This window comes from Lewinella sp. W8, from assembly GCF_004375085.3.
Classification (GTDB): Bacteria; Bacteroidota; Bacteroidia; order Chitinophagales; family Saprospiraceae; genus Neolewinella.
The window spans coordinates 173,014-230,684 of record NZ_SNAQ03000009.1; the positions used below are offsets into that span (position 1 = coordinate 173,014).

52 protein-coding genes (2 of these 52 only partly in view) are annotated in these 57,671 nt (G+C 57.0%); 41 read left to right on the plus strand and 11 right to left on the minus strand.

Going from position 1 to position 57,671, the window contains the following annotated elements; translation table 11 throughout:
• Both E1J53_RS12040 and E1J53_RS12045 read right to left on the minus strand, forming a co-directional pair.
• A protein-coding gene (locus E1J53_RS12040) for a CHAT domain-containing protein (RefSeq protein ID WP_134273198.1) crosses the window boundary here: on the minus strand, positions 1–831 show its 5' portion. It extends 2,001 nt beyond the left edge of the window; the window shows 831 of its 2,832 coding nt (coding positions 1–831); the start codon lies at positions 829–831; its stop codon lies off the left edge, out of view.
• A 133-nt stretch (positions 832–964) separates the two neighbouring features.
• Positions 965–1,996 (minus strand): S8 family serine peptidase, encoded by a 1,032-nt coding sequence (locus tag E1J53_RS12045; RefSeq protein WP_173021465.1) that lies wholly within the window; start codon positions 1,994–1,996, stop codon positions 965–967.
• Between the two features lie 864 nt (positions 1,997–2,860).
• Between E1J53_RS12045 and E1J53_RS12050 the strand changes: the two genes are divergently transcribed.
• From E1J53_RS12050 to E1J53_RS12155, 22 genes are all read left to right on the plus strand, one after another.
• Positions 2,861–3,202 (plus strand): zinc ribbon domain-containing protein YjdM, encoded by a 342-nt coding sequence (locus tag E1J53_RS12050; RefSeq protein ID WP_134273200.1) that lies wholly within the window; start codon positions 2,861–2,863, stop codon positions 3,200–3,202.
• A 131-nt stretch (positions 3,203–3,333) separates the two neighbouring features.
• A complete protein-coding gene (locus E1J53_RS12055; protein ID WP_134273201.1) occupies positions 3,334–3,936 on the plus strand; it encodes a hypothetical protein in 603 nt (200 codons plus the stop codon).
• A gap of 85 nt (positions 3,937–4,021) precedes the next feature.
• Positions 4,022–6,367, plus strand: a complete 2,346-nt coding sequence (locus tag E1J53_RS12060; protein WP_134273202.1) for a PSD1 and planctomycete cytochrome C domain-containing protein — start codon at positions 4,022–4,024, stop codon at positions 6,365–6,367.
• A 35-nt stretch (positions 6,368–6,402) separates the two neighbouring features.
• Positions 6,403–7,854 carry a DUF1501 domain-containing protein gene (locus tag E1J53_RS12065; RefSeq protein WP_253931558.1) on the plus strand — a complete coding sequence of 484 codons (1,452 nt, stop codon included), beginning with the start codon at positions 6,403–6,405 and terminating at the stop codon, positions 7,852–7,854.
• A 3-nt stretch (positions 7,855–7,857) separates the two neighbouring features.
• The gene (locus E1J53_RS12070; RefSeq protein ID WP_134273204.1) at positions 7,858–9,894 is read left to right on the plus strand and encodes an FN3 associated domain-containing protein; all 2,037 of its coding nucleotides are present in this window, start codon (positions 7,858–7,860) and stop codon (positions 9,892–9,894) included.
• 318 nt (positions 9,895–10,212) lie between these two features.
• Positions 10,213–10,701 (plus strand): hypothetical protein, encoded by a 489-nt coding sequence (locus E1J53_RS12075; protein ID WP_134273205.1) that lies wholly within the window; start codon positions 10,213–10,215, stop codon positions 10,699–10,701.
• 27 nt (positions 10,702–10,728) lie between these two features.
• A complete protein-coding gene (locus E1J53_RS12080; RefSeq protein WP_134273206.1) occupies positions 10,729–11,277 on the plus strand; it encodes a 5-formyltetrahydrofolate cyclo-ligase in 549 nt (182 codons plus the stop codon).
• A gap of 153 nt (positions 11,278–11,430) precedes the next feature.
• Positions 11,431–13,605: a S9 family peptidase gene (locus E1J53_RS12085; RefSeq protein ID WP_134273207.1), complete on the plus strand. Its 2,175-nt coding sequence runs from the start codon at positions 11,431–11,433 to the stop codon at positions 13,603–13,605.
• Between the two features lie 15 nt (positions 13,606–13,620).
• The gene (locus tag E1J53_RS12090) at positions 13,621–14,025 is read left to right on the plus strand and encodes a hypothetical protein (protein ID WP_134273208.1); all 405 of its coding nucleotides are present in this window, start codon (positions 13,621–13,623) and stop codon (positions 14,023–14,025) included.
• 58 nt (positions 14,026–14,083) lie between these two features.
• On the plus strand, positions 14,084–15,148 hold the full coding sequence (locus E1J53_RS12095) for a hypothetical protein (protein WP_134273209.1): 1,065 nt from the start codon (positions 14,084–14,086) through the stop codon (positions 15,146–15,148).
• Positions 15,149–15,403: 255 nt separating this feature from the next.
• Positions 15,404–16,231 (plus strand): 4,5-DOPA dioxygenase extradiol, encoded by an 828-nt coding sequence (gene ygiD, locus E1J53_RS12100; RefSeq protein WP_368671752.1) that lies wholly within the window; start codon positions 15,404–15,406, stop codon positions 16,229–16,231.
• A gap of 10 nt (positions 16,232–16,241) precedes the next feature.
• Positions 16,242–16,502 (plus strand): hypothetical protein, encoded by a 261-nt coding sequence (locus tag E1J53_RS12105; RefSeq protein ID WP_134273211.1) that lies wholly within the window; start codon positions 16,242–16,244, stop codon positions 16,500–16,502.
• An 88-nt stretch (positions 16,503–16,590) separates the two neighbouring features.
• Positions 16,591–17,232 carry an alpha/beta hydrolase gene (locus tag E1J53_RS12110; RefSeq protein WP_134273212.1) on the plus strand — a complete coding sequence of 214 codons (642 nt, stop codon included), beginning with the start codon at positions 16,591–16,593 and terminating at the stop codon, positions 17,230–17,232.
• 89 nt (positions 17,233–17,321) lie between these two features.
• Positions 17,322–17,855, plus strand: coding sequence for a hypothetical protein (locus E1J53_RS12115; RefSeq protein ID WP_134273213.1), 534 nt, complete (start codon positions 17,322–17,324; stop codon positions 17,853–17,855).
• 11 nt (positions 17,856–17,866) lie between these two features.
• Entirely contained in the window at positions 17,867–18,043 is a 177-nt protein-coding gene (locus E1J53_RS12120; protein WP_154640188.1) for a hypothetical protein, read from the plus strand.
• Positions 18,044–18,108: 65 nt separating this feature from the next.
• Entirely contained in the window at positions 18,109–18,609 is a 501-nt protein-coding gene (locus E1J53_RS12125) for a nuclear transport factor 2 family protein (RefSeq protein ID WP_134273214.1), read from the plus strand.
• Between the two features lie 309 nt (positions 18,610–18,918).
• Positions 18,919–19,968: a DUF4198 domain-containing protein gene (locus E1J53_RS12130; protein ID WP_134273215.1), complete on the plus strand. Its 1,050-nt coding sequence runs from the start codon at positions 18,919–18,921 to the stop codon at positions 19,966–19,968.
• Entirely contained in the window at positions 19,965–20,645 is a 681-nt protein-coding gene (locus tag E1J53_RS12135) for a HupE/UreJ family protein (protein WP_134273216.1), read from the plus strand. The genes E1J53_RS12130 and E1J53_RS12135 overlap by 4 nt, the downstream gene beginning before the upstream one ends.
• Positions 20,646–21,339: 694 nt before the next feature.
• Positions 21,340–21,825 (plus strand): CIA30 family protein, encoded by a 486-nt coding sequence (locus E1J53_RS12140; protein WP_256366197.1) that lies wholly within the window; start codon positions 21,340–21,342, stop codon positions 21,823–21,825.
• 685 nt (positions 21,826–22,510) lie between these two features.
• A complete protein-coding gene (locus tag E1J53_RS12145; RefSeq protein WP_134273218.1) occupies positions 22,511–23,680 on the plus strand; it encodes a hypothetical protein in 1,170 nt (389 codons plus the stop codon).
• Positions 23,681–23,957: 277 nt separating this feature from the next.
• On the plus strand, positions 23,958–24,707 hold the full coding sequence (locus tag E1J53_RS12150; protein WP_134273219.1) for a DUF4184 family protein: 750 nt from the start codon (positions 23,958–23,960) through the stop codon (positions 24,705–24,707).
• A gap of 496 nt (positions 24,708–25,203) precedes the next feature.
• A complete protein-coding gene (locus tag E1J53_RS12155; protein ID WP_134273220.1) occupies positions 25,204–25,842 on the plus strand; it encodes a hypothetical protein in 639 nt (212 codons plus the stop codon).
• A 20-nt stretch (positions 25,843–25,862) separates the two neighbouring features.
• Here the strand turns inward: E1J53_RS12155 and E1J53_RS12160 are convergent, their stop codons facing one another.
• A complete protein-coding gene (locus tag E1J53_RS12160; protein WP_134273221.1) occupies positions 25,863–26,567 on the minus strand; it encodes a helix-hairpin-helix domain-containing protein in 705 nt (234 codons plus the stop codon).
• Positions 26,564–26,998: a hypothetical protein gene (locus E1J53_RS12165; RefSeq protein ID WP_134273222.1), complete on the minus strand. Its 435-nt coding sequence runs from the start codon at positions 26,996–26,998 to the stop codon at positions 26,564–26,566. The genes E1J53_RS12160 and E1J53_RS12165 overlap by 4 nt, the downstream gene beginning before the upstream one ends.
• Before the next feature lie 319 nt (positions 26,999–27,317).
• On the opposite strand from E1J53_RS12165, the gene E1J53_RS12170 reads away from it, so the two are divergent.
• The 13 genes from E1J53_RS12170 (at position 27,318) to E1J53_RS12230 (ending at position 41,290) form a co-directional block, all read left to right on the plus strand.
• Positions 27,318–27,962, plus strand: a complete 645-nt coding sequence (locus E1J53_RS12170) for a hypothetical protein (protein ID WP_134273223.1) — start codon at positions 27,318–27,320, stop codon at positions 27,960–27,962.
• Positions 27,963–28,377: 415 nt separating this feature from the next.
• Entirely contained in the window at positions 28,378–30,006 is a 1,629-nt protein-coding gene (locus E1J53_RS12175) for a transcriptional regulator (RefSeq protein WP_173021466.1), read from the plus strand.
• Positions 30,007–30,279: 273 nt separating this feature from the next.
• Complete coding sequence (locus E1J53_RS12180; protein ID WP_134273225.1) at positions 30,280–31,068, plus strand: hypothetical protein; 789 nt, start codon at positions 30,280–30,282, stop codon at positions 31,066–31,068.
• Between the two features lie 31 nt (positions 31,069–31,099).
• A complete protein-coding gene (locus E1J53_RS12185; protein WP_134273226.1) occupies positions 31,100–31,519 on the plus strand; it encodes a hypothetical protein in 420 nt (139 codons plus the stop codon).
• A gap of 28 nt (positions 31,520–31,547) precedes the next feature.
• Positions 31,548–32,099 (plus strand): YceI family protein, encoded by a 552-nt coding sequence (locus E1J53_RS12190; protein WP_154640189.1) that lies wholly within the window; start codon positions 31,548–31,550, stop codon positions 32,097–32,099.
• A gap of 4 nt (positions 32,100–32,103) precedes the next feature.
• Positions 32,104–32,967, plus strand: coding sequence for a DUF5777 family beta-barrel protein (locus tag E1J53_RS12195; RefSeq protein WP_134273228.1), 864 nt, complete (start codon positions 32,104–32,106; stop codon positions 32,965–32,967).
• A 141-nt stretch (positions 32,968–33,108) separates the two neighbouring features.
• On the plus strand, positions 33,109–33,516 hold the full coding sequence (locus E1J53_RS12200) for a hypothetical protein (RefSeq protein ID WP_134273229.1): 408 nt from the start codon (positions 33,109–33,111) through the stop codon (positions 33,514–33,516).
• 95 nt (positions 33,517–33,611) lie between these two features.
• Entirely contained in the window at positions 33,612–36,746 is a 3,135-nt protein-coding gene (locus E1J53_RS12205; protein ID WP_134273230.1) for a glycosyl hydrolase, read from the plus strand.
• 157 nt (positions 36,747–36,903) lie between these two features.
• Positions 36,904–37,269, plus strand: coding sequence for a DUF2200 domain-containing protein (locus tag E1J53_RS12210; protein ID WP_134273231.1), 366 nt, complete (start codon positions 36,904–36,906; stop codon positions 37,267–37,269).
• A 180-nt stretch (positions 37,270–37,449) separates the two neighbouring features.
• The gene (locus E1J53_RS12215) at positions 37,450–38,271 is read left to right on the plus strand and encodes an energy transducer TonB (RefSeq protein ID WP_134273232.1); all 822 of its coding nucleotides are present in this window, start codon (positions 37,450–37,452) and stop codon (positions 38,269–38,271) included.
• Between the two features lie 147 nt (positions 38,272–38,418).
• A complete protein-coding gene (locus E1J53_RS12220) occupies positions 38,419–39,681 on the plus strand; it encodes a hypothetical protein (RefSeq protein WP_134273233.1) in 1,263 nt (420 codons plus the stop codon).
• An 81-nt stretch (positions 39,682–39,762) separates the two neighbouring features.
• Positions 39,763–40,812: a DUF2332 domain-containing protein gene (locus E1J53_RS12225; RefSeq protein ID WP_134273234.1), complete on the plus strand. Its 1,050-nt coding sequence runs from the start codon at positions 39,763–39,765 to the stop codon at positions 40,810–40,812.
• Positions 40,813–40,843: 31 nt separating this feature from the next.
• The gene (locus E1J53_RS12230; RefSeq protein ID WP_134273235.1) at positions 40,844–41,290 is read left to right on the plus strand and encodes a hypothetical protein; all 447 of its coding nucleotides are present in this window, start codon (positions 40,844–40,846) and stop codon (positions 41,288–41,290) included.
• Between the two features lie 429 nt (positions 41,291–41,719).
• Here E1J53_RS12230 and E1J53_RS12235 read toward each other — a convergent pair whose 3' ends face one another.
• Positions 41,720–42,463 (minus strand): DUF1295 domain-containing protein, encoded by a 744-nt coding sequence (locus E1J53_RS12235; protein ID WP_134273236.1) that lies wholly within the window; start codon positions 42,461–42,463, stop codon positions 41,720–41,722.
• Between the two features lie 238 nt (positions 42,464–42,701).
• Here E1J53_RS12235 and E1J53_RS12240 point away from each other — a divergent pair, with 238 nt between their 5' ends.
• The 4 genes from E1J53_RS12240 to E1J53_RS12255 all read left to right on the plus strand — a co-directional run bounded on the left by E1J53_RS12240 (position 42,702) and on the right by E1J53_RS12255 (position 45,988).
• Entirely contained in the window at positions 42,702–44,432 is a 1,731-nt protein-coding gene (locus tag E1J53_RS12240) for a serine hydrolase (protein ID WP_134273237.1), read from the plus strand.
• Positions 44,433–44,499: 67 nt separating this feature from the next.
• On the plus strand, positions 44,500–44,883 hold the full coding sequence (locus E1J53_RS12245; protein WP_134273238.1) for a hypothetical protein: 384 nt from the start codon (positions 44,500–44,502) through the stop codon (positions 44,881–44,883).
• A 31-nt stretch (positions 44,884–44,914) separates the two neighbouring features.
• Complete coding sequence (locus E1J53_RS12250) at positions 44,915–45,460, plus strand: TetR/AcrR family transcriptional regulator (protein WP_134273239.1); 546 nt, start codon at positions 44,915–44,917, stop codon at positions 45,458–45,460.
• 63 nt (positions 45,461–45,523) lie between these two features.
• The gene (locus E1J53_RS12255) at positions 45,524–45,988 is read left to right on the plus strand and encodes a hypothetical protein (protein WP_154640190.1); all 465 of its coding nucleotides are present in this window, start codon (positions 45,524–45,526) and stop codon (positions 45,986–45,988) included.
• A 25-nt stretch (positions 45,989–46,013) separates the two neighbouring features.
• Here E1J53_RS12255 and E1J53_RS12260 read toward each other — a convergent pair whose 3' ends face one another.
• Positions 46,014–46,562, minus strand: coding sequence for a GNAT family N-acetyltransferase (locus E1J53_RS12260; RefSeq protein ID WP_134273240.1), 549 nt, complete (start codon positions 46,560–46,562; stop codon positions 46,014–46,016).
• 61 nt (positions 46,563–46,623) lie between these two features.
• On the minus strand, positions 46,624–48,387 hold the full coding sequence (locus E1J53_RS12265; protein ID WP_134273241.1) for an ABC transporter ATP-binding protein: 1,764 nt from the start codon (positions 48,385–48,387) through the stop codon (positions 46,624–46,626).
• A gap of 303 nt (positions 48,388–48,690) precedes the next feature.
• Between E1J53_RS12265 and E1J53_RS12270 the strand changes: the two genes are divergently transcribed.
• Entirely contained in the window at positions 48,691–49,059 is a 369-nt protein-coding gene (locus E1J53_RS12270) for a DUF2237 family protein (protein WP_134273242.1), read from the plus strand.
• Between the two features lie 267 nt (positions 49,060–49,326).
• On the opposite strand, the gene E1J53_RS12275 is transcribed toward E1J53_RS12270, so the two are convergent.
• Together E1J53_RS12275 and E1J53_RS12280 are read right to left on the minus strand one after the other, a co-directional pair.
• The gene (locus E1J53_RS12275; protein WP_253931568.1) at positions 49,327–49,809 is read right to left on the minus strand and encodes a CIA30 family protein; all 483 of its coding nucleotides are present in this window, start codon (positions 49,807–49,809) and stop codon (positions 49,327–49,329) included.
• Positions 49,810–50,477: 668 nt separating this feature from the next.
• Positions 50,478–50,978, minus strand: coding sequence for a hypothetical protein (locus tag E1J53_RS12280; RefSeq protein ID WP_134273244.1), 501 nt, complete (start codon positions 50,976–50,978; stop codon positions 50,478–50,480).
• 257 nt (positions 50,979–51,235) lie between these two features.
• Here E1J53_RS12280 and E1J53_RS12285 point away from each other — a divergent pair, with 257 nt between their 5' ends.
• The gene (locus tag E1J53_RS12285; RefSeq protein ID WP_253931571.1) at positions 51,236–54,244 is read left to right on the plus strand and encodes a glycoside hydrolase family 3 N-terminal domain-containing protein; all 3,009 of its coding nucleotides are present in this window, start codon (positions 51,236–51,238) and stop codon (positions 54,242–54,244) included.
• A 125-nt stretch (positions 54,245–54,369) separates the two neighbouring features.
• On the opposite strand, the gene E1J53_RS12290 is transcribed toward E1J53_RS12285, so the two are convergent.
• Positions 54,370–55,416, minus strand: a complete 1,047-nt coding sequence (locus tag E1J53_RS12290) for a PorP/SprF family type IX secretion system membrane protein (RefSeq protein ID WP_134273245.1) — start codon at positions 55,414–55,416, stop codon at positions 54,370–54,372.
• 137 nt (positions 55,417–55,553) lie between these two features.
• Positions 55,554–57,671 carry the final stretch of a PKD domain-containing protein gene (locus E1J53_RS12295; protein ID WP_134273246.1) on the minus strand. It continues 2,679 nt past the right edge of the window, so only the last 2,118 of its 4,797 coding nucleotides appear in the window; its start codon lies off the right edge, out of view; it ends in the stop codon at positions 55,554–55,556.

Below are 57,671 nucleotides of genomic sequence, written 5' to 3' on the forward strand. Positions count from 1 at the left end.
AGATTGTTCGAGCCCGTCAAATTCTATCCCTAAGGCGGAGCTCTGTCGGTCAAAATTTGCAAAGCCCTGCTCTCGGGCCTTTACCGAACTGGTGGTGTTGGCCAATTGCTGTGCTTCTGCTGCTGCAGCTTGCGCCCACGCCCGGGCGTGGGCCAGGGAATCAGCACCGGTCCACTCAGGATAAATAGCGGCTAGGGCACGGAGGATTTTCTCCCGCCCATGCGGATCACTTTCGGTGGGCCGCATAGGAAGTGCTTCCTGTAATCGCAAAATCGCAGAATTGATGTGGTCGGATCTTATCCCAGATTCTTGTTCCAAATGAGTCGCGGCCAGATTGTAGAGTGCCCGACTCCTTGCTGCGGATGAAGAGAGTTCAGGGGCAGACTCCAGTATGGTCACTACCTTCTTTCGCAGTTGCAATGCTTCTTCCAGCGCCCCGATGCGATCACCGCCGGGGCGTTTCATGAGCAGAAAGGCGCTGGTGCCCAAGAGTGTTGTTATCTGGTGGGGGGCTGCCTTTTTTTCATACCGAACGAGGAAGGATTTGAGCTTGGAAATGGCGACATCAAAATCTGCATCAGTGGATTCCGAATCAAGCCCAACAATATTTGCCAGTCCGTTGAGCGATTTGGCCATAACGTGAAGGCTGGGGTCTTGTCCTAATAGCATTACGTACAGCTGCTTGGCTCGCACAAGATTGTCTTGGCGATTTCCTTCGGGCACCTCGAGGTAGAAGTTGGCCAATAAATTGCACAGTTCTATCCAATCTGGCTTCCCCTGATACTCAGGGTTACTCGCCAATACTGCTTCGCCAGCTTTGATATCTGACATGGTGGCGTTCTTCGGCACTATCGTCCGAAGCGCTGCCAGCACTTCTTGTAACTGATTTGTCCCCACAGATCATCATTTGTCAGCCCACTTCTCAAAAAGCAAGCCTCAATTAAAGAATCTCACGGCACCATTATTACGGTGCAATTGCCAATCCAAGCCCTACATCTACTGCGGACCACCCCCCCTGGAATACGTCATTTCGGGCGCGTCCCATCAGCATATTTTTTATGGTGTCAGGTGTAACAATGCCAATTTGTTCCCGAAGCTGTTGCATCCATAGTGCGGCAATCCCCGCTACGTGAGGAGTGGCCATACTCGTTCCGCTAATCGATTCCATCCCGCCGCCAATCCAGGCGGATAGAATGTCTACTCCGGGGGCTGACAGGTTGGGCGATGTATTGGAAAATGGTGCCACGGTGAAATTGGTCGAAGAGGAGCCGGTAGATCCGATGGCGCCAACGGAAAGTACTCCGGGAGCCGCAGCGGGGGGCGCTACGCCAATGACGTAATCATCGTTAATTTCTCTTTTGCTTTCGTTGCCCGCTGCCGCAACGATCAAGCTGCCGGCACCAACTCCCGCCATGGCAAAGCCGGCATTTGCCAGGGCCGCAAAGGCTTCTACGTTGGCCTGGTAGGTTTGGAGGGCACGGGAAGCAGCAAGATCTGCCGGCCAACCGTCAGCAATCATCCCCTCGACCGCCCCGGGAAGATCAAAGCCTAGGGACATGGAAATAATGTCTGCACCATTCTGCATGGCCCATTGTATGGCCTGCACAAGCGCCAAACTGGATCCTCCACCATCCGAAGGAATTACTTTGGCCACTAGTAGCTGATCAATATTGGGGGCTACTCCAAAGCGTGGTTGTCCTAGAATCCGTTGTCCGGCAATGGTGCCTGCGCAATGCGTACCGTGGCCATCCAGGTCTTCGATGCCCTCATCGGTGAAGTCCTTTTTTAAGATATTCAGACCGTCAAAGGCTGGATGCTCAACAATACCGGTGTCGAGTACCGCTACTTTTACGCCACTGCCGTCAAATCGACTATTGGCGACGCCGGTGGCTTCAATCCCCCAGGTATTATCGCTAGCATCTGCCGTACTGACTCCACCGTTCGATCCATTTGCTGGAAACGGCGGGACCAATCGGATGGAAAGATCTGGCAGCACCAATTGGTTTCTTTCGTTCGCGGCGGAAGTAGCTTCTCTAGGGTTGAGATTGGCGGTCTCAATGGAGGTAATGCTCCGGGTACTAGAAGAGGGACTGAAACCTCGGGTGCCTCCTCGCGTACCGCCGCGAGTCGTGCCAGTACCGCGGGTAGTTTCTTCTTTAAGGGTGATGATTAAATAAGGGTCGGTGCTCATGTTTAGTGTGGTGTTTTGATGATATAAGAATGCTGTGCGAGCTTACGATAGTGAAATTAATGGCTTTGTAAAAAGGGGGGGATTAACTATCCAAAACGCAGTTTGGCAGCAGCATTAATGAAGTTAGAGAAATATATTTAATGAGGGGAATTTTTTCCCAGTTTGAATAAAAAAAAACAAGGAGAAGTACCTGCATCTAGTAATGGGTTCGCACAAAATCTGGTGTGGTTTTGATTGAAAAAAAACTAGTTCGTAGTCTAGTGATGGTAGGTTTAAAAATTGAAACTACCTACAATCGAGTAGGGTAAGGAGCCACCCAATAGTGACTCCTTATCCCTCTCACATTTACCCGACTAAGGAGGCGGGCCACCGTACGTACGGTTCTCGTATACGGAGGTTCATGAACCATGGAAAAGTTGTTCGTAATATTTGGTGAAAGACCGATAACCTCGCTGGGCTAAGCTGGCTTCGGTGACGGCTGCCGGGCATCCAACCAAGTAAGACTTAGGGAAAGTTCACTCGCAGAGCACCTGGAAGTAGCGTACATTGCGCCCCTTATCCTGTCTTCGGTGCCAAGATCAGCCCGCTACTGAAGTCAACTGAATGGCTAACGCAAGCGTCGGTGGGCGACGAACGTTTGGGTTGGCGCCCCCAAAAAAGCAAGGAAATATGTCCGATGAAATGAAACCCTGTCCCGAGTGTAATTCACCCTACGGTTACTCCCTGGGCAGTGGAGTATACGCTTGTCCTGAATGCGATTTTCAGTGGAATCCAGCCGAGCAGGCAGCAGCCGAAACGCCGAAAATTCTCGACGCCAACGGCAATGAACTGCACGATGGCGACTCCGTAATCGTCATCAAGAACCTTCCGGTGAAGGGCGCGCCAAAACCGATTAAAGCGGGAACCAAGGTTAAAAACATCCGGTTGGCAGAAGGCGACCACAACATCAGCTGTAAAATTGAAGGATTCGGGGCCATGGGATTAAAATCCGAGTTTGTGAGAAAAGCCTGACTCCCGAAATTACGGACTCTCCTGAGCGTCGGCGCACCAGCTCAGTGATCACTTGGTCCTCTCTCGGGAAGCGATTTTTGCTACTTTCTTTCGTCCCAGCAAGGCCGCGACAGTTCATAAACGCCCAAAAAATGTCCTTTTCCCGATTTTTTCATCTCCTCCTCTTCTCCCTCTTCCTTCCGGCCTGTGAGCTCTTCGAGACCGGCGCCGATTCCATTCCCTGTCCAACCGTTGATCCGGTAAACCAACTGCTGATCGACGCCGTACCCTACGAAGATGGTCAAGTGCTCACCTTCGACGCCTCGGACGGTACCAGCTTTTCGGCTACCGTCATGGAAACGTTCGGCGGGGCGAGCGAGCTAAGTTGTTACGAAACCCTCGATTTTGACTTCAGTGGCGCTAACGAGAACAACAACTTAAGCATCAGAATCGAGTTATGCGGTTGCAGTGACGTGCTGGATTTCAGGGTGGACATCATCGCCAACGGCGCTTCGCGGGTGAATAACATGTTTACTGAGTACACGGACGACGGAGCGATTACGGCGGGGAATAACTCTTCCATGCGCGTCATCCCCGATACCGTAATTAACGGACGGCAGTACCACGATGTGCTCGTACAGAACTACGGTTTCCTCAATCCCGGAGTGACCAATCTGGACAACAGTTATTACAATACCGAGGCGGGCTTTATCGGTCTCACCCTGCTGGAAGGTGAGGCGATCTGGTTGCGGTAGCAATTTGGGAGGCTTTACAGCCTTACCCACCACCCCACCCCATTCGCCGCCCCGAATTCTTTATTTTAGCCGGCAAAGCCAGATCATGCCAAGACGCTTGCTGCCCGGTTACTCTTTTTTAGCACTGCTGCTGTGGAGCATCCTCCCCGGCTGTACCCCCGACGGCACGGCATCCGTGCCGGGCAATCCCCTGGCCACCAGCGAAGCCGCACCGTCCATCCCGGAGGTCATTTCCTTTAATTACCACGTCCGGCCCATTCTGTCGGATCGCTGCTACGCCTGCCACGGACCGGACCGGGCGAAGATCGAAGCCGGACTCTCCCTGTCCCACGCCGCGGGGGCAACGCTGCCCCTGGGGGAGCAGCAGGATCACTTTGCCATCGTCCCGGGGGACGTCGCGGCCAGCACCCTGGTGGACCGGATTTACGCCACCGACCCCACCATCGTGATGCCCCCGCCCGAATCCAACCTGAGGCTGGAGGAGTACGAGAAGGCCATCCTGAAAAAATGGATCGAGCAGGGAGCGGCCTACGAAGACCACTGGTCTTTCCAGCCCCTCACCGACCCCGCGCTGCCCGCAGTAGCGGCAACTGATTTCGTCCGCAACGGGATTGACCACTTCATCCTCTCCAAGATCGAAGCTGCGGGGCTTTCGCCCAGCCCGGAAGCCGAAAAGGAGCTCCTCATTCGTCGCCTGGCCTTTGACCTGACGGGGCTGCCGCCCAGTCCGGAAGAAATCGACCGCTTCCTGGGGGACACGGGCCCGGATGCCTACGCTCAACTCGTTGATCGGTACCTGAGCGGACCTGCCTACGCGGAAAACATGGCGGCTCAGTGGATGGACGTAGCGCGCTACGCCGACACCCACGGCTACCAGGACGACCTGGAGCGCGTGATGTGGCCCTGGCGTGACTGGGTGATTCACGCCTTCCGGGAGAACATGCCCTACGATCAGTTCGTCGGCTACCAACTCGCCGGTGACCTCCTGCCCGACGCCACCCTCGAACAGAAGATTGCCACCGGCTTCAACCGCAACCACAAAATCACCCAGGAAGGCGGGGTGATTCCCGAAGAATACCGGGTCGAATACGTCGCGGATCGTACCCAGACCTTTGGCAAAGCCTTCCTTGGCCTATCGGTCGAATGCGCCAAATGCCACGACCATAAGTACGATCCCATTTCTCAGGAAGATTTCTACAGTCTGTTCGCCTTCTTCAATAACGTTCCCGAGAAGGGCCTCATCGAAACCTACGGCGCGACGCCGGAACCCTTCATCACCCTGACCGCCCGGGAAATTGAGGAAAGGCTGCACTTCATCAATAACCTGGACTCCGTGCCGCGCATCGAGTTGATGGTTATGGAAGAACAACCCACGCCGCGCACCACCTTCGTCCTGGGCCGGGGCGCTTACGACAACCCGCAGCGGGCAGTCCGGCCGAACGTTCCGGCCAGCGTGCTTCCCTTCGGCGACCGCCCCGCCAACCGGCGGGGCCTCTCCGACTGGCTCTTCGACCCCGATAACCCCCTGACGGCCCGCGTCATGGTCAACCGCCTGTGGATGATGTGCTTCGGGCGGGGCATCGTCAGCACCCCCGATGATTTCGGGGCGCAGGGAGCGCTGCCCACCCACCCGGAACTGCTCGACCACTTGGCGAGTCGCTTCGTGGAGAGCGGCTGGGACATGAAGGCGATGCTGCGATACATCGTCAGCTCGGCCACCTACCGGCAATCGTCCCGAACGACGGCAGCCCAACGGGCCCGCGACCCCGAAAACATCCTCTACGCCCGGGGGGAGCGGAGACGGCTATCGGCGGAAAAAATCCGGGATCATTTCCTCGCCTCCAGCGGATTGCTGGTGCGGCAGGTCGGCGGCCCCAGCGTGAAGCCCTACCAGCCCGAGGGGCTGTGGCGGGAGGTCATCGGCGGCGGGGGTGGCAGCACGGCCCGCTACGAGATGGACCGGGGAGACAAGCAGTACCGGCGCTCACTGTACACCTTCTGGAAACGAACGGTGCCACCACCGGACATGATTACCTTCGACGCCAACACCCGGGATTTCTGCATGGTCAACCGCGAAACCACCTCCACCCCCCTGCAGGCGCTGGTGATGATGAACAGTCCGCAGGTGATCGAAGCGGCCCGTAACTTGGCCTATCAGTCCATCGAGCGCCACGCTTCCGTGACGGACCGGATTACCTTTATGTACCTCGCGGCCACCAGTCGGCATCCGGATCCGGCAACCCTGGACCGCCTCCAAGAATACTACCAGACGGAGCTGGCGGCGCTGGCCACCGACGAGGCGGAGGCGGTCGGCCTCCTGGAAACGGGCGATGCTCCCCAGCGGGATTTGCTCCCCGCCCCCGAAATGGCCGCCCACACCCTGGTGGCCATGGCCATTTACAACCTTGACGAATCCATCAGCCGATCCTGATTATGCACAAAGAATTCGGAACGAGAGCTTACCAGATGAATCGGCGTGCTTTTCTCGCCAAGAGCGCCCTCGGACTGGGCACCGCCGCCCTCGGCGGCTTGCTGGGGTGTACGCCTTCCGGACCGACGGATGACCCCGCCGCGGCCATGGCCCAACGCCTGAGCGGGGTGCTCTCCGAAGGGAAACTGCACTTTGCCCCCAAGGCCCGCCGGGTGATTTACCTGTTCCAGAGCGGCGGCCCGTCCCAGCTGGAACTCTTTGACCACAAGCCCCTGCTCAATCAGCTGCGGGGGCAGGACCTCCCGGAAGCCATCCGGCGGGGGCAGCGGTTGACCGGCATGACCTCCGGACAGGATGCCTTCCCGCTCGTCGGCTCGCTCTATCCCTTTCGCCGCCACGGCGAAAGCGGAGCGGAACTCAGCGACCTGCTACCGCACACGGCCCGCGTAGTCGACGATCTCTGCATCATCAGATCCATGCACACCGAGGCGATCAATCACGACCCCGCCATCACCTTCTTTCAGACCGGGTCCCAGCAATCCGGTCGCCCCAGCATCGGCTCCTGGCTGAGCTACGGCCTGGGCAGTATGAACGAAAACCTGCCCACCTTCACGGTACTGCTGTCGCGGGGCACGGGGCGCAAGTTCGGGCAGCCGCTCTACAGTCGCCTGTGGGGCAACGGCTTCCTGCATTCCCTGCACCAGGGCGTACAGTTTCGGGCGGCGAAGGATCCGGTCCTCTTTCTTCGGGACCCGGAGGGCATGGACCGGGCCGGACGCCGGAGAATGATCGATCTGGTCGCGGAACTGAACCACCGCCACGAGCAAGAATTCGGGGATCCGGAAATTTCGGGCCGCATCGCCCAGTACGAGATGGCCTACCGGATGCAGACCTCCGTGCCGGAGATCATGGACACCAGCGGCGAACCGGACTACGTCTACAAAATGTACGGTCCCGAGTCCATGCAGGCCGGTACCTTCGCGGCCAATGCCCTGCTGGCCCGCCGACTCGCGGAGCGGGGCGTACGTTTCATTCAGCTCTACCACATGGGATGGGATCAGCACGACAACCTGCCGTCGGCAATCAAAAACCAGGCGCGGGACGTGGACCAGGCCTCGGCGGCCCTCGTCATGGACCTCAAACAGCGCGGAATGCTGGAAGACACCCTGGTCATTTGGGGAGGGGAATTCGGGCGCACCAACTACTCCCAGGGCGTCCTGACCAATACGAACTACGGCCGTGATCACCATCCCCGTTGCTTCACCATCTGGATGGCCGGGGGCGGCATCAAGCCCGGCATCACCTACGGGAAAACGGACGAATACGGCTACAACATCCTGGAGAACCCGGTGCACGTCCACGATTTCCAGGCTACCCTGCTGCACCAGCTGGGCATCGACCACGAAAAGTTCACCTACAAGTACCAGGGGCGCCGCTTCCGGCTGACCGACGTGAGCGGGGAGGTGATTCACGACATCCTGAGCTGATTCATGGACGCACTCCTCTACTTCGGTCGCTTCCACCCCCTGTTGCTGCACCTGCCCATCGGCATTCTGTTGTACGTCTATCTGCACTGGGGCTACGCGCAGTTGCTCGGACGAAAGCAGCGGCCACCCAACTTCAACTTTGCTCTTGGGGTAGGCCTGGCTACTTCTTTAGCCACCACCATCACAGGACTACTACTCGCCAACGGCGGCGGCTACGAAGGGGAGTTGTTGGAGCGACACAAGTATGCGGGCATTGCCGTCACCCTGGGCGTCCCGCTGGTCTGGTGGGCTTACCGTCGGTGGAAAAACCGCGGTGCTTTCGGCCTCCTCTTCACGGCCCTGATCGGACTGGTGGCGGTCACGGGCCACCTGGGCGGGAGCCTGACGCACGGAGAAGATTTTCTGACCCGCCCCCTGCGAATTAGGGGCCAAACACTCCCCAAAAACCTGCAGGAGGCCCACGTCTTTGAGCAGTTGGTACTGCCCATCGTAGAACGGAAGTGCGTGAGCTGCCACAACCCCCAAAAAGCCAAGGGAGAACTGCTGCTGCACGATCTGAACGGCTGGCGCCGTGGCGGTGAAAACGGACAAATCCTCGTCGCCGGAATGGCGGAAGAGAGTCCGTTGATTCAGCGGATTTTCCTGCCCAAAGGCGACGAACAACACATGCCGCCCAGCGGGAAATTGCAGCTGACGGTCAACGAGAAAAACTTCCTGCGCTGGTGGGTGGACAGCATGGATGGCTACGAAGCCCGGCTGGAAAGCCTGGCGCAAACGCCCGCCGTAGCCGCCTACCTGGACGAGCTGCGGGCCAGTAATGCCCCCCAGATTGATGCCCCTAGCCCGCGGGAGATCCAACGCTTGCGGCAAGGCGGATTCCTGGTGGAAAAGTTGAGCGCCAACGCGCCCTGGATTGCGGTAGCGGTAGCGGAGCCCGACAGCTTCTCTACCGATGCCCTGAGCGTTTTACGCCGCGTGGGGCCAGCCATCCGGGAACTGAATCTGGCGAAGACCGGACTGGAGAAGGAACGCCTGCACGTTCTGGGAAAGCTGCCCCATTTGCAACGCCTCGACTTGAGCCATACCGCCGTATCCGCTGCTAGCCTAACGGGACTGGCTGGCCTGGAAAATCTGGCGGTGCTGAATCTGGTGGGCACCCGGGTGGACACCTCCATTTTTACCACCCTCCGGCAACTGCCCCGGCTGGAAAAACTCTACGTTTGGCGGACGCCCCTGGAGCAAATCAAGGGGGCTTTCTGGGAGCAACATTTTCCGGGTCTGGAGGTCATCGGTGGCGTCGACGTCGCCCAGTTTGGTCGTCCGAAGCTGGTGGCGCCGCTCATCGTGGCCGAAGCGGAACTTTTCGTGGATTCCCTGCTCATCGAGCTGGAGACCAAGGCGCCGCGGGGAGAGATTCGGTACACCCTGGACGGCAGTACGCCGGGGGAAGATTCCCCCGTCTACACCGGTCCCTTTCACCTGCGGGCGACCAGTGAAGTGCGGGCCGTGTTGGCCATGGACGGCTGGGAAGACAGCGATCCGGTGAGCAAAGTATTTATGAAGTCCGGCGTTCCAGTGGCGCGGATCGATCTGGCCACGGCGCCCAACGAAAAGTACCGGGCCGAAGGCGGGGCCACCCTCGCCGACCTTGAAAAGGGGAGCACCGACTTTAGCGACGGTAAATGGCTGGGTTTTGAGGGCAAGGACCTCCGACTTACCGCGGACCTGGGCGCCGTGCACGAAATCAGCGGCGTGACGATCGGGGCCCTGAATGCCCCGGGGGCCTACATCCATCTGCCCCTTTCCATATCCGTGGCGAGTTCGGTGGACGGCGATACCTTCACGCCCCTTCAACGGCGACAGTACCCCGCAGCCACCGAATTAACCGAGCCCGGAGTGCGGAATTACCTGTTGTCCGGCACTCCCCGCGCGGCCCGGTTCCTGCGCATTGAGGTGGAAAGTCAGCGCGTGAATCCGCCGTGGCATCCGGCTCCCGGTGCTAACTGCTGGCTGTTCGTGGACGAGGTGCTGGTGGAGTAAATAGACGAGAAAAGATTGATGTTGGGCGCGGAGCGTGAAGCGAAGCGGAATACTCGGCTCAGCCGGTACAGGTGCAGTGGAACGAAATCCTCGTGTTCAACCGGGGGGCCAGGCTCTTCCCCGAAGGCCAGGAAATTCGGATACGCAGGCTACGGAATTCCCTTGGCTTATGGATGATTTCGGGCGACGCTTCACCGGGGCACAGCACAACTTTAACCGGACCCACGACGTTTCCGCAAGGTTAATTCAATGTTAACTCAGTGTAAATTATTCGGGAAATTCGTACTTTAAGCGTTTCCCTACCAAATAGACGCAGTCATGACAAAGGTTAATTTCAAGGAAACCCAGCGATACGATAATAAACTCATCCCACTCCTATTAGGATTAATTGGCGTGGTCACGATGGTGCGGGGAACAAGTCTCCTGATCGCCCCGGAACCCAAAATCTGGGGGGCCATCTTTTTGTTTAGTGTGGCCGCCGCCATCGGCGGACTGATCTGGTGGCTCACCCAATTGAAGCTGAAGGTGGTCGTCACGGAAAAGAACGTCAAGTTTAAATTATCGCCCCTCCACGAAAAGAAGCATTCCATTTCGTGGGAGGAAATCGACAAGTGCGCCATCGTGCGGACTTCCGAGGTAGCCCAGTGGGGAGGAGGAAACATTACCTTCAACCACGAAAAGCGGTATTCCCTGACCGGCCGAAATGGCCTGTCCATCCGGACCCGGGCGGGTGAATTATTTTTCATTGGCTGCACGGACCTTACGCGACTGCAGGAGACCCTCAATAAAATGTCCATCGGCAGCTAAATTTGCTCCAACCCTACGGAAGCAGCCATGGACATTGACCCCAAGACCCGGAAAAAACAACTCCGCCAACTTATGCTAGAGCAGCGGGACAAGCTCCCGCCCGGGGAGCGGCAACTTCAGTCGGAAGGCATCTGTGAGCAACTTTGGGAGCTGGCCCTGAGCCGGGAAATACGGGTAATCCATAGTTACCTCCCGATGGGGTCGGAGGTAAACGTTTTGCCCTTTCTGCAGCGTGCCCTGGATCACGGACTCACCGTCGTAGCGCCAAAAACACTCAAAAACCGCCGGATGCAACACCTGATCCTGACGGATTTGGGTAAGCTGGAGCCCGGCATTTTCAACACCTACCACCCCAAAGCGGCCGAGGAATATCGGGGCCCCTACGACCTGATGGTGGTGGCCGGACTGGCTTTCGACCACAACGGATTCCGGGTCGGCTACGGCGGAGGGTACTACGATACCTTTCTGGCGGACCACCCCGAAGCACTGACGGTTGGCGTGTGCTTTCCCCATCAAATCGTGGACTCCGTTCCGGTGGAGCCGCACGACATCCAGCTGCGGCGCGTGATTCATTAACGCGAAGCGTTTCCACCGGGGCAGTTCCGCTGCTTGCCCCCCAACAACTACCGGAAAACAGTATATTTCAGGCCGTGTTTCATCGCAAGCCCCTGGGGCTTGCGACGGATTTTTCAACCAGCCCCGGGATTACCCCACGCCAATCTTCACCACATGAATTTACGTTTCGCCCCCCTCTTCTTTTTATTGCTTTTCCCCCTGGTCCTCCCCGCCCAAAACCCAATTACGGCGGAGACCTATCAGCGGGCGGAAAGCCAGCTGTTCTTCAACACCTCCCCGCTGGTGGACCGCATGAACGTTCGTGCAAACTGGGTCGCTGACGATCAGCTTTGGTACCGGACCCTGGCGGAGAAGGGCGCGGAATACGTGCACTACGACATCGGCGAGAAGAAGAGAACCACCTTCGACTCCCCGGGAAAGCTGAACGAGATGCTGCCGGAACGGGACGCGACCCCGCAGTATGACCGTCGGACCGAAATCCTTTCGCCGGACGAAAGCAAGGTCGTTTTCATCCGGGACTGGAACCTCTGGCTGCGCCACTTAGACAGTGGCGAGGAACAACAACTGACCACGGACGGCGTCGAGAATTACGGTTACGCCACCGACAATGCCGGCTGGCGGCAAAGTGATCGCCCCATCGTGTTGTGGTCGCCGGACTCCAAAAAGATTGCTACCTACCAGCAGGATCAGCGGCACGTATCCGACATGCACCTGGTGACCACCAACGTGGGGGCGCCCACCCTGAAGAGCTGGAAGTACCCCCTGCCCGAGGACGAAAAAATCATCCAGATCGAGCGCGTGGTCATTGACGTGGAGCAGAGGAAGCTGGTCCGGCTCGATATGCCCGCCGACGATCGTCGGGGCACCCTGTGTGACGACATCTCCTGTACGGGAACCTTTGACGACAACCAGTGGATCAACGGTGGCCAGCAACTGGTCTTCGTTTCCTCCACCCGGGACCACAAAGTAGCGCAACTTCGGGTTGCCGACGCCACGACGGGTAAGGTCCGTGATATCCTACGAGAAGAAGTGGCCACCCAGTACGAATCCGGCCAGGGTGAAATCAACTGGCACTACCTGGAGGGTAGCGACGAGGTCATCTGGTATTCCGAGCGGGACAACTGGGGCCACCTCTACCTGTACGACGCCAAAACCGGTCAGCTGAAACGGCAGATCACCCGGGGCGACTTTGTGGTCACGCAGCTCAAGCACATTGACGAGGAAGCCGGGGTGCTGTTCTTTGAGGCAAACGGCCGGGAAGTTGGCCGGAATCCATACTTCAGTCACCTTTACCGGGTTGACCTATCGGGGAAAAACCTGAAACTGCTCACTCCGGAAGACGGCAATCACCGCATTGATTTCTCCCCCGACTACGAGTACTTCGTCGATAATTACTCCCAGCCAAACGTTCCGCCCGTCTCCGTACTCCGCGACCGCAAGGGGAATCTGATGGAAGTCCTGGAGAGAACCGACATTTCGCGCCTCACGGCCACCTTCTGGAAGGCTCCTACTCCCATTACCGTAAAGTCGGCCGATGACCAGTATGATTTATACGGCCTGATGTTTACGCCCAGCAACTTGGATCCCGACCAAAAATATCCGGTGGTCAACTACATCTATCCCGGACCGCAGGGCGGCAGCGTGGGCTCCTGGTCCTTCAGCACCGGCCGGGGCGACCATCAGGCACTGGCCGAACTGGGCTTTGTGGTGGTGGTCATTGAGGGCAGCTGCAACCCCGGCCGTTCCAAGGCCTTTCACGATGCCTGCTACGGGGACATGGCCGTGAACACCCTCCCGGACCAGGTGGCCGGCATGGAGCAGTTAGCCAAGAAATACCCCTACCTCGACCTGGAACGAGTGGGCGTTTGGGGGCACTCCGGCGGAGGCTTTGCCACCGCGGCGGCACTGTTCAACTATCCCGATTTCTATGACGTGGGCATTTCCGAGTCCGGCAACCACGACAACCGCAACTACGAAGACGACTGGGGAGAGCGCTACATCGGCCGGATGGAAGATGTAGACGGCGTCAACAACTACGAACGACAGGCCAACCAGCTGCAGGCCGAGAATTTGCGGGGCAAGCTGTTGCTGGCCCACGGAGGCATGGACGATAATGTCCCACCCTACAATACCCTGCTGGTGGTGGATGCCCTCGTCAAGGCCAACAAGGATTTCGACCTGATCATCTTCCCCAATGCCCGCCACGGCTTTGGCGCGGATACCTTCTACATGATGCGCCGACGGTGGGATTACTTCGTGGAACACCTCAAGGGGATGACGCCCCCCAGGGAATACAAAATCGAGTACCGAAGGGATCCGCGGTTGTAGGGTGCAAAGATCAACATGCAAGACATCCAAAAACTGGCGAGAATCCAAATCGGAGTCATTATTCCCTTTGTCCTTGCTAAATTGATCCGGCCGGGCGTTTTGGCGAATGACGGTGGTGAACTGTTCAAGCTTTTTCTGTTATCCTTCCCCAATTTGTGCGAAGGCGTAATCGGGGTGCTGACGTTAACGGGCCTCGGCCTTTACCTAAGTAAGCAGTTTACCCTCAACCGAAAGCTTATTTACGTGATCGCCATCGGCCTGGCTACCATTTACGTGACCACCCAGGAGTTGAAAATTCATAACCTGGGGGGCAATAATGTATACGACCCCAATGACCTTATTTTCTCGGTGATTGGACTCTTCCTCGGCGCGAGTATAGTTTTTTATCTGCAACCAGAGATTAGACCTGATTCAGAGTAAGCGATCGTGAATTTGGCCCAATAGACGGAGCAAAGCAATTAGAACAATCCAAAACTCAATGATGAAGTTTGCCAAAATTTCGGGATGCCTATTTTTTCTTACGACCCTATTAAGTATCAATTTTTCCTGTCTCCCATCCAAAAATGATTATATCGCCTCACCAAAGGGAGATGTATCTCATAAAATAGACACCAGTTTATGGCTAAAAGAAACCCGCGGCATTCGTGATATTGTAGAAGACAGGAACAGAAACATCTGGTTTTCCAGCCCGGATTATGTAGCGATGTATGATGGGCAGAGTATCCGTTACTTTAACAAAGGAAATGAGTTGGCAATTACCGGCAATCTCCATCAAGACATTAACGGAACGATTTGGGTGGAGAATGGGGTGCGTGCCTTTAGATATGAAGGCGAATCCTTTATTGAAGAAAAGATAGACAGTATTATCGGCTCGGGGAATCTCTGGTTTCAACGGGGGTTAAGCCCAAGCGATACCACGTACACTCAACCAGGGCTATACGTAATAAACTACCTAAGCACTAGTTTCCATCCTTTCCCCGTAGAGAAGAACATTGAAAATAAATATTTGTACTTCCCTACCACAAAAGCTTACCACGGGAAAGACACCGTCGTATGGGTTGGAACTATGGAAAAAGTATTCGGATTACAAGATACCTCCTTCATTACCATTGGGCGTAAAGAAATGGGTCGAGAGAACGATGATCGGCAAATGGGTATCCGGGGAATTTTTGTTGATCGAAAAGGAGATTTATGGATTGCCGATAATGGGGCTGGAATATTCGTTTTTGATGGACATAGGACCATTGATTTCACCAAAAAATACGGCTTAACTAAAAACAGTGGAGCAGCAAAAACTCTCCATAGAGCTTTTTCAATTGCGGAGGACACCTTAGGTCAAATGTGGTTGGGCACCGCCTATTCCGGCATTTGGGCATTTAATCCGAGGACCGAAGAATTCACCAATTACTCTTCTGATCAGGGCGTTAACAGTGAGCTCATATGGACCATATTTTTGACTAGTGGAGGGGAACTCCTATTCGCCGGGGAGTCTCCTGCGGCCGTATATAGATTTAATGGGATAACTTTTGATCGGATTTTTTAAGTATTCAATAATAGATGCTGATTTAAAATACTGCCCAGAATAGAGCCGACGTAACCATAATATATTTCATCGTCCCAATCGCTGCGAGGCAGGCTTTATCAGTAAAAATTGATGTAGGTACAACAAATTTACTGACTGCTCTGTTTTCATGCCATTACCATTCCTCCAACGACGATTGGAAGGAACAATGCCATCAGGATGAATAGAAAAACTTTCCTGCAAAGTCTGGCCATCTTACCCCTAACCGGAACAACGATGAAGCTACAAGCATTAGAGAAAACGGTCAACGCCTTCAGCAATACCGATAAAATGCCCGTCCTGTTTTTGGGGCACGGCAGCCCCATGAACGCCATCGAGGAAAATGAATTCGTGGCGGGATTCCGACAGGTAGGAAAAACCATCGAAAAACCACGCGCGATCCTGTGTATTTCTGCCCACTGGGAAACCAGGGGCACCCGGGTGACGGCCATGGCTAACCCAAGAACCATTCATGATTTTGGCGGATTCCCTCAGGAACTTTTTGCCGTGCAGTACCCGGCTCCCGGAGATCCGGACTTAGCTCGGGAAACGAAGGACATCGTCTCTCGCACCCCGGTAGCACTGGATGACCAGTGGGGGCTTGATCACGGTGCCTGGAGCGTCATCAAGCATATGTACCCCGAGGCCGATGTACCCGTCATTCAGATGAGTCTGGACTACGGTAAATCTCCTCAGCAGCATTTTGAACTGGCCAAAGAACTCGCAGCCCTTCGCAAAAAGGGCGTTTTGATCGTTGGCAGTGGAAACATGGTCCATAACCTCCGGAAGGTAGCCTGGAACCGCCTGAACGAAGTGGGGTTTGCCTACGACTGGGCCGCCGAAGCAAGCCAGAAGATGAAGGAGCATATTACTACGGGCGATTTCCGTCCGTTAATTAACTACGCAGCCCAGGGCACCGCCTTCCAACTCGCCATTCCCACCCCGGAGCACTACCTCCCCTTGCTCTACACCCTGGCGCTGAAGGACGATGAAGACCAGATTCAGCTTTTTAACGATCAGGCCGTCGCAGGGTCGCTGACCATGACCTCCCTGAAGATTTCGTAACCTTGTGGGTATGAACCTCTTAATTGGGATAGGGATATTTTTCTTTCTTTCGGGCTGCTTTATGCTCACCTTCGTAGCCTACTACGGAGAATTATTATTGAAGTGTCCTAAGTTTAAGCGCCGCTGGATATTTCGGAGACGGATCAGTCCTTCAGCGCGTCCGAAACCGCAGAAATTTACCGAAGAGGATATCTTAGACGTTGACTTTGAAATCACGGAGGCCAATGTCATGCGCTGCGAAAAATGTGGCTACAGCATGAGGCTCGAATAGAACGGGCTAAAAGCGTATTTTAAGACCAACCTATTCTCCGGTCAGCATCAGTCTGCCCGATACCGGAACCCCTTACCCTGCCCATTGCATGCACGCTAAAACGCTACTCGGCATCATCCTCCTATCCTTCTTTGGATGCCAGGAAAAAGAAGAGGAACGCTTCGTCTTCTTTCTCCATAACCGTTTTTTGGAAGAACACGAACTGCACGAGTTACACCCCCAGTACGGCCGCACCGAGTACCGGGAAATACTACAAAAATTCACGGTCAGCGGACTGCGGGTCATCAGTGAAAAAAGGAGCGGGAACGTCAACGCCCGGGAATACGCCATCACCGTAGTAGAGCAGATTGACAGCTTACTGGGCACTGGCGTTACCCCCGACCGGATTACCGTGGTGGGTACCTCAAAGGGCGGCTACATCGCCCAGTACGTATCGACGATTGCGGACAATCACGAACTCAATTTCGTATTCGTGGCCAGCTTTCGGGAAAGTGACCTGGAATCCATTCCGGAGATTAACTTTTGCGGTAATATCCTGACCATCTACGAACGGACGGACCCCTTCGGCGTTTCTGCCCAGGGCAGAAAAGAAAGTTCGACCTGCACCATTCCGCGGTTCCGGGAAATTGAATTGAACACCCGGATGGGTCACGGTTTCCTGTTTCGGCCACTATCCGCCTGGATGGAGCCCACCATTCAGTGGGCGCAGGGTAACTACGCGCTTAGGTGAGCGCAAGGGTGCACGGTCGTTAATCAACCGCGCAACCCTTTACGGCATCCAAACCCCATCAAAATGGACGGCAACCTTAGATATTGCTTATGTTTGAGCAGCATCTGGTGAACGGAAAGTCATCAATCAAAATATTTGGCGAAATGCAAGACCTGGGCAAACTCAGAGAGAAAATTCAGAAGGGGCAAACCATTCAGTTATCCTCTGATTTCACAAAAGGGGGAACGTACATCACAATTGGAATCTCGATCATTGCCGCAATTTTTTTGACGCCAAAAATTCTTGATTCCTCAGAGGGTTTGCAAACCAATATTTTGCTTGCGGGTGTAATGCTTCTTGTACTCGTTGCCCTCGCAATCTATCAATTACTGTACGCTGCGGAAGCCGAACTGCGCGGTAAAAAGCTGACGTTAAAAAAAATCACCGGAAAAGAATTTGTGATTGACGTTAACCAAGTCAATAAAACCTCCTCTTTTCAATCTAGAAGCACGAAGTACACCATTCTTAAGTTTGTCGACGGTAGTGGAAATCCCGAAACCGCATTAATCATGAATTCCAATTCAATCCTTTTCGGCAAAGAAGTTACCGCTGGGGAGGTGGTCAAATTAGCGCAACAACTGTAGGCCGCAATATATTGAAGGGCCCAGCCTGGACGTACTCTTTTGACGTAGCCCGGGCCCTGGAATGGTTTCTGAAATCCCTGGAATACGGCGAGCCTTCGTCGGAATACGTTTACCTGGAAATTGCCCAGTTGTACGAGCAATTGGGTGAAGCTGAAGTGGCGAAGAAATACCGGGAAAAATTCGCATAAGGGGAACCTCCGAGCAAGCGCTTATATTTGGTGTGGACCGTTCGTCGTGGCACCAACTCTATGATATGAAAAAATTACTCCTACTACCCTTTGCCGTAGTTATGTTCTTCGCTTGTGGAAACGAACCCGCTACGGAACTCCAGAAAGACAACCCATCCATTTCCGCCGCCAGTGAACAAGCCTTCGTCGCCACGCTGGAAAAGCACCTGAAGGCCGTGTCCGAACGGGATTTAACGTCCCTACGGGCCACGATGTCTCCCGAAGGGAAGATGCAGTTGATTCTGCCGGGCACGGAAATTATCGAAACCGTCGATGGTTTCCTGGATTATCACCGGGAATGGTTTCAGGATACCACCTGGACCTTCGAAACGAAAATCCTGAATACGGAAATCGGAGAGCAGGTGGGCATCGGGATTACCGAAATCGTCTACCGGGAACCGGAACGAAACGGCGAGCCCTACTTCAATCGGATGATCGTCTCTTATGCTCTCGAACGGATCAACGGCAACTGGTACATCATCAAGGACCACGCGAGCTCCGTCGAAAAGTCTACTGATCCAGGCTAATGTAGCCTGGGTGTTATTTCAGCGGTCAATTTGATCAGCATCCGTTTGGGAAAGATGTCCCCGAAAGAATAACCGCGCCGATGATTGACAAAATCTACCCGACGGCTACGAACGACTGGTTTTTCGGTTCCACCCGAACCTTGAGCAGAGTTAGCCTGCTGGCCACTAAACAACCATAATTGTCGGGGAATTTCTTTAACAGACATCCAAAGGCCCCAGAAAACCCGTAGGTATAATAGATGCCTGAATTGGCAACCGAAGTCCACCAGGGTCAAGCTACCCGAAACATTGAACTATTCAAAACAACCCATGCAAACCGACACCCGTAATGCTTCCCGAAAATTCAGCGGCAAGCTCCATCACCCCTTCCTCCTACTGGCGGCCTTCCTGCTTTTTTGCAGCCACGACCTGTACCTGAAAATGGACACCTACTTCTTCCAGCCCAACGAAGAAGCTACGCTGAGTTTATACAACGGCACTTTCGAATCCAGCGAAAACATCATTACGCGAGACCGGATGCTGGATGCATCTACGGTGGGTCAGGGAAAAAGAGTGGCCATCCGTCCGGAGCAATGGCAAGATCAGGACAGCACCATCACCAGGTTTACCTTTTCCACCGGTGAGCCGGGCACCTACGTTGCGGGCGTATCGACGAAGGCCCGCAACATCGAACTTGCCGCCGACAAGTTCAACAGCTACCTCGAGCACGATGGTGTGCTGGACATGCTCGAATACCGCACCGCCAACGGCTTACTGGAAGAGGACGCCGTGGAGAGTTACCAAAAACACGTCAAGGCCATCTATCAGGTCGGGGACAAAAAAACCGACGACTGGAGCACCGCCCTCGGCTACCCAATTGAATTTATTCCCCGGGACAATCCCTACGAAAAATACAGTGGCGGGAACCTGGCGGTCCAGCTGTTGCTGGACGGCAATCCCCTCCCCGACCAGTTGGTATACGCCGACTACCTCCCCGACAGTCACGGGCACACCCACGGTGACCACGCCCACGATCACGGCGAAGATGGACACTCCCACGAAGACGGAGCAACCCACACCCATACCAGTGGCCAGCGCTTGCGCACCGATGCGCAGGGCATCGTTACGGTTAGCCTGCCGGAAGACGGCGTCTATTACCTCCGGACCATCCACATGGAGAACGTTACCGACAGTGAAGAGCTAACCCACCAATCAAAGTGGGCCACCCTGACCTTTGAGGTTACCCACGAACACGGTGCGGCCACCCACACCCACGAAGACCACGAGCACGAAGAAGGCATCCCCACCTGGGTTTATCTTTTGGGCAGCGTGGCGATCATCGGGGCATTATTCCTGTACTTTAGTAACAACGAGGCATGAGCCCCCGAAACTTGAAAAGGGCGCTGTTCCTACTGCTATTATTTTTCCCGCTATTCGCCTTTGCGCACGACGTCAGCAGCGCCGACCATGAGCTTTTGCGCAACGGTGGCCTGGGTGCCTACGTCCGGGTGGGGGCCACGCACATGCTCACCGGTTACGATCACCTGCTGTTTCTGGCGGGGGTGATCTTCTACCTCAAGGGGCTGAAGGATATTCTGACGTTCATTACCGTCTTCACGGTGGGCCACTGCATCACCCTGATCGGGGCGACATACGCGGGCATCACGGCCAACGAACACCTGGTCGATGCGGTAATCGGCCTCAGCGTCTTGTATAAGGGGTTTGAGAACCTGGGGGGATTCGAAAAACTGAAGGTCAGCGCTCCCAACCTACTGCTCATGGTGGGGCTTTTCGGTCTGATTCACGGCTTCGGACTGTCCACCCGCCTACAATCCTTTGACCTGGGCGGAGAACAGATTCTGGCCAAAATTCTTTGCTTCAACCTGGGCGTGGAAATCGGCCAGGTACTCGCCCTGATCCCCATCGTTTTCGTCATTACCCTGGCGCGAAAACACCGAAAGTTCCCGGCCTTCTACAAAGCCGTGAACTGGTTTCTGGTGCTGGCTGGTATAGAGCTTTTCGTCTACCAATTACTGGTTTACTTCAGCGGACACTGACCTTGGACCACCCGAACGTTCATCAGCATTTGGGCGCTCACGCGCAGGTGCAATGGAATCCTCGTGCTTAGCCGGGATGCCAGGACATCTCCCGACGGCACGGCCCTTCGGTCATTACCTCTGCACCTGCGCCTTGCGCCCAAAGAAACGCTCAACTTCACAAGTTCCCCCCGGTCGAGCAGCTCCGCTGCAAGCGTATTCCTCCTTCCCAAAAGCGCTCATCGAATCCGTCGAGCAACGCGAGCTGATCCGATGCGTCGCGGCAGGGACAGAATGATTGAATGACGGAAGGACTGACTAAAACCAGCAAGGTCGTCGGCCGAAACGCGAGGTACAAGCTGGTTCGTCCGCCGACCGGGGCAAGGCAGTTCCGGTAATCTTTTATCGTTTTACTCAGACTCCAAACGATCATACCCCTGGAGTTGCCGTTCGCCGGATAAATCCGGCACTACTGCACCATCAATGGCAGATACCTCACAAAGGGAGGCCAGTCGTCGTCGGATACTACACCTGTACCCAGGAACGGGCCGGAAGCCCTAAAGCACCGAACACCGCTGCGGCATCGCAGTTTCAGGAATATGCGCCTACTGTTTTTCATCACCCTGACAATCTGTTCCTGTATGCCCAATCAAGCAAAAAACGATACCCCCCCAGCGGAAGCCGTATCCACCGAATCGGATAATGGCCCCGAACACTGTACAACTTCGCCAAAGAAGGGAAAGGTAAGTGGCGCACCCAGGACGATGTGGTCATGGGCGGCCGGTCCGACAGTCAACTCCGCATGACCGAAGCGGGCTACGCTCACTTCTCCGGGGAAGTGTCACTGGAAAATAACGGCGGCTTTTGTTCCATCCACCAGACGGTGGAAGATGATCCTTACGCGATCGCAGCAGAAGCAACCGCCTTTGTGCTGAAGGTACGGGGCGACGGCAAAAAGTATAACTTCCGGGTCCGGACGCCCCGGGGTAAGCACCTCTACGGGATGGACTTCCGGACGAAGGCCGGGGAGTCGTGGGAAACCATCACACTCCCCTTCGACCAGATGAAAGCCGAGTTTCACGGTGAACCCGTCGACGTCCCCAATTACGCCGGGGAAAAAGTTCTGGAAATGCAGCTCCTCATCGGCAACGGACGGGCGGAAAGCTTTGAGATTCAGGTGGCTTCGATTGGGGTGCGCTAAAGGGAATTGTTCCCGCCAACGCTCATCGGTTTCGTCGGCCCGCTTGGTGTTGACCCCGGTTGAGCAGCTCCGCTGCGAGTGCGTCCCTCCACCCATCCGCTCATCGATCCCGTCGTCCCATTTGGTGTTGACTTTCCCCGAAAGTCAACCCAACGAGCTACTCCCGCAGCAGGATGGACAAATACCTTCATGCCATCGCTAAGCTCCTTCCGCAACGACGGCTTTCGCCGTCGATTTAAACCTTTTGCCGGATAAATCCGGCGCTACTGCAATGAGGAGAGTTGCCTCGCGGAGGGTAGCCCGGGTGGCGGCCATAATAGGAGGAATGGGTTCTCCGGTCAATAATTTACATTTTCCTCACCCAGCTCCCCACGGTCGAGCAGCTCCGCTGCGAGCGTATTCCTCCACCCATCCGCTCATTGGATCCGTCGTCCCCCTTGGCGTTGACTTTCCCCGAAAGTCAACCCGACGAGCTACTTCCGAAGCGGGATGGAAAACATCTTTAGGCCATCGTTGAGCACCTTCCACAACGACGGCTTTCGCCGTCGATCAGAGCCGTTCGCCGGATAAATCCGGCGCTACCGCATTGGGAAGTGGAGTGCACCGTGGAAGGAAGCTTGCGTGGCGCAACGGTTTACCTTTATCCTGCATCTACCCATTAGCCATACCAAAAACTTTTGCACCTATGAACTTGATCAACGCAGGCTTTTTGTCTTTGCTGGTGGTGGGTGTTTTGGGGTGCGGGAACGGAAGCTCTTCTTTCTCGTGCGCTAACCCAACAAGGGTTCAAGTAATGCTGCCGGGAAAATTACCGCCGAAGAACCTCTGCGATTACTACAGTTGGATTGTTTACTATAAGGACGGTAAAAAAATATCCAGAGATTCGTCCGTAACGGATTCTTATTGTGTCCCCGATGGAATTGATAGTGTCGATGTATATGCCAACGGAAACGGCTACGAAATTGTCGACACAAGTTTCAGGGTAAACGAGGGGTACACCGCTATTCCAATTCAACCAACATCAGTAGAGTACTTTACCGCACACGACAAATTTTTATCGGACGTGGAAAGCAGTCATATCCAGCTAACCACCGAGGACGAAGACATTGAAATACTGGACAAAGAATATGGCTTCATGTCCACTTTTGACGCAACCATATCTTATACAAGTTGGGACGTTCCGGGCAGAGATTTTCGATTCACCTACAACTGCACGGCCGAAAATTATTTCAACGACAAATACCCCACCAAGTATCCAGACTTACCGCAGACCATCGACTCCCTCAGGTATCTAGAGCTGGACCAAAAATGCGGAAGTAGCGTAACGGAAAAAGATCTGCTTGTTTTACCGCAACTCGCTAATTTCAATTTGGACCTCGAATCACATACGGCAAAAATGCTTGGGGAAAGGTACCAAACACGGTATCTGGAGGAACTCAACAAAAGAGCATGGTCCGTCGGATCAATCATTGATTCCGTGAAATACGGAAAGGACTACCACAACATCAGGTTGGCAGAAATTGTGGGCTATTTGCACACCAAGGACATGGTGAACAGGTTAATTGAGCTAATCTCGGACACTAGCTTCGTCGGTCTTACCAACTCGGCAGATTTGATTTATTGGGAAAGAATCAAATCCGGTGACCTACAGTCTTACGGCCACGGTGGCGTTGTCTTTGACGATGTGTTCACCGTGAGTGGTCGAGCGAATCATCTTCTTTACAAAATTACGGGAACGAGGCTGGGAAACGTTCGCATGAAGCCTTCACCTGAATACCTTGAGCGGCTTAAGTGCCGATGGATAACCTACTGGGATTTTATCATGCAAGATGGTGGGCCGACAACTACTCGATAGAACAGCAATTCTACGGGTAGCATGAATGGAACACTTAAACGCCCTAACTCCAGACGCTAACTTTTGACCTTTTGCCATCGCCCCTAGGGACATATCCTGCACCTGCGCTTTACACCACATCACGCCACTCTTCCGGTGCGGCAGTTCCTGCGGTACGCCCCGTTGAAAAAGTTTGTTGGGCCTTCCCGGAAGGCGGCCGGCCACCTAATGCCTCCCCTCCTACCCCCGGCAAAATATCGCGCCCCTTTTTTCGTAAGTACTGAAAGCAGTATTCCTCATGCCTTTCACCTTTTCCCATCCCGCCATCGTCCTGCCCCTGGCCAAACTACCCGCACGATGGATATCGGTAACCGGACTGGTGATCGGCAGCCTGACGCCCGACTTTGAATACTTCCTCCGAATGCAGATCAGAAGTGACTACGGGCACTCCCTTTGGGGCCTCTTCTATTTTGATCTCCCCCTGGGCCTGGTGCTTACTTTTCTCTTTCACGGTGTCGTAAAGCAGAGCCTTTTCCAAAATCTGCCGGTATTCCTGAAGTCAAGATTCATGGTCTTCATGGATTTTCGTTGGCCTCAACACTTCCGGAAGCATTGGTGGGTCGTCATGGTCTCCATCCTGATCGGAGCGGCATCCCATATTTTTTGGGACAGCTTCACGCACCAACACAGATACTTCGCCCAAAGCATTCCTTATCTCACTACGACGATCCCAATTTTGGAGGTGCAGGTTCCTGGCTATAAAGTATTGCAACACCTTTCTACGTTGGTAGGTGGAGGCATTATCCTTACCTGCGTATTCCGCCTTCCGGTCAACGAATCCGGATCGACGTACATCAGTAGAAAATACTGGCCCACCATTATTGGCATCACCTTAGTCATCGTTATCCTTCGATTTGCTACCGGACTGACCTGGACCCAATATGGCCAGCTGATCGTTACGGTGATATCCGCAGGACTAATTAGTTTGGTGGCGACTCCCTTACTGTTAAATTGGATTGGTAACGATTCCAGTAAGTCGGCCTTCTGAAGTACGATTAATCTAAAGTCTGCTCCCTCCCTACCGACGGCTCCCGCCGTCGATCAAAACTGTTCGCCGGATAAATCCGGCGCTACTGCAATAAGGAGAGTTGCCTCGCGGAGGGAAGTCAGGGTGGCGGCTATAATGGGAGGAATGGGTTCTCCGGTCAATAATTTACATTTTCCTCACCCAGCTCCCCACGGTCGAGCAGCTCCGCTGCGAGCGCATCCCTCCACCCATCCGCTCAATGGTTCCGTCGTCCCCCTTGGTGTTGACTTTCCCCGAAAGTCAACCCAACGAGCTACTCCCGCAGCAGGATGGACAAATACCTTCATGCCATCGTTAAGCACCTTCCGCAACGACGGCTTCCGCCGTCGATCAAGACCATTCGCCGGATAAATCCGGCGCTACCGTAGCAAGAAGGGTTAAGGGGTTCGCGGAAGGAAGCTTGCGTGGCGCACCGGTTAACCTTTACCTTGCATCTACCCCGTAACCACAACACCCGATGCCCAAATCCTCCCGCCGACATTCCAACGGTGACTTCGCCCAGTCCGTTTCCCTGTTGTTTTCGGACGTACTGCTGTCCGGAATCCTGGGAATGGTCATGATGGGTTTATCCCCTTATGAGGATGTAGGAATTTCCGCCACCCTCGCCCCCCACTTTTACGAAACGGAAGACACGCTCAAAATACCTACTGCCGCCATCCTTCACCTGGGCATTGATGCGGCCTCTCAATTATACGTGGACAGCATGGTCTACGGGTACCCGCAGGCGGAGGCCATGATCAGTCGCTACCTGGAAAGCAGGGTATGGCAAAAAAAGAATGCCTACCTCTGGATTCGCGTAGATCGCGAAGCCCGCTACCAAAGTTATCTCGCGTTAAGGGACGCCATCAAACGGGCGGAAAGGGTGCTGATGGACGAAATATCCATCGAACGGTACGGCGAACCGTTCACCGATGATTTCCCGTTTCGGTGGCGGATGGACATTTATCGCCAGGTATTCATCTGTATCCTGGAAGAACCCGACATGGGCCCCGCCTATTTTGAATCCCGGCTGGCCGATAGTTGCTATGAATTATCGGGGAATATTGGCGTAACCGAAGAAGGTCGAACGGATGCCGTTCGACCTTCTTTGCGGTAAATACTCGGACCGGAACCGGTCTATTCCTTCAGGTACACGAAGCGCTCCAGACGGGCCAGTTCCTTATCGTCGACGTACTTGCCGATCTCCTTGCGGAACTGCTCCATATTGACGTAGGGGCGGTACTCCTCAAACTCGTGGGCCATCCGATCACCCACGCCGGGCAGCGCCTTGATGTCTTCTTCCGTGGCGGAGTTGAGCTCCACGGGCACGAAAACGTAGTTTTCGTAGCGGGCTACTTCGGCCTCGTCAACGTACTTGCCGATCTCCTTACGGAATTGCTTGATGCTGGTGTAGGGACGGTACTCCTCAAACTCGTGGGCCATCCGGTCACCAACGCCGGGAATCATCTTGAAGTCGGCTTCGGCCGTGGTGTTGAGGTTGAAGGGGACAAAAATCTTGGCGTACAGTTCCTCCTTATTCATCTCGGCACCCACCAGAGCATCGAAATCATTCATGGTGAGGAAGGGGCGGTTGTCCAGAATGCTGGCCACCATATCGGCCGACAGGCCGATGCCCGCCAGGTCTTCTTCCGTGGCCAGGTTGGCGTTCAGCACGGTGGTGGTTTCCGCGGCAGCTTCTTCCACGGCAGCTTCTTCGGTGCTAGCGTCGGCTTCCTCCGTGGCGGTCGATTCCGCGCTGGCGTCTTCCGGGTTCGACTGGCAAGAAAAAGCGACCAGGCTGAACAGCGCAAGAAGCAGGGCAAATTTGGTTAATGCTTTCATTGTTCTCGTTTTAGTAGTAAAAAATAGGCGTAGCCGATCAGCGCCAGTACGATCATACTGGCCGGGGCCAGGGAGGGCAGCGCTCCGGCGAGGCTTTCTACGAATACGTCCCAGGGCTCCGCGGTGGGTTTCATCTCCTGTTCGAATTCGTAGTTGGCGCGCAGGTGCAAAAACACCCCGTAGACTCCGCTCAGGGCGGTCAGTATCAGCAGCACCCGGAAGGTCCCCAGCAGTAGCGGGGTCTTGCGGAAGAACAGCGCGATCACCGTCACCAGGGTGGCCCCGATACAGAGCAGGGGAATCAGCTGCAGCGTTCCTTCATAGTGGTCCAGCAAGTACAACTCCAAAGCCGTGCCCACCATCATGAAGAGGATGGCGGCGGCAATGATCTGCTGGACTCCGACCCGACTTGGACGATGCTGTTTTTCCATTGACGCGGCAAAAATACGTGCTTAGATTCGGGAGGAAAAGAATTTATCTAGACAAATTCTAGATAAATTTAAAATACTGCTTCCTATGGCCTCACGGCAGGTGCCGGCACCTGCCGTGAGGCCATAAAATACGTACCCCGCCCCCACCAAATTTGCCTGCTTCCCCGACAACTTCTACAGCCACACTACCTTCAACTCGACAAGTAAACTCCGCCAGGAAGAGACCCTCCGTAAGGTCCTGCTAAGACTGTGATTAGGCAATGGCTTCGCCCACCAGGATCGCGGTCCTGACCATCTTCCCGGCAAACCGTCCGCCACCGTGCTCCACCGAATCCCCTCCGCTACCACCGTACATTGCGCTTCCACCTTGAGCATAGTGGGCTACGTCTCTCTTTTTCTGCTTTTTTCAGTAATCCTATCCTCCTGCGGTAGCCCCCTCCGGGAAGTCACCCACTACTACCTGGACGAGGCCGGCAAGCGGAGGGACGTGGGCGACGTAAAGGAAACATACTACGTGGACCGGAAGACCGGCTCCCGCGAAGGTCCGTACCGGCGATACGGCCAAAACCGAATGTTGATCGAGGAAGGACAATATGAACGGGGCATCAAGATCGGCAGTTGGAAGCGGTGGGAAACCACCGATGCGGTCTGGATCTACAAGGACCACGATCGTTCCGGGCCGGACAGTGCCGGCATCCCCCCAACCTTTCTTCGCTACCCCATGCACCTGGCCGAGACCCTTGACCCCTTACCCGGAGGCGTGATGCAGCTGAGGGGAGTTTTCTCGGCGAACTGCTCCCTGCAATCCGCGATCATCACCCAGGGCGTGCACCCCGCCCTGGACAGCATCACCCTGCAGCGGTTCGTGCGCTACGCTCGCTTGCGGGAGAAGTACGGCCAGTCCATTCCCGAATGCACCGAAGCCGGAGACACCCTGATTACGCTGCAGTTTGTGGGTGGGTAAACCTCATTCGGGGATTCACCAAACGTCGGTTGCCCTTCATTTGGCCCATTGTTTCCCGCGCCGAAGTACTTAGCGTCCGGGATTCCTGGTTTGTACATTCACTATGCATTAATTTGTAAGCGTTTGATTAGATTTTGGTTATCTGACCGGAATTGATTTTGGGGTTAGTGAGGCAAGCGTACCGGAACCTGGCGGTACGCCAAAGAGTTGTCCAACGCAGCCAATGCCAAAGAAGCTTTGTACGGGTCAATAACGGAAGTCTAAACCACGCTCGGTCACCGGCACTTGAATCCCCCCCCGGATGCACACTACCTTCTTGCAAACTCTCCCCCCTGCCATTCCCCCTGCACTGTTTCAACCAGTCTGGGAGAACGTCCTACGGCTAATACTGCTACCCTTATTTCTTTTTGGAGGGTTGCCGTCCAACGCCTACGGTTCCGACGGCAGTACCACAATTGACAGCCTCACCCGCCTCCTGGAGGAAGAGGGGGCGCTGGATATTGATCGGGTAGACCGCCTGAATCAACTGGGCTACGAGTACTGGATTTCGGACCCCAACCTTTCCATCAAGTATGGCGGCCAGGCCCTGGAGATTGCCCGGGTAATCGATTACCCGCGCGGGGGGGCCTACGCCAACCGGGTGATCGGCGTGGCACACTGGGCCCAGGGGAATCTTGACCTTTCCTTCAAGTACCTGATTGCCGCCCGCAAGAGCTACCGGGCGCTGAAAGACTCCCTGGGTATCGCCAACAGCAGTCTCAACCTGGGGATGGCCTACACCGACCAGCAGAACTATGATTTGGCCGAACGCAATTATCAGGATGCGCTGGGTATCTTCAAGCGGATGACCGCCAAATCCCGGGTAGCTACTACCTACACCAAAATTGCCGACCTGCTCACCCTGCAGGAGAAGTACGCACCGGCCTTCAGCTACCTGAACCAGGCCCTGGTCATTCACCGGGAAACGGGTTTTCTATACGGCATCGCCGAAGCTAACCGGAAATTAGGGCAGCTGGCTTCTGCCCGGGAAGAGCTGGACGAGGCCATTTCGTATTTCCTCCTCGCCGCCGAGGTGGGAAAGCAACGCAACGACCAGGTGGGCCTGGCGGAAAACTACCTCGGGATCGGCCAGATCTACCTGAGCAAAAACGACGTGCCAATGGCCGAAAACTATCTCCTCCGCGCCCAGGCTATTGCCGAAAAGTTTTCCCTTCAACGCATCCGTCGCGACGTCTATGCCGCCATGAAGGAGCTGGAGAGTCGTCGGGGCAACTACCGGCGGGCGCTGGCCTACGCGGATCAATATTTCAACGTCCGGGACTCCCTGTTCAACCGCGAGAAGTCCAATCTGATCGCCAATATGGAGGCCCGCCGTTCCTTTGAGGCCCAGGAGGAAAAATTGCTACTGGCCCAAAAGAACCTGGATATGCTGGCGCAGGACAACCAAATCAACCGGCTGACGAAGTGGTTGCTGGTACTGATCCTGCTGGCGGCCATTTCGATCGCCTACGCGATGCTTTCCCGCAAAAACACCATCATCGAGCGCAGGGGAGCGGACCTCCGGGAGGCTACGCAGCAAAGGGAAAACCTGGAGGGTGCCCTGAAGGAAAAGGAACGGGAGCTGACTTCCTACACCCTGAATTTTGTCCAGAAGAACGAAGGCATCAGTGAGCTAAAGCAACTCACGGAAGCACTGGCAAAAGAGCTGGGGCCCGAGCACCGCACCAAACTGCGCACCATCGGTAAAAAAATCAATGCCCTTCTGCGGGTAGACGACGACTGGGCGGATTTCCGGCGTCACTTCGAGAGTGTGCACCCCAACCTGATGGTAAAACTGGGCGAGGAGTTCCCCGGCCTGACCCGCAACGAATTTCGCCTGATCGCTCTGCTACGGCTGAACCTGTCCAGCAAGGAGACGAGCACCATCCTTGGCATTTCTCCCGACAGCGTCAAGACCGCCCGTTACCGTTTGCGCAAAAAACTGGGGCTGGACACCCAGGATAGCCTGTTTGAGTTCCTGCTGCAACGGGAGCAGGGGGGCTGACCCCAACTTTGGGGCACGGAGAGACAAAAAACCGCCCGTCTACCCGAACAACTTCACAACCACCTAATTACCAGCACACTACAACATTCCTTCCTCCAACTCGTCTACCCCACTTCCGGATCTGTCTACCATAAGTCACCCCTCATTTTCCGGTATGTACACCTAACGTAGCCACTGCTTTTTTGCCACGGGTTAGCGTAGCCAACACTTTTGTCTTGCCACCAGAATTTTGGCCTGGCCCGACATGGTCGGTTTACGTAAATACCTAATTGCATGAAAAAGTGGTCAGTTGGCATCTGCTACTTCCTTATTCTCCTCCATTCAGCCTGTACCTACGATCAGCTGTCGGTCGTTGCGGAGTGTGACAACAACCTCCTGCTTCGGGTTTCGGAACGCACCGCTCCCGCCTGTGGCGTGGCTTCGGGTAGCGTGAAAATAGCGGTGGACGGGCAAGCGGCGGGCCTTCCCGTCACCTTCACCATCAACGGTACCGAAGCGGACACCGTCTCCTCCTTCACCAATCTGTTGGCGGGAAGCTACGTCATCACCGCCCGGCAGGGAGTATGCGAGGAAACGATTACCGTGATTCTGGAGAACGATGAGGGACTGAAGGCCTCCGCCGAGAGCACGCCCTCCAATTGTAGTAGCGCCTCGGGCACCATCACCGTCACCACCGCCGACGCCACCGGCGCGGTAAGTTTCATCCTGGACGGCACTCTGGAACAAAGTGAACCCACCTTCACCGGGCTGACTCCGGGGAGTTACCAGGTGACGGCCCAGGACACCATTGGCTGTGCGGTAACGCTGGAGATAGTCATTCCCTCCGACGTGGGTTTCGACCAAATTAAGTCGTTGGTTACCGCCTCCTGTGCCGTCAGCGGATGCCACGCCGGCAACGTTTCCCCGGACTTTCGGGTCGACAACAACATCCTTTCCCGGGCGCAACGCATTGGGGCCCGCACGGGCAACGGCACCATGCCTCCCCCCAGCAGTGGGCGCTCCCTTGCGCAGTCCGAAATCGACGCCATCCGATGCTGGATTGACGACGGCGCGTCTAACTAAATTTCTTTCTCTCCCGCATAAATATTCCATCATGTCCAAGCTTCTCAAGATAGGCTTGCCCCTGCTCCTGATTTTCAGTCTGGCGGCCTACAAATTCACCCAACCGAAGGGCGAACTGAACATTCACCGTGCCACTACGGAACTGACGATCAACGCCAGCAGTCTTTACGCTGCCTTCGAAACCGACGAGGCCAGTGCCAACGGCACCTACGCCGGGAAGGTCATTGAGGTAAGCGGCGCGGTAGCGTCCATCACCAAGGAAGACGATGGGCACTACGTCATGGGACTGGCGGCGGATAGTCCGCTCGGCAAGGTGCTCTGCAACCTGGCTCCGGGGGAGCCCGAGCCCGTCGGCTCGGTGGCCATCGGCAATTCGGTCACCGTCAAGGGGGTCTGTACCGGCTACCTGTTTGATGTCGTAGTCGATAACGCTACCCTACTCGCAAAATAACCCTCGTTCAACCTTAAAAATCACCGTTTTGAAAAATATACTCTTAGTTGCCGTGCTGTTGTGCACTGGTGTATTGTCCGCCCAGAACCCCCTCATCACCCGGGAGGGAACCACCTCCTTTTTCTCCCACGCCCCGCTGGAAGACATCGAGGCCGTCAACGACAAAACCACCGCCGCCATTGATTTCGTCAAGGGAGACGTCGTGGTAAAAATGCTCATCAAGCACTTCACCTTCAAGAATGCCCTGATGCAGGAGCACTTCAACGAAAATTACATGGAGTCGGAAAAATTTCCCGCCGCGATTTTCAAGGGGAAAATCCTGACGGACGAAGCCATTGACCTGAGTCAGGACGGCACGTACTCCGTGCGGGTGAAGGGCGGCCTGACGATTCACGGCGTCGAACAAGCAGCCGAAGCGACGGCCATGATTACCGTTACCGATGGCCAGGTCACCGCCAAAACGGAATTCATCGCCCGGCCCGCCGATTACGACATTGAGATTCCTACCGTGGTGGTGCGCAATATTGCCGAGGAAATCCAGGTCACCACCACCCTGAATTTCTCCACCACCAAAGAATAGTGCCATGAGTAAGCGAATCTTTTATTGTTGCTGCTTCCTTCTTCTCCTGTGCACGTCGGCCCGGGCCCAGGACGAACTCCTCTCCCTGCTGGAGGAAACCGAACCGGAGGAAACTACCCTCACGCCGGCTACCTTCAAGGGCAGTCGGCTGATCAACGGGCATACCGTAATGACCCGCCGGAAAGGCAGCCTGGAGTTTTTGATTGCCCACCGATTCGGGCGCCTGAATTCCGGGGCGTACGAACTTTTCGGTCTGGACAACGCTAACGTACGTTTTGGCCTGGATTACGGCCTGACGGATCGCCTCACGGTGGGCTTCGGGCGCAATTCCTTCGAAAAAACCTACGACGTTTTCGCCAAGTTTGCCATCCTACGGCAGCAATCCGGCGCCACCACGGTGCCAGTAAGCGTGACGGGCTTCGTCAGTGGTGCGGTCAATACCCTGCGCCCCATTGATCCGGACACCGAAGTACCTTTTTCCGAGCGGGTGTCGTACACCTACCAGCTGTTGGTGGCCCGTAAAATCAGTCCGAACTTCTCGGTACAACTCATGCCGACGCTCGTCCACTTCAACATCGTCCCCGAAAACTTATCTAACGACCTGACGGCCCTGGGAGTGGGTGGCAGACTGCTGCTCACCAAACGGCTTTCCGTCAACGCCGAATACTATTATCGACTCCAGGATCGGGAAACGGACAACTACGACGCCCTGGCCATCGGCATCGACCTGGAAACGGGCGGTCACGTGTTCCAGTTACAGTTTACCAACAGCCGCTCCATGGTCGAAAAGGGATTCATCCGGGAAACCACCGGAGATTTCTTCGGTGGCGACATCCACTTCGGTTTCAACATTACCCGAACGTTCTGATCACCAACGGTCAGGCGCACGATCAGGGAACGTATAGCCTTCCCGACCTCCATAGTCCCATTTTCACTTGCGTTTTTCAAAGCGGTGCGGAGTAACTTCCGTGCCGCTTTGCTACGTTGAAGGAAAAAGTATGGCAACACCATGAAGAAGAAAACACCCCTGCTAATCGACGGCATGACGGCGGAAGAACTGCTGGAATGGTCCGTGTCCCCCGAGTCTCAGGCCATCATCTTTGCCGATGAGCCGGTTATTTTCCGCGCCGGTAGCAGTGAGATTCTCGGTCAGTTTGCCAGGGACGATACTAACATGAGAATAGTCCTCTCCCACATCGAAGGCGGAGGCGAGGGCGTCCTGCTACGGTTGATGAACGTATTCCGTGCATTCGCGGCCCGACATCAACTGCAGGAAATTGAATGGATCGTGCACGCCGTTGACTGTCCGCGCCCCAACCCCAAACTACCGCCCATCCTGGAACGCAGGGGGTTCCGGATAGTCACGGACCCGGTGGATGGATTGGTGTACGCCAAGGTGGAAAAGGCGCCCTGGTGAGGCCAGTGGGAAAGGCCTCCGTTTCTTCCGAAAATTTCCCCATCTTGTCAGGGTAAAAGAGGCTTTTCCTTCCACTAATCTTGAACGCCCATACCATGAAAAGAACTTTCCTCCTCCTGCTGGCGGCCCTACTCTGGCTGCCCACCCTTCCCGCACAGCGTAGTGCCAGTGCCGCCCCCGGCTTCGGGGAAGACCTTTACAACACCATGCAGTGGCGCCTGGTGGGCCCCTTCCGCGGCGGACGTGCCGGTACCGTTCAGGGAGTCGTGGGGCGCCCCAACCTCTACTACATGGGCACCGCCGGTGGCGGGGTGTGGAAGACCACCGACGGCGGCAACAGCTGGGGCTGCATCTCCGACGGCTACTTCGGCGGCTCCATCGGAGCCGTAGCCGTGGCCCCCAGTGATCCGAACGTCCTCTACGTGGGCGAAGGCGAACAGACCGTACGGGGAAACGTCTCCTCCGGAAACGGCCTCTGGCGCTCCACCGACGCGGGTGAAAGTTGGTCCTCCATCGGCCTTGAGGGCACCGAACACATCGGACGCATCATCGTCCACCCCAACAACCCCGACCTCGTCTACGTCGCCGCCATGGGAAACCTCTGGAAACCCAACGATGAACGCGGCCTCTACCGCTCTCACGACGGCGGCAAGAACTGGGAAAAGATCCTCTACGTGAGCGATAAGGCGGGTGCCGTCGACGTCACCTTTGACCCCAACAATCCGCGCATCATGTACGCCTCCACCTGGCAGATCAAGCGCAATGGCTACCGGATGGACAGTGGTGGCCCCGACAGCCACCTCTGGAAAAGTACCGACAGCGGCGACACCTGGACGAAGATCACCGACCGCCCCGGCCTGCCCGAGGGAACCATCGGCATCATCGGCGTGACGGTTTCCCCCCTGAATTCAGACCGCGTTTGGGCCATCATCGAAGCCCGGGAGGGCGGCGTATTCCGGTCCGACGACGCCGGCAAAACCTGGACGCGTACCAGCGCCAACCGGAACCTGCGCCAGCGGGCCTGGTACTACAGCCGCATCTACGCCGACACCCAGAACGAAGACCGCGTCTACGTGCTCAACGTCGGTTTCTGGCGTTCCAATGACGGGGGCAAAACCTTCGAAAGCATCAGCACCCCACACGGAGATCATCACGACCTCTGGATTGACCCCGAGAACAACGAACGGATGGCCATCGCCGACGACGGGGGAACCCAGATTAGCAACGATGCGGGAGACAACTGGACGACCTACTACAACCAACCCACGGCCCAGTTCTACCGGGTCACGACGGACAATCACTTCCCCTTCCGCATCTACGGCGCGCAGCAGGACAACAGCACCGTCCGGATCGCCCACCGCTCGGCGGGTGCGACCATCACGGAAAGGGACTGGGAGCCCTCCGCGGGGGGTGAAAGTGCCCACCTGGCCCCCGATCCGAACAACAGCGACATCGTCTACGGCGGTACCTACAAGGGCTACATGATGCGCATGGACCACCGGACGGGGCAGACGCGCTCCGTCAACGTTTATCCCGACAATCCCGCGGGCTCGGGCGCCGAGGTGATGAAGTACCGCTTCAACTGGAACTTCCCGGTCATGTTCAGCCCCAATGATCCCAACCGGCTCTACGCCACCTCCAACTACGTGCACGTGACGACCAATCAGGGGCAAAGCTGGGAGGTCATCAGTCCGGACCTGACCCGTAACGATCCGGAAACGATCAAATCTTCCGGCGGACCGATCACTCAGGACAATACCGGGGCGGAATTCTACGCCAACATCTTCGCCATCGCCGAATCTACCCTGGAGCCCGGCGTGATCTGGACGGGCAGTGACGACGGCCTCGTGCACGTCAGCCGCGATAACGGCAAGACCTGGACCAACGTGACCCCCAAAGGATCGCCCCGGCTCAATATGATGAACTGCATCGACGTCCACCCCTTCCAGAAGGGCGGCGCCTACCTGGCCGCGACCCACTACAAGTTCGGCGATTACCGCCCCTACCTCTACAAGACGACCGACTACGGCAAGACCTGGACGAAAATTACCAACGGCATCGCCGAGAATCATTACACCCGCGCGTTGCGCGCGGACCCCGTGCGGCCCGGCCTCCTCTACGCGGGTACCGAATGGGGGATGTACGTTTCTTTCGATGACGGCGCCAACTGGCAACCCTTCCAGCTGAACCTGCCCGTCACCTCCATCCGCGACCTGCACGTCCGTGACGAAAACCTGATTGCCGCCACCCACGGCAGGAGCTTCTGGATGATCGATGACCTTGGTCCGTTGCGGCAGTTGAGCACGGAAATCGCCGCAAAGTCGCACCACCTGTTCGCCCCCAAACCGGCCTACCGTATGGCCCAGGCCGGTCGCCGCGGCGACCTCAGCACCCGCCTGGCCGGAGAGAACCACCCGAACGGGGTGCTCTTCAATTTCTTCGTCCGGGAACCCGACGGTAAGCGGGTGGCCCTGAAAATTCAGGACATGGCCGGTCAAACCATTCGGGAGTTCTCCACCGACGCCAAAGAACGCGGGGAGAAACTGCCCGTGAAGGATGAGAATAACCGCTTCGTGTGGGATATGCGCTACCCCGGCTTCCTCGAGTTCGACGGCATGATCCTGTACTCTTCGCCGAATCGTGGTCCGAAGGCCGTGCCCGGCACCTACCGGGCCATCCTGACGGTGGACGGAAAACCCTCCGAAACGACCTTCGAAATCCTGCCGGACCCCCGCATGGAAACCACCCAGGAAGATTACGAAGCTCAGCTGGCTTTTCTGCTTAAAGTACGGGACCGGGTCACGGAGGCCCACCGGGCCATGCGGGACATCAGCAGCATCCGGGAGGACATTGCCTACTTCCGCGAAAAGCTGGACGAAAAGCCCGCCTACGAGGCCATCCTGCAACTCTGCGAGCAACTGAATCAGGACATGTCGGTGATCGAAAACAACATCCACATGACCAAAAATCAGAGCCGGCAGGACCCCCTCAACTACGGCATTCGCATCAATAATCGCCTGGCCTTCCTCATGGCCGACCAGCAGCGGGGCGATTATCGCCCCACCGATCAGGCCGAGGAGGTCTACCGGGCCGTATCGGCGGAACTCGAAGCGGAGCTGACCGCCCTGGATAACCTCCTGGAAGACAAACTGACCGAGATCAACGAGAAAGGGCGCGGTCTGGGCGTCCAGATCCTGAGTGACCGGATGACGCGCAAGGCAAAGCCGTAGCCCGCGGATTTTTCCGATATTGGAGGGGTACCAGGCCGCCCCGCAGCCTTTTTCGTACAGGAAATATTCGCCATGGCCGGAGGCAGGTGCCAGGTTGATCCGTGAGGAGCCTGGCACCTGCGTTTTTATCCCTCGTCCACCAACACCACCACTGATCATGACCACTACCCCCGAACACGACGCCCGGATCGCCAAACTAACCTTTGCCTCCGTCTACCCGCACTACGTCAACAAGGTGGAGAAAAAGGGCCGCACGAAGGAAGAACTACATCGGGTCATCGAATGGCTGACCGGCTTCACCGAAGCCGACCTCCAACGGCTGACGGAAGAAAAGGTCACCTTCGCCGAGTTTTTCGATCGGGCCACCCTTCACCCCAACGCCCACCTCATTAAGGGCGTCATCTGCGGTTACCGGATCGAAAACATCGAAACGCCCCTGACCCGGCAGGCCCGCTACCTGGATAAGGTGGTCGATGAACTGGCGAAGGGGAAGAAGCTGGAGAAGATCATGCGGGAGGGTTGAACGGCCCCAAACATTGCCTTACCCAATTTTCCGGCACCTGGCCTCCGGCCCCAAAAACGATATAAGCCGCCGCTAAAGCTGGTCCAAGTTGATCCGTTACCTTCCTTTACATCCTTTTACAAGCAGCATTAGGTGGGCGCAATCCCGTGCCCCTACTTTTGGGGAACAACGATAAGCATCATGACCAACAGTACGCTGGCCCTCATCGCCACCTTTGCCCTTTTTTGCCTTGCCGGACTCGGCGTCGTTAGCTACACCGCCGCGCCCATGGCCGAGGCGGCCGTGGCCGCCCCTCCCGTAGATACCCCCGTAAAGACCAGAAACAACACCCCCTATGACTTCGCTACCGCCATGATGAAGGAGGTCGTCCCGGATCTCGTGTATAAGATAGATTCCCGCTTCATCCACGAGGCTACCGGAGATCAACTCAAAGGTGCCCGGACCATCCTCGACCTGCTCCCCGCCGAGGCCACGGAGAACATACTTACCTACGAGGAAGTGACGGTCACTAACCTCGACGATGAGCACAAAATCTCCAGCTCCGGCGGCCCCGACTTCAGCGCCGCCCAACGGGAATACTTACGGTCCGTGGACTACTCCACCAACGTCCTCATTCGCTCCGACTACGTGATGAAAGACGAGTACAATCCGGACGGCAGACGGGGTTACCTGACCTATTTCTACACCATCGTCCCGGAACGGGAAGCCGTCTACTCCGGTGGTCAAAACGCCCTGTTGGCCTACCTCCGCGAGGGAAGCGCCGAGGCCGTCAAAGTGATTACGAAGGAGGGCCTCCGCCCCGGTCGGGTACACTTTACGGTAAGCACTACGGGGGAAGTCTCCAATGTGCGGCTGGATGCCTCTTCCGGCTACGAATCCGTAGACGAAAAACTGCTGGAACTCGTGCGCGAGCTTCCCGGCCAGTGGGAACCGGCCACCAACGCCAGCGGCGAAGCCGTGGCCCAGGAGCTGGTCTTCTTCTTCGGACTGGAGGGCTGCTAAACCGCCCGCCTCCGGCGGGCACGGCCGACGGGTGGGCTCCGGGTAGCGCATTTGGTCGATTACCCACCACCATCCGGCCGAAAACCAACCCTTCTTCTTTCGTGCGGACTCATTTTGGGGCAAGCTTTCATCAGCCTCACCCATTACATGCACCCGTCCGTTACCCCCACCGACACCGCTCCGGCTACCTGGAGTAACCCACGAAAAATTCTCTTCCGCTTCGCCCTCGTCTTTTTTGGCCTGATTCTACTCTCCGGACTGGGGGGAATCGTGGGGATGAACACCTGGTTCTGGGACCCGCTCGTTAACTGGACGGGGCGGCACCTCCTCGGCTACGAATACATCAGCAATTCCCCGTCCGGCAGCGGTGATCGGCTCTACGACTGGGTGTGGCACGCCGTGCTCCTGATCCTCACGCTTATCGGGGGTACGCTCTTCAACCTGCTGGATTATCGCCGGGCGCAGTACCACCTGCTGCGCGGCTGGCTGCACGCCCTCCTGGCCGTCTACCTCTCCTTCGTGATGCTGACCTACGGCCTGGTGAAGGTCTTTCAGCTGCAGTTTATCTCCCCTACCCTGTCGCAGTTGTTTGAGACCTACGGGCAATCCTCCCCGATGCGGCTGCTGTGGACCTTCATGGGCGCCTCCCGCCCCTACACCGTTTTTGCCGGCCTGTGCGAAGTCATCCCCGGCCTGCTGCTCCTGTTCCGGCGCACGCGGATGCTCGGCGCGCTGATGTCCGCTGGAGTCATGCTGAATGTCTTTGCGCTGAACGTTTTTTACGACGTTCCGGTCAAGCTCTTCTCCTTTCAGCTCCTCTTTATTTCGTGCTATCTGCTGGCGCCCGAACTACCCCGACTGGTCAATTTCTTCCTCCTCAACCGGGCCGTCGAACCCGCGGCCGTCACTCCCCTGCTGCCCAGTCGGACGGGACGTCGCATACTGGCGGGCGTGCTCACCCTGCTGGTGATCATCTTCGTGGGCGTGATGAGCAACGGCTTCTTGCGGAGCCAGCGGCAGTATGGCCACCTCCGGGAAAAATCACCGCTCTACGGGGCCTACACGGTGGAGACCTTCGTGCGTAACGGCGACAGCATCCCGCCGCTGACCAACATCGAGGACCGCTGGCAGACCCTGCTGTTCGACTTCCCCACCGAAGTGTACTGCCTGCACACTAACGGTCGCCGCGAGCGATTAGTCGCAGAGATTGACACGACTGCTTTCCAGATAAAAATTGGGGAAGACTCCCTGCAATACCGGCGCTCAGCCGAGATGCTGACCCTGGAGGGCGTGCTCCGGGGAGACAGCCTGAGCGTACGTTTGAGTCCCTTCGACGACCGCCGCTTCTTACTCCGTAACCGGGGTTTCCACTGGGTGAACGAGGTGCCCTATAATGAATATTCGGAGTAAAACGAGGGGAATCAGCCGAGTCACCCACGTATTTCTCCTTACCTTATGTAATCCAACCTATCAGTACTAAACATCTGACTCGTGCCGCACGATCCCAAAACCCTGAAAAAGATCTTTCTGACCTTTGCCGAACGGGAGTGTAGGGATAAATCGCCGCTTTATTTTCACCTGGCACAACAGATTGCGGAAGACGAAGAACTACTCCGGTTGTGCGCAATATCCAGGGAGCGACAGCCCGTGCCCAACTTATTCCTGGCGGCCGTGCACGACCTTATCCTCCAGCACCCGGAAGAAGAAATTGCCGCCTTTTACCCCTCCGTTTCTGGATCTCCCGGTAGAGAGATTCCCTTTCCGATATTCCGCGAGTTCGTCCACCAAAACAGCGAAAAAATTAGGGATACTCTGGCGACCAGGATGGTGCAGACCAATGCCGTCAACCGATCAGCGTACCTGATGCCCATCATCTCCTCCCTATTCGATGACGAAGAGCTCGCGGTAGTTGATATTGGGACCAGTTCCGGGCTGGTGCTCAACTACGATCAATACCAGTATCGGTATGACGAGGACACAATTTTCGGAGATTCCCCCGTGAAGATCCAATCATCCATCAAATCGGGTCAGCTTCCTCCGTTCCGCCGCATCAAGCAACCGAGTCGAAAGATTGGTATCGACCAAAACGTGCTGGACCTCCGGCGGCCCGACAATGCCCGTTGGTTAAAGGCCCTGATCTGGCCAGATTTGACCGATCGATTTGATCGCCTTTCGCGGGCCATCGAAGCCATGTTGCGCACAGATAACGTTTCCCTACGTGAGGGAAGCAGCCCCGAAGATTTTGCGGCCATCCTAGAAACCATTCCTAAATCGGAGGCGCTATTCCTCTACCACACCCACGTATTGTACCAGTTCACTCCGTCCGAAAGATCGGCTTTCCGAGACATGGTAAATACGTTGGGTAACCACCGTGATCTCCACTACCTCGCGGTAGAAGCAAATAGTATTTTCGACAACCCCCGATACCGGGAACCGGCCATCCTGATGGAACTGAACACCTACCGAAACGGGGCACTGGATAAGCGTGTCCTTGGCCGGGTCGATGGCCACGGGCGGTGGGTGAAATGGGCGGAATCCTAAGCATTCACCGAAACAGCTTCAACCTTTTTTCATGCAAGAACAACGAATACAGCAATACCGAGTCCAGGACGCCAAGAGCAATCTGTGGGGGTTGGTATTTTTATCTGCCTTCCTGGGCTTTTGCCTCATCGCCCCGGATATCTCGAACGTGCACTTTGATTATCACCTGATTACCCTGGTGGCCCAGATTATGCTACTGGTCATTTTTCTAAGGTCGGATCATCTTCCCAATAAGTCAACGCTAGCTGTTTTATTCTTCGCCATTATGGTCTCTACCGTCCACGAAAGCTACATTTGGGCAAAGGGGCTTAGCGGGGTCATTGTGGGTGGGGAACACGGCAAGGGAGCCTGGGCTGCCTTCCTTTTTCAATCGCCCCCTTACCTCTATCCCCTCATCAGGGTAGGCGGACTGGCCCTGTTCCTGCCCCTGATCATGGCCATATTTTTTCCGCAAAATAATAAGCCTTCGCCCCGATAGCCTACCTCCAGTATTTTGACTCCTTGATCTTGAGATTCTTCTGCACGGCCTTGCACCCGTGCCGGCTCATCCGGGTTAGGGCGATAAAATCTACTGTTCAGGCCAGGGTAAGTCGTGGTCGGAAGCCTGTTTTGCGAAGGCGTAGCCGAGTTAAATGGCATCCGAACACTATTTGATGTATAGCTCAAGCGCGAAATTTTTATCACCCTACATTCGGGTATAACGCTGCACCTGCGGTCCCTCGCAAAAAAAAAGACTAGACAGGTCAGCACATCAGAATCACCAATTTGAGCCTGAATCCCGCGGCCCCAGCTCAGGATGAGGGCGCGGAGCGCAGGTGCAGTGGAACGAAATCCTCGCGCTCTGCCGGGATGCGATAAAATGGAACCCTTGTGCTCAGCCGGGGTGCCGTGCATTCCTACCCCGCCCTCAATAAATACCCGGCAGGAGTTTCCACGTCCGTTCCCGGTAGGCTTGAAAAGCCGGGTCGTCTCCGTATTTCTCCTCCCACTTTTCCTGGAGGAGAGAAATCCCACTGAACCGGAGAATGATGAAGCTGATCCACAGCGGGCCCAGCAGGGCGTACCAGGGGGCGTAGACGATACTGGCCAGTCCCACGCTCCACCAGAACAGTAGCTCCCCGGCGTAATTCGGATGCTGGAGGAAGGACCACAGTCCCCGATCCATGAAGGACTCCGGGTGACGTTGTTTGTAGCGGAATTTCTGGGCGTCGGCTACCGCCTCGAAGACCCACCCAACGACCGCCAGGGCCACGAAAGCCCAGAAGAGCCCCTGCGCCGTTTTTCCGTCGGTGCGGTGGGCAAGGAGGACCGGAACCATGACCACAAAACAGGTCAGTCCCTGCATGAGCCAGAACAGGAAGAAGGATTTGAAGCTGACACGGATGTCGTCAAATCGCTGATCGCTGCCGATACGCTGAATCCGGTAGAGCAGGTAGCTCCCCAGCCGCAGGCCCCAGATCAGGACCAGGAGCAGCAGGACCAGATCGACGGTCGTCTGCTCCGACTGCCAGAAAGAGTAGCCCCCGATGAGCATAAAGGTCAGGCTGTAGCTGATGTCGGTGAGTTTGTCCGTCTGCAGGACATACGCCACCAGGAACATCAGGATGTTTGCACCCAGTGAGAACAGTAGAAAGGGAATTAGCGCCTCCATGCAAGGCTAACGGGAGGAGATTGGATAGGTTTAGTCGAATTTCTCCGGGCAGGCAACTCAATTCCTTGGATATCCGCAGCGGGCTCCCGAATTTACTTACGGATGCTCTGCCCCGGAAGGGTTCCGACACCACTCTCACCCACCTGATTCATCCGGTCGAGTAGCGACTAACGGTAATTAGGGGCGGCAACCGCCCCGTTCGGCCATTCCCTATCTTCCCTCACCCATCTTTACCAACATGACTTTCTCCCAACGCGCTTTTCTTTTTCTGCTGCTACTGATCGGCATCACCGAAGTCGTTGCCCAGGGCAATGTCCCCCAGTCGCTGGCGTTCCGGGAAGGACCGGCCACCGCCGTCACCACCAACGACCAGATTGACGAACTCTTTGCCCCCTGGGACAGCAAGGCATCACCGGGTGCCGCGGTGGCCGTGGTGCGCGACGGAGAAATCATCTTCCAGCGGGGATACGGCATGGCCAACCTGGAGTACGACATTCCCAATACGCCCGCTACGGTCTTTCACATTGCCTCGGTCTCCAAGCAGTTCACGGTATTTGCCGTCCTCCTGCTGGAGGAAGCCGGCGCGCTTTCCCTCGATGACGACATCCGGAAGCACATCCCCGAAGTACCGGACTTCGGCACCACCATCACCCTGCGGCACCTGGCCACCCACACCAGTGGGATGCGGGATCAGTGGAACCTGCTGGCCATGGCCGGCTGGCGGCTGGACGACGTGATCACCAAAGAGCACGTCCTGGGCCTGGTGGCCCGGCAGCAGGACCTCAATTTCGCTCCGGGAGAAGAATACCTTTACTGCAACACCGGCTTCACGCTGCTGGCCGAAGTGGTGGCCCGCGTCTCCGGCAAGTCCTTCGCCGAGTTTACCGAAGAGCGCATCTTTGAGCCCCTGGGCATGAGCAGCACCCTCTTCTACGACGACCACGAAAGGATCGTCAAAAATCGGGCGTATTCCTATCAGAAAAACGGCTTTGGCTACAAGAAGAGCGTGCTGAGCTACGCCAACGTCGGCGCCACCAGCCTCTTCACCACGGTGGAAGACCTCAGTCGCTGGGCCATGAACTTCAACGATCCCAAGGTGGGCTCGGCGGCCATCATCGAGAAGATGAACACTCCGGCCGTGCTCAACAACGGCGAGACCTTCGGAGGGGCGCTCGGACAATTCGTCGGGGAATACAAAGGCCTGAAGGAAATCTCGCACGGCGGCGCGGACGCAAGCTACCGGACTTACTTCACCCGCTTCCCGGAACACAATGCTGCGGTGACCGTCTTCAGTAACGCCGGGGAGTTTAACCCCAACCGCATTGCCCACCAGGTTGCCGACATCCTGCTGGCCGACCTCCTGGAAGAGGAACTCACCGAGGAGGACGCTACGGAGATGGCGGAAACCGAGGAAGTGAAGATCGAATTTGGGGAAGGAGAGTTGGAGGCCTTCGTCGGCGAGTACGAGCTGCAGCCGGGCTTCATCATCACCATTACCGAGCGGGACGGCAATCTGTACGGTCAGGCTACCGGACAGGGGCAATTCCTGCTGGCTCCCGTTTCCCAAACCGCCTTTGAGGTCAAAATCGTAAACGCCAAGCTGGAATTTTTCCCCGAAGAAGACGGTACGGTGCCGTTGATGAAGCTCCACCAGAACGGGCAAATCATGGACTGCAAGCGGGTGGAGCATTTTGACAAATCCTCCGTCACCCTCGCAGACTTTACCGGCACTTACCACAGCGAGGAGCTGGCCACCACCTACGAGTTTGTGGTGGACGAAGGACAGCTCATTGCCCGCCACCCACGCACGGGCAACATCGCCCTTACCCCCGAGCGGGAAGACCTCTTTTCCGGTAGCGCCTGGTACTTCGGACAGGTTGACTTCCTCCGCGACGAAAAGGGTAGCGTTACGGGATGTAAAGTGTCCTGCGGACGGGTCCGTGACCTCAAGTTCCGCCGCATGAAGTAATCTTGCCGGGCAACTTTTCGGCGGCTAGGTTCATTGATTGACGGAGTGACGTAAACCCAAAACCACCATGGAGACCGTACTGATCCCCACCAAGAAGGTTGACCTTGCACCGGAGTTGCTGGAGCAGACAAAAGAGGAGAAGCAGGTGATCATCACCGTGCGCTTCCGCAGCTACTTTGGGATCGGACGATTCGTTGATCCGGAGGTGCAGCTGGTCTGCCGCCAGACCGGTCAGGTCTCCCGGCTGCTGAGCTTCCATAACGCCGAGCTCTTTCCCCGCAGCCGCCCCTACCGGGCGGAAGATCCTCACCCCGTGATGGTGTTTGAGGGCCTCCCGCAGGAATGCACCGCCTTCGACCTCCGGGAGCCCCGACGCCCCGGAGTCATCGCCTGGCTGGTCGATGACGTGCCCCGTAACCAGCGGGATGTGTATACCTTGCTGGTGGAGTAGGCGTTGTCTTGTTCCACAAAATCCCCGCCCCATGACTTCGCCCGTTCAAGGTCCCTGGATTGATCTCGGCTACCAATCTTTTGCCCGGGAGGGTCCGGCGGGGCTGAAGGTGGAGCAACTGGCCCGTGCGGTGGGAAAAAACAAGTCCTCCTTCTATCATCATTTTGCCGATCTGGACACCTTCACGGAAGTCCTCTTGGATCATCACCTCAATCAGGCGCGGGTGATGGCCCATAAAGAGGTGGCCTGTCAGTCACGGGACGAGCTCATTGAGATCATCCTGGACCACAAGGTGGACCTGCTGTTTAACCGGCAGTTACGCATCCACCGTCAGCACCCCGGTTTTGCGGCCTGCTTTGAGCGCACCAATCAGATCACCGGCCCCGCCTTCCTGGGTATCTGGGCGAAAATTATTGGCCTCTCCTCCCAGACCCACCTGGCGGAACTGGTGCTTCAACTGAGCATGGAAAATTTCTTTCTGCAGATCACCGAAGCCACCCTCAACGAAAGCTGGTTGCAAGACTACTTCCAGCGGCTGAAGGCTACCGTGAGTGCCCTCACCCACCGGGACCATTGAACGGGACCGTCTAAAATCTGCTCCCTACGGCGACCATCTTTGCGGAAACCAAAGAAATCCATCATGAATCGCCGTACTCCGAGTTTTATCTCTCACCGTGCCCATAAATCCTGGTTGAAGGTTACCGCTGTGGTCATCGCCATCGCCGCTCCATTCTTCTTTTTCGGCACCATGGAAGCCACCAGCGAACCGGCCCGGATCCTGCTCGATTTTTTAAGCTACCCACTGGACGGCAACGTCACCTACGCGGCTCCAGGCACTCGTTTTCTTTCGGCCCTGACGGGTGGCTTCCTACTCGGTTGGGGAGTAACCGTCTGGCTGCTTTCCAGCTGGGTCTACGACGAGGCGCCGGAGGGTGTCCGGAAAACGGTCCTGGTCGGGTTGCTTTCCTGGTTCCTGCTGGACAGCACCGGTTCCATCACCTCCGGAAATGCCGCAAACGCTGGGTTCAACGTGGTGGTCCTCTTACTGGCCGTGGGTCCCCTGTGGTGGTCCGTACCGGAGCGGCAACAGGCAGCAGAAATTTGAAAGCGCCTCTTTTGTTCTAACGACGCTAACGATCGGTGATCCGCTCGCCCGCCGTGGGATCGAAGGCCGGGTTGAACCAGGCCATCGAAATGGGTGTGTAGAGTGCTCCGCTGCGGTCCAGAATCTTACCGCGGTGACTCCCCTCCAGCACGAAGCCGAGGCTTTCGTAGAAGGAACGATTGCGCAGGTTGGTGGAGTAGGTGTACAGCTCCACCCGCAGAATGTCGGGGCGCTCGGATTCGACCATGCCCAGAAAGTGCTGGAATAAGTGACGACCGTATCCCTTCCCCTGATGACGTGGGTGTACCGCGATGGTCAGGTCCGTCAACAGATGCCGGACCGCCCGGATGCCCGGCCAGGGGTAGGCGTGGATGGCGCCCGCCAGGTCGCCGGAGTCCGAGGCGATCAGGCCGAGGGCGATTCCGCCTTTAGCGGGGAGGGCAAGTATTCTGGTAATGTACTGAGGGGTGATTTCGTCCGGTTCCCGGATAAGCCCTTCCGCCGTAGCGGTGGCCAGTCGGTAGAGTTCCAGCAGCCGGGGAGCGTCGGCGGAGGTCAGCAGTCGAATTTGCATGCGGGAAATTAGGCCGGCCAGTAAGTAATCACCAAATCAGCCCGCAAGGATCAGGGCGGGCTTACTCCGCCGTTTCCAGGAACTGCATTTCGTACAGCTCGCGGTAGCGGCCGTTTTCCAGTTCCACCAACTCTTCGTGGGGACCGAACTCCTGCACCTCACCCTTCTCCAGTACCATAATGTTGTGGGCGTTGCGAATGGTGCTCAGGCGGTGGGCGATCACGATGCTCGTCCGGCGGGCGATGAGAGTTTCGATGGCGTGCTGAATCACGGCCTCCGTTTCGGGGTCCACGCTGGAGGTGGCCTCATCCAGGATGAGGATATCCGGGTTGAAGACGAGGGCCCGCACGAAGGAGATCAGCTGGCGCTGTCCCATACTGAGGGTGGCGCCCCGTTCCTGGACGTCGTAGTCGTAGCCGCCCGGAAGCTTCTCGATGAACTCGTGGGCGCCGATCATTTTGGCCGCCTCGACCACCTGCTCGCGGGTGATCTCCGGGTCCCTGAGGCTGATGTTGTCCAGGACCGTGCCCGTGAACAGGAAGACGTCCTGAAGTACCATCGCCAGACGGCTCCGCAGGGCGTAGAGGTCATAGGAGCGGATGTCCTCACCATCTACGGTAATGTCTCCCCGCTGGAACTCGTAAAAGCGGTTGATGATATTGGTGATGGTGGTCTTGCCGGAACCGGTGCTGCCCACGATGGCCAGGGTCTCCCCCTTTTCGAGCTCGAAGCTCAGGTCCTTGAGAATCCATTCTTTGCCGACGTAGGCAAACCAAACGTTCTTGAAACTGACCTTCCCGTCGAGGCGTTCCGGGGCGAGGTCACCGTTGTTTTCGATGGTGTCCGTGCGGTCCAGGACGCCGAATACCCGATCGGCGGCGACCAGTCCCATTTGCAGGGTATTGAACTTATCGGCCAGTACGCGGATGGGGCGGAAGAGCATATTAAGGTACAGGGGGAAGGCCACCAGGGCTCCCAGCGTTACGCCGCCGGCCCGCGCCACATCCTGGGCGCCCCACCAGACCATCAGGGCCAGGGAGGCGGCGGCGATGATGTCTACCGTCGGGAAGAAAATGGCGTAGTAGAAAATGGCGTCAATGTTGGCCTTGCGGTAGTCGGCATTAATGGCGGCAAACCGCTTTCTTTCCTGGGGTTCGGCGTTGAAAATCTGTACGATCCGCATACCCGAAATCCGTTCCTGGAGGAAGGCGTTCATCTTCTGAATCTGGGTGCGAACCTGCTGATAACTGCGCTTTACGGCCTCCTTGAACAGGTAGCTGGCCAGCATCAGGAAGGGCATGGTCGTCAGGCAGATGAGCGTCAGCCGCCAGCTGGTGGAGATCATGATGGCCAGGACTGCGACGATGGAAAGCAAGTCCGCCAGGATGGTGATGATACCCTCGGAGAACACGCTGTTGATGGACTGGATGTCGTTGATGGTTCGCGTGGTGCTGGTGCCGATGGGGGTCTTGTCGAAGTAACTCAGCCGCAGGCTGTTGATGTGGCTGAAAACCTTTACCCGGAGGTCCCTCACCACCGACTGTCCGAGCCAGTTAGAGGAATAGATGAAGGCGTAGCGACAGATGGCCTCCACGACGAGAAGTCCGGCGATGACCAGGGCCCAAAACGTCAATCCGCTGGTGTCGCCCACGAAAACGTAGTCGTCGACCATTTTCTGGATCAGTCGGGGGCGGGCGATGGCCAGGGGAGCCAGCAGAATGGCCAGCAGAATGGCGACCATGGCGATGGTCAGATAGGGGCGGGCCAGGCTAAGTACCCGGCCCAGCAAGTGGAGGTCAAATTTCTTATTGTCATTGCTGGCCATCGGGGGAGTAACACTCCGAACACGGTTTAGGTCTAAAAAAAAGGTCACTTTTTGATTGAACCAGGAAAAGCTCTCCCGTTTTTATTGCTCTGACGGCGTCACCCGGCATCCCGGCAGAGCACGAGGATTTCGTTCCACTGCACCCCGGCTGAGCACGAGGGTTCCATTTCATTGCATCCCGGCAGAGCACGAGGATTTCGTTCCACTGCACCTGCGCGCCGTCGCATCATGTTAAAAAACCGTTGCTTTGACGGGCACTGCGAAACGCGAAATGGCCGTCCGGCTACCCTAAAACTATGCTCTATGTCTACCGACAAAAATGTTCTCGGCACTCCCCTCATCGGCTGCTGCACGGATCCCATGACCGGTTATTTTCGCGACGGCGTTTGCCGTACTGGCCCCACCGATACGGGTCGGCACGTGGTGTGTGCCATCATGACCGACGAATTTCTTGCCTTCACGAAAAGTCGGGGTAATGACCTGTCTACGCCCAGGCCGGAATACCAGTTTCCGGGGCTCCGGGCCGGAGACGGCTGGTGCCTGTGTGCCCTGCGTTGGAAGGAAGCCTACGAGGCGGGGGTCGCGCCGTACGTCAAGCTGGAGGCTACCCACCAGCGGGCGCTGGAGTACGTTCCGTTTGAGGCGTTACTGGAGTATAAGCTGGTGGAGTAGGTGCTGGTTGACTGGTTGCTGTGAGGACCGCCGCCGACGTAGATATGTAGAAGTACGACAAAGTTGGTGATCGCCGAGAGGGCCACCGATGATGTAAATATGTAGAAGTACGACAAAGTTGGTGGATGCCGTGGGGGCGCCACTGACGTAGATATGTAGAAGTATGACAAGTTGGTGAATTCGGCAGACCATGAGGGCGACGGAGCGTGAAGCGCAGCGGAATACTCGGCTCAGCCGGTGCAGGTGCCAGAAATATCTTCGGTGCCGTCAATCCAGCTTAACCCAGTCAATCACCAGACGAAAGCTTTCGTTTTTCTTGTTGCCAATCAGGATGGCGAACTCCGCCATTTCCTCTCCCGGATAGTCGGGCAGGTTCAGACGGCGGCCCCGGAAGGTGGGCGTCATCTCCCGTAGCGGAATCCTGACGGTTTCCCATTCCCCGCTGCTCGTAAAGTAATCCACGTAAGACGCGTATTCCCGGGCGTCCGTTTTGGCCCGTACCTGATAGCGTTTCCCGTCCCCCTTTACCCGGAGCACGAGGTGGGTAAATTCACTGACGTCAAGGGGGGCAAATTGGTAACGGAGAGAGGAAAATCCGCCGTTATTTTCCAGCGATACCTCCCCGGAGTAAACCGCGTGTCCCTCCGCGCTCAGGGTCAGGCCGCCATCGGAACGACCGCCCATAACCACATCGTCCACTACCCGCCAATTGGAAAGATCCGCTTCGGAAGAAAAATCGAATAAGGTCATGCTTACGGAATTCAGAAGGCCACTTAAAAGGATCAATACGATGCTCTGCATACCGGCCTAACCGGATTTTGGCGGGGGTAGTTCAAGTAGGGTTTTGGGGTAAGCACGCTGCCTAAATCGCTTACTGAACATCTTTAATCTTGCCGTAGCGCCGGATTTATCCGGCGAAAGGGGACCTCCCGGGCGCTTCGAAGCGTGAAAGGAAGGTAAAATGAGCAGGCAGAGAGTGATCTGTGTTTGCTGCAACCAATAAATACCAGACGACCAGCTAAAAGGAGGAGAAGCGTATCGACGCGTACTTTCGTCCAAAGAGGGAAAAGTAGCAGGCTCCTCGAAGGGTACCGGTCTGCCGCAGGTGAACGGTTCCTTTGGGGTGCCGTCGGGAAACCTAAAGACTAAGGAGCAGGAATATCGAGAAAAGATGGCTGGAGGTGACGCTCAAAGGTCCAGCGGCCCCTTCGAGGACGCGAGGGAATTTTCTAAATGACATGGCAACATTCAGGAGGTTTTTGCGGATGCCCAGGTTTGAACAACCGGCTTGCGCTTGCCCAACCAACCATCGATGGGAAGGGGAGCAAGCCTTTTCCAGAGACTTAAGCTTTCCCAAACGGCAAAGGCCCGGGATGATGCATCCCGGGCCTTTACCTTCTCGTTATATCCGTTGCGGATTAGCGTACGACCCGCATACTGACCGTACGTTGTTCGTATTCAAATCCGTTGATGTTGCCGGGGCAATCCGAGCAGTGTAAGGTCAGGTTGGCGCCCGTCCGGTCGAAGGCAAATTTGCCAGGGTAGGCCCATACGGCTACCGAGGGCACCCGGGAGTAGGCGTCGAAGGACATGCTCTTCAGGCCCTCTTCGGTTTCCTCGAAGGAAAACTGCATTCTGCTGGCGATGCCGCAGTCGTTGACTAAAGACTGGCACCATTCGCCGCCACAATTGCTGAACTCCATGTCTACGTGGGGGAGGTTACGGGTAACCTCGTCCCCCTTCTTGGTGGAAAAGGTTACGGACTGCAGGACGACGGTCTTGGGCAGTCCTGTACCGGTGAGTACCGCCGCGGAAGGTTCTCCAATTTCGAAGGTGCCGACCATGCTGTTCTCTTCTTCAAGACAAGAAGTAAATAGGGCGGCAATAAGTAGGGTAAGCAAGTAAAGTTTCTGTTTCATTAAGCGCACTTTGGGGTGAACATCACCAATTAACCATTCCTTAAAGATGAGATAATTTTGGCACGCCAACAAGCGAAACGCCAAAAACGCCAAATACAAGGGACTTGATTCTGGCCGAATGCCAAATTTTAACGCAATGATTGCACCGATTTCGTAATTTATGGCCGTTTAATATTTGGTTAGGAGGGGAAATCCTTCATTTCTTCGCCGATCCACGTTTTCATCATAGTCCTCATATTTTTTAGTGCCCCCAGTTTATGAAAGCTTTTTCCATCCGGTCGCTGATGACCGGATTAATCCTTTCCTGCCTGCTACTCCCCATCCGGCTTGACGCCCAGACGGCCTACCGAGGTGATTTATCCACCACCACCCCCGCCGAAAGTGCGTGGGTGGATTCGGTTTTTCAGCGGATGACCCTCGACCAGAAAATCGGTCAGTTATTTATGATCCGGGCTCACAGTAACCTGGGGCCCGATCACGTGGCCCGGGTGAAGAAGGAAATCCAGGAATACCACGTGGGGGGACTGTGTTTTTTCCAGGGCACCCCCGAAAAACAACTGGCCCTGACCAACGAATACCAGCAACTGGCCGAGCTGCCCCTGATGCTGTCCATGGACGCCGAGTGGGGCCTCGGGATGCGTTTCCCGAATACGACGATCAACTTCCCGCGGCAGCTGGCGCTGGGCGCCATCCGCGACAACAGCCTGATTTACGAGATGGGCGCGGAAATCGCGCGGCAGTTACGACGGCTCGGGGTACACGTGAGCTTTAGTCCCGTGCTGGACGTCAACAACAACCCCAACAACCCCGTGATCAACACCCGCAGTTTTGGGGAAGACCGCTACAACGTAACCGTCAAGGGCTACCAGTACATGCGGGGTCTGCAGGACAACGGCATCATGGCCTCGGCCAAGCACTTCCCCGGCCACGGCGACACCGACGTCGACAGTCACTACGACCTGCCCGTGATCGGCCACGACCGGGCCCGCCTGGACAGCCTCGAACTCTACCCCTTCCGGGCCCTTTCCCGCTACGGGATCGGTAGCGCCATGGCCGCCCACCTGCAGGTAACCACCCTGGAGAGCCGGGATAATCGGCCGTCTTCGCTGAGTCGGCCCATCGTCCATGACCTGCTGCGCAACGAAATCGGCTTCACCGGACTGGTCTTCACCGATGCACTGGACATGAAGGGCGTAACGAAACACTACGGTGACGGAGAAGTGGAAGCGGAAGCCCTCGCCGCTGGCTCGGATATCCTGCTCATCCCCGAAAACGTCCCCAACGCCGTCAAGGCGATCAAGCAATACCTCCAGGATGGCCGCTACACGGAGCGGGCCCTGGAAACCTCCGTCCGGCGGGTACTCCTCGCGAAATACCGCCTCGGACTGACCAAAACGCCGGTCCTGGACCCCACCAACCTCCGGAACGAACTGAACAGCGACCGGGCCAAGGCCATCAAGCAACGCCTCTACGAACACGCCATGACCCTGGTGCGCGACACCGAAAAGTACGTGCCGCTGAGCGTGCCGGAGCGGGGCAACACCATCACCCTTCACGTAGGCGGCAAGGCCACGAGCGCCTTCGCCCAGCGCCTCAACGACTACGGCAAGATCAAGCACCTGGCCACCAGCTACACCCTGACCAGCATGGAGCAAAAGCGGATCGTGGACCAGATCGGTGCCGACGATCAGGTGATCGTGGCGCTGTACAGTGACGGCAGTCGCTTCATCGAGAAGGTGGCCATCAGCTCCGAGACCCTCAGCCTGCTGCGGGCCGTGGACGACAAGGCGGACCTGATCATCACGGTCTTCGGTAACGCCTATAGCCTGAGTGCGCTGGACGCCTTCGGCACCGTCCTGATGGCCTACTCCAGCGACCCCGTCGCCCAGGACGCCGCCGCCCAGGCCCTCTTCGGCGCCAACAAGATCAGCGGACGACTGCCGGTGACGGCCAGTCCGTCCTCCCCCTTCAACGCGGGCATCGAAACCACGGCGGCCTTCCGGATGGGCTACGCTCCGGCGGAATCCGTCGGCATCGACGGGCGGAGACTGGCCCAGCAGGCCGACGAACTGGCGCGGGAGGCCATCTCCCGCCGGGCTGCGCCCGGCATGGTGGTGCTGGTAGCCCGCAACGGTAAGATCGTCTTCGAAAAGTCGTACGGTCACCACACCTACGCCAAGCGGCGGAAGGTGCACACCTCGGACGTGTACGACCTGGCGTCCATCACCAAGGTCGCCGCCACTACCCTCTCCATCATGAAGCTGGTGGAGGAAGGTACGCTCAACCTCGACGTGCCGCTGTCCAACTACATGCCGGAACTCGCCGGCACGGAAGTGGAGTTCCTCACCCTGCGGCCCATGCTTGCCCACCGCGCCGGGCTGCGGAGCTGGATTCCCTTTTACGTGGAAACCCTGGCCCCGGGCGGTAACGCCCGGCCCAGTTCGCAGTACTACCGCAGTCGGCGGGAAGGCGATTACGTGATTCCCGTGACGGAAAACCTCTACATGCACCGGAGTTACGTAGACTCCATCTGGCAAAAACTCTACCACCACGAACTGCCCAACAAGGGGCAGTACCGCTACAGTGACCTGGGCTTTTACCTGATGGCCAAGCTCATCGACCAGGTCAGCGGACTGACGGTGGATGAATTCGCCAGCCGCTACTTCTACCGCCCCATGGGACTGGAGACCCTGACCTACCGGCCGCTGCGAAAATTCAGTAAGTCGCGCATTCCGCCCACCGAGCGGGACAACTACTTCCGCAACCAGACCGTCCACGGCACCGTACACGACATGGGTGCCGCCATGCTGGGCGGCGTGAGTGGGCACGCGGGCCTGTTCGGCTCCGCCCGCGACGTGGCCACCATCTTCCAGATGCTGCTCCAGGAGGGTAACTACGGCGGCCATCAGTTTCTTAAACCCGAAACGGTACGCCTCTTCACCCAGCGCTACACCGGCGAAACCCGCCGCGGCCTCGGCTTCGACATGAAGCAGCTCAACGAAGACCGGCGGATGAACCTTTCTCCCCGCGCCTCGGAGCGGGCCTTCGGGCACCTCGGCTTCACCGGCACCGCCGTCTGGGCTGACCCCGTCGAAGACCTCGTCTTCGTCGTTCTCTCCAACCGCACCTACCCGAGCATGAACAACAACCTCTTCGGCCGGCTGGACACGCGGCTGCGGCTTCACACGGCGGCCTACAACGCCATCATCCCGGAAGCCTCCTTCGAGGGCACCGGTGCGATGGGCGGATTGGGGAAGGTGCCGTAGGGGATTACCCCGCAAGGCCCTGGCCCGTTCTGTGAACGGACTGCAGACCTTGCTCGTGAGTGGAAGACCCCTCCGGGGCCGTCAAATAATTGGCTCGTCACCAAAAAAGTAGCCAACACCACCCCCTACCACCGCGGGCACCGAATACAATCCGACTTCCCGAAGAACGCAAAAAAGGACAACTCCAGCGCCCCCACGCTGTTCGTCGCCGAGCGGAGGCGGGAGACGTTGATGTCGTAGTTGGCCGAGAAGCGGTAGCCCGGTCCGTTCCACTGCCCGACGAGGATGACGGCGTCTCCCCCAGGACCGTTAACGCCCGCGTTGACGCGGTAGGCGGCACCGAGGGAGAGGTAGCGGCCGTCGCCGGTTTTGGTGCGCTCGAGGTTGAGGAGGGCCCGGCCCAGGAACTGATTGTGGGGGCCCTGAAAGCTGGCCACGCCCAGCACACTTAGGGTGGTGTTGCCGAGGGCCGGCGTGGGGAGGTTGCCGCCGGCGTGGAAGGTCCAGCGGGTGGGGAGCTTGACGCTGGTCTGGTTATCCGTGGCGGGATTGTCGATGAAGCGCAGCTCCGGCTGCCCGAGGTGCTTGGCGGAAACGCCCAGGCTGAAGCCGTAGCCGTTCTTCCCCTTCTCGAACTGGGTGAGGAATACGCCAATCCCGTAGTCGAAAACCAGGAGGTTCTGAAAGGCAAGCAGCTCGTCGGGCAGATCGGGGTCGTCGAACTGATCGTCGAAGGTGAGGTTGCCCTGCTCGAGGTTGTACTGCAGGTAACCGGCCTCCACTCCCCCACTGAGGAGGCGCGTCTGGAAGCGGGAGGAGAAATCTTTGGTGTAGGCAGCGGTGCCGAAGAAATCGATCCGCCGCAGGCTGGGATCCCCCTGCCAGTCGGCCATGGCGTAGGAGCCGAAGGCGAAGTAGTCCCCGTCGTCCGCGCCGCAGAAGCGGCGCTCGATGCCCGCCGTCATCGTCCGGTAGGCGCCATTCCCAAGGAAGCTCCGCCACTGCTCCCTGCCGCGAAACTGGAGGCGGGTGGTGGCGTCTCCGGGGATGAAGCCGGTCAGGGCCGGATTGTGGTAAAAGCTGGCCTCATCGAAGTTGGTGAACAGCCCGTCTTGACCGGCCAGTAAACCGGGCAGGAACAGCAGCAGTATGATTAGTTTTTGGGAAAGCATCTTGGTCCGTTAGTATTTTAGTCTGTTAGTGCTTTGGACTGTTAGTCTGTTGGTTCGTTAGTCTATTGGTCTGTTGGTGTTTCAGATGGTGTTGTCTTTTCGCCCCTAACGGACCAAAAGACTAAAGGGCTAAAGAACTAATGAAACACGCGGACACTTCCGCTCAATTCTTTGGTTTCCCCATCGACGTAGCGGACGAGGGCCTGGTAGACGTAGTAGCCGGGGATGACCTTCGTGCCCCTGAAGCGCCCATCCCAGCCAAAGGCTGGGTCGTTCGGGGGAAAGTCTTCGGCGGAGAAGAGGAGTTGCCCCCAGCGGTCGCGCACGTGAAAGAACTCGATGGTCTCGATGCTCCGCTCGAAGTTGCTGCGGATGCGGAAGATGTCGTTGCGGCCGTCGGCGTTGGGCGTGAAGGTATTCGGGATGTAGACCTCCCGGCCAAGGTTGACCCGGATGACCACCTCGTCACTGGCCGGACAGCCGCGGTCGCCGAACAGGGAGAGGAGGTAGGTGGTGTTGGAGAAGGGCCGGGCCACCGGGGTCTGGCAGTCGGTACAGTCCAGTCCGGCTGCGGGCGTCCAGCGGAAGACGGGGTCGTCGGCGTTGAAGAAGATGGTGTTGAGGGTGACCTCCTCCCCTAGTTCGAGGAAGATGGTGTCCTCCAGGATGTCCACCGAGACCGGGTCGGGTTCGATGATCTGCCGCTCAAAGTCGAGGATGCAGCCGGCCGAGTCCCGGATTTCCACGCTGTAGAAGTTCGGCCCGAGCCCGTCGAAGCGGGAAATACCGATGCCGCTTTCGTCGTAGTTGTCGCCCGTAACCTGAATCTGGTAGGGCGGCACCCCGCCGCTGATGGACCGGAAGCGGATCGCCCCGTCCATCGCCCCGTGGCAGCTGATCTGCTGCACTGAATCCAGGGTGACGATCGGCGGGTTCTCCGGCACCGTCACCGGAAGGGTGAGGTTACAGCCGTTGACGTCGTTGACGGTCAGGCGGTACTCCCCGGCGAAGAGCTCGGTGACGTCGCCGTCGCTCGTTCCCCCCGACCAGGCTACTTGGTATGGCCGCACGCCCCCGTCGATGTCGAGGTCGATCCTCCCGTCTGCGCCGTTGGCGCAGGTGACGCGGGTGACGGTCGGCACGGCCGTCAGGGGCGCCGTCTCGGTGAATGTGGCCTCCGTCTGGAAGCGACAGCCCTCCCGGTCGGTGATGCTCACCCGGTAGGTGCCCGCCGTCAGGCGGTCCACGACGGGCGTGTTGCGGCCGTGGGACCAGTCGTAATCGTAGGGCGGCGTCCCGGAAGTGACCAGCACGGAGAGCAGCCCGCTGCTGTCGCCGTTGCAGATCACCTCCTCCCGACGGTCAAACTCCGCCAGCACGGGCGGGTGTATGGTAACGGTCACCGAGGTGCTGTCCGCACACTGCGTATCCCCCGCCACGGTGAGTACCACGTCGTAAATGCCGGGGGCCGTGAATTCGTGCATGGGGTTTTCGTCGAAGGAGGCCGTGCCGTCGCCGAAGTCCCAGAAGTGGGTCTCCACGTCGCCGCTGGCCCGACTCGTAAAGGACACGGACTCCCCGAAGCAGACGTCATCGACGTCGAGCTCCAACTCCGCTACGGGAGCCTCGCGGATCATGATTTCCTGGCTCGTCTCCCCGAAGCAAATGCCGCCCTGGGTCGCCCGGAGGGTAACGGTGTAGGGGCCGCTGGCCGGATAACGGTGCACCGGGTTGGTGGCCGTGGAGGTGGTGCCGTCGCCGAAGTCCCAGAAGAAGCCGTTGGCGCGGGTGGTTTCGTTGGTGAAGCGGACCGAGTCGGAATCACAGGCCGTGCGCACCTCGTAGCTGAAGTCGGCCAGCGGAACGGGCCGGATGAAAATGCGCTGGGAGGCACTGTCGCGGCAGCCGTTCAGGTCGGTAACCGTCTGGGTGGCCAGGAAGGTACCCGAGTTGACGTAGGTGTTTTCCGAAACGCAACTGACGCCGAAGTTTCCGTCGCCGAAATCGTAGGTACAGGCCAGTCCGCCGTCGGCCGTGGAGCTGAACAGCACCGTGCCGCCCTGGCAGATGCTGTCGGTCGCCACGAAGCCGGCCACGGGGGGCGGAAAGACCTCCATCGTCTGGCACACCCGCCGGCTGCAGCCAGCCTGGTCGGGGTTGATCACCGTCAGGCAAACCTCATAGGTGCCCGGAGCGGTGTAGGTGTGCACGGGATTGAAGTCTTCGCTGATGGCCGTGCTGTCGCCGAAGTCCCA

Coding starts and splice junctions, on each gene's coding strand:
- E1J53_RS12050 (WP_134273200.1), top strand. CDS start 2,861: ATGTCCGATGAAATGAAACCCTGTCCCGAGTGTAATTCACCCTACGGT.
- E1J53_RS12055 (WP_134273201.1), top strand. CDS start 3,334: ATGTCCTTTTCCCGATTTTTTCATCTCCTCCTCTTCTCCCTCTTCCTT.
- E1J53_RS12060 (WP_134273202.1), top strand. CDS start 4,022: ATGCCAAGACGCTTGCTGCCCGGTTACTCTTTTTTAGCACTGCTGCTG.
- E1J53_RS12065 (WP_253931558.1), top strand. CDS start 6,403: ATGAATCGGCGTGCTTTTCTCGCCAAGAGCGCCCTCGGACTGGGCACC.
- E1J53_RS12070 (WP_134273204.1), top strand. CDS start 7,858: ATGGACGCACTCCTCTACTTCGGTCGCTTCCACCCCCTGTTGCTGCAC.
- E1J53_RS12075 (WP_134273205.1), top strand. CDS start 10,213: ATGACAAAGGTTAATTTCAAGGAAACCCAGCGATACGATAATAAACTC.
- E1J53_RS12080 (WP_134273206.1), top strand. CDS start 10,729: ATGGACATTGACCCCAAGACCCGGAAAAAACAACTCCGCCAACTTATG.
- E1J53_RS12085 (WP_134273207.1), top strand. CDS start 11,431: ATGAATTTACGTTTCGCCCCCCTCTTCTTTTTATTGCTTTTCCCCCTG.
- E1J53_RS12090 (WP_134273208.1), top strand. CDS start 13,621: ATGCAAGACATCCAAAAACTGGCGAGAATCCAAATCGGAGTCATTATT.
- E1J53_RS12095 (WP_134273209.1), top strand. CDS start 14,084: ATGATGAAGTTTGCCAAAATTTCGGGATGCCTATTTTTTCTTACGACC.
- ygiD (WP_368671752.1), top strand. CDS start 15,404: ATGAAGCTACAAGCATTAGAGAAAACGGTCAACGCCTTCAGCAATACC.
- E1J53_RS12105 (WP_134273211.1), top strand. CDS start 16,242: ATGAACCTCTTAATTGGGATAGGGATATTTTTCTTTCTTTCGGGCTGC.
- E1J53_RS12110 (WP_134273212.1), top strand. CDS start 16,591: ATGCACGCTAAAACGCTACTCGGCATCATCCTCCTATCCTTCTTTGGA.
- E1J53_RS12115 (WP_134273213.1), top strand. CDS start 17,322: ATGTTTGAGCAGCATCTGGTGAACGGAAAGTCATCAATCAAAATATTT.
- E1J53_RS12125 (WP_134273214.1), top strand. CDS start 18,109: ATGAAAAAATTACTCCTACTACCCTTTGCCGTAGTTATGTTCTTCGCT.
- E1J53_RS12130 (WP_134273215.1), top strand. CDS start 18,919: ATGCAAACCGACACCCGTAATGCTTCCCGAAAATTCAGCGGCAAGCTC.
- E1J53_RS12135 (WP_134273216.1), top strand. CDS start 19,965: ATGAGCCCCCGAAACTTGAAAAGGGCGCTGTTCCTACTGCTATTATTT.
- E1J53_RS12145 (WP_134273218.1), top strand. CDS start 22,511: ATGAACTTGATCAACGCAGGCTTTTTGTCTTTGCTGGTGGTGGGTGTT.
- E1J53_RS12150 (WP_134273219.1), top strand. CDS start 23,958: ATGCCTTTCACCTTTTCCCATCCCGCCATCGTCCTGCCCCTGGCCAAA.
- E1J53_RS12155 (WP_134273220.1), top strand. CDS start 25,204: ATGCCCAAATCCTCCCGCCGACATTCCAACGGTGACTTCGCCCAGTCC.
- E1J53_RS12160 (WP_134273221.1), bottom strand. CDS start 26,567: ATGAAAGCATTAACCAAATTTGCCCTGCTTCTTGCGCTGTTCAGCCTG.
- E1J53_RS12165 (WP_134273222.1), bottom strand. CDS start 26,998: ATGGAAAAACAGCATCGTCCAAGTCGGGTCGGAGTCCAGCAGATCATT.
- E1J53_RS12180 (WP_134273225.1), top strand. CDS start 30,280: ATGAAAAAGTGGTCAGTTGGCATCTGCTACTTCCTTATTCTCCTCCAT.
- E1J53_RS12185 (WP_134273226.1), top strand. CDS start 31,100: ATGTCCAAGCTTCTCAAGATAGGCTTGCCCCTGCTCCTGATTTTCAGT.
- E1J53_RS12195 (WP_134273228.1), top strand. CDS start 32,104: ATGAGTAAGCGAATCTTTTATTGTTGCTGCTTCCTTCTTCTCCTGTGC.
- E1J53_RS12200 (WP_134273229.1), top strand. CDS start 33,109: ATGAAGAAGAAAACACCCCTGCTAATCGACGGCATGACGGCGGAAGAA.
- E1J53_RS12205 (WP_134273230.1), top strand. CDS start 33,612: ATGAAAAGAACTTTCCTCCTCCTGCTGGCGGCCCTACTCTGGCTGCCC.
- E1J53_RS12210 (WP_134273231.1), top strand. CDS start 36,904: ATGACCACTACCCCCGAACACGACGCCCGGATCGCCAAACTAACCTTT.
- E1J53_RS12215 (WP_134273232.1), top strand. CDS start 37,450: ATGACCAACAGTACGCTGGCCCTCATCGCCACCTTTGCCCTTTTTTGC.
- E1J53_RS12220 (WP_134273233.1), top strand. CDS start 38,419: ATGCACCCGTCCGTTACCCCCACCGACACCGCTCCGGCTACCTGGAGT.
- E1J53_RS12230 (WP_134273235.1), top strand. CDS start 40,844: ATGCAAGAACAACGAATACAGCAATACCGAGTCCAGGACGCCAAGAGC.
- E1J53_RS12235 (WP_134273236.1), bottom strand. CDS start 42,463: ATGGAGGCGCTAATTCCCTTTCTACTGTTCTCACTGGGTGCAAACATC.
- E1J53_RS12240 (WP_134273237.1), top strand. CDS start 42,702: ATGACTTTCTCCCAACGCGCTTTTCTTTTTCTGCTGCTACTGATCGGC.
- E1J53_RS12245 (WP_134273238.1), top strand. CDS start 44,500: ATGGAGACCGTACTGATCCCCACCAAGAAGGTTGACCTTGCACCGGAG.
- E1J53_RS12250 (WP_134273239.1), top strand. CDS start 44,915: ATGACTTCGCCCGTTCAAGGTCCCTGGATTGATCTCGGCTACCAATCT.
- E1J53_RS12255 (WP_154640190.1), top strand. CDS start 45,524: ATGAATCGCCGTACTCCGAGTTTTATCTCTCACCGTGCCCATAAATCC.
- E1J53_RS12260 (WP_134273240.1), bottom strand. CDS start 46,562: ATGCAAATTCGACTGCTGACCTCCGCCGACGCTCCCCGGCTGCTGGAA.
- E1J53_RS12265 (WP_134273241.1), bottom strand. CDS start 48,387: ATGGCCAGCAATGACAATAAGAAATTTGACCTCCACTTGCTGGGCCGG.
- E1J53_RS12270 (WP_134273242.1), top strand. CDS start 48,691: ATGTCTACCGACAAAAATGTTCTCGGCACTCCCCTCATCGGCTGCTGC.
- E1J53_RS12275 (WP_253931568.1), bottom strand. CDS start 49,809: ATGACCTTATTCGATTTTTCTTCCGAAGCGGATCTTTCCAATTGGCGG.
- E1J53_RS12280 (WP_134273244.1), bottom strand. CDS start 50,978: ATGAAACAGAAACTTTACTTGCTTACCCTACTTATTGCCGCCCTATTT.
- E1J53_RS12285 (WP_253931571.1), top strand. CDS start 51,236: ATGAAAGCTTTTTCCATCCGGTCGCTGATGACCGGATTAATCCTTTCC.
- E1J53_RS12290 (WP_134273245.1), bottom strand. CDS start 55,416: ATGCTTTCCCAAAAACTAATCATACTGCTGCTGTTCCTGCCCGGTTTA.